We start from the raw sequence: 57,671 nt of genomic DNA, 5'->3' as shown, positions 1-57,671 counted from the left end.
TAGAAAACTTGGATGAGCTTGATGAACATCTGGTAAATGTTTTTGCATTCACACGAGAGGTTGCAAGAAGAACGGTTGGAATGAGGCATTTTGATGTCCAGCTTATAGGTGGCATAGTACTCCACAAAGGAAAGATAGCTGAAATGAAGACAGGAGAAGGTAAGACCCTTGTTGCAACCCTGCCTGTCGTTTTGAATTCGCTTATGAACAGAAACATTCATATGGTTACTGTGAACGATTACCTTGCCAAAAGGGACGCTATGTGGATGGGTCCAATATATCTGGCTCTTGGTTTAAGAGTAGGAGTCATAACTACATCTGGAAAAGCTTATGAAGTGGTCTGGAAAAATCCAGAGTTGGCTCAAAAAGGTCTTGAGGAGAATTACTGCGTCTGGCTCGAGGATTTCGATGGTGAATTTCTACCCGACGAAGCAAAAGTTAAAAAGGCAGTTGAAGCGTTTGAAGTGGATGTCGTTGAAGTGAGCAAAAAAGAAGCATACAGATGTGATGTAACGTACGGAACAAACTCAGAATTTGGATTCGACTACCTCAGGGACAACCTTGTCATCTCTTTAGAGGATAAGGTCCAAACTGGCCATTTTTATGCTATTGTTGACGAAGTTGATAGCATACTTATAGATGAAGCAAGAACACCACTGATAATAAGTGGTCCGTCGAAAAACAACGCATCGGTCTATAAACACTTTTACCAAATTGCGAAGCGCTTGGAAAGAGATAAACACTTCAAAGTAGATGAAGAGCATCGGTCGATAATTCTTACCGATGAGGGCATATCCTATCTTGAGAAACTACTAGGTGTTGACAATCTATATGACCCAGCAAATGTTAACAGTATTTACCACATAATCAACTCTCTTAAAGCAATTCACTTGTTCAAAAAGGATGTTGATTATATCGTTCACAATGGGCAAGTCTTGATTGTTGATGAGTTCACAGGTCGTGTTCTCCCAGGAAGACGTTACAGTGGTGGATTACATCAGGCAATTGAAGCAAAAGAGAGAGTTCCGATAAAAGAAGAAAGTATAACGTACGCCACTATAACTTATCAGAATTACTTCCGAATGTACGAAAAGCTCGCTGGTATGACTGGAACTGCGAAGACAGAGGAAGAAGAGTTCAAAGCAATATATGGCTTGGATGTCGTGGTTATACCTACTCACAAACCGATGATAAGAATAGATAGGGACGATTTGATATACAGAACAACCGAAGAGAAATATAGAGCAATTGTTGAAGAGATAAAGAAAAGATACGAGAAAGGTCAGCCTGTTCTTGTTGGAACAACATCGATTGAGAAAAGTGAGAAACTTAGCGAAATGCTCAAAAAAGAAAAAATTCCTCATCAAGTTTTGAACGCAAAATATCATGAAAAAGAAGCACAGATAATAGCACAAGCAGGTCAAAAGGGTATGGTTACAATTGCGACGAATATGGCAGGTAGAGGAACAGATATCAAACTTGGTCCTGGTGTTAAAGAACTCGGAGGATTGTTAGTTATAGGAACGGAAAGGCACGAAAGCCGAAGGATAGATAACCAATTACGTGGGAGGTCAGGTAGACAGGGTGACCCCGGCGAGTCGATATTCTTTCTCTCCCTTGAGGATGATTTGATGAGAATATTCGGAGGTGACAAACTACAAAAAGTTATGGACATGGTCAAAATCGAACCAGGTCAGCCTATTTATCACCCGTTACTGACTAAACTAATTGAACAGGTGCAAAAGAAAGTAGAGGGCATAAACTTTGGGGTGCGTAAGTTCTTACTTGAACTAGACAGTGTTTTAGATACGCAAAGACGAGCAGTTTATGGATACCGAGATTATATCTTGGAACACAACGTTGACAATTTTATGGAAGAAGCAATCGAAAACTTTGTCGAGTCAAGATTGGAAGAATTTTGTTCAACTCCTGAGTGGAACAAAGAAGGATTGAAAGATTCCTTTGCTATCATAAAAGACTACGTAAATGTTGAAGGACTCTTAGAAACAATTGATGACAGAGAAAAACTCAAGGAGGAATTGATAAATCAGATAAAACATGCATACGAAGAAAAGAAAAAAGAATTCGGAGAAGATTTCGAACACGTCGCAAAATTTATCGTGCTAAGGATAATAGACGAGAATTGGAGACAATACTTGGAAGAAGTTGAACACGTTAAAGAGTCTGTCAGGCTAAGAAGTTACGGTCAAAAAGACCCTGTTTTGGAATTCAAAAAAGAGACATATCAGATGTTCACAGAAATGATGATGCGCAGTTACGAACTGGCAGTTTCTTACCTGCTTAACCTCAGAAGAGTTGACAACAAAGCTGAGGAAGAGTCAAAGAAAGAGCTTGCAAAAGTCAGTACCATTCACGAGGAATTCAAACTAATTGACGAGAGCAAGGGGGAAAAGTCTGGCAACAAAAGACCAAAGTTGAAGATAAAAAGAGGTTAGGACTCTATTTGCTTTTACGAAAGACTTTTGCAATGACGGGAAGTGAAAGAGATGAGAATCGAAGGGGTAATTTTCAAAAAAGGTGAGATACCTAAAACACTTCTCAAAATAGTTTCTGGCACAGTTCGAGAAACTCGAAATAACACTTACCATGACTTAACAAAAGGTGAATATGTAGCACTTTTGGAGTATTTACTCGGGCTTCCTTTAGAAGACGACATCATAGCTTTAGAAGAAACAGAGCTCGTAGAAACTGATATAGAGAGCGATTATGAAAACATTATTCGAAATATTGTAGAGCTTAGGAAAATTATATACCAAACCTCCGTAGACTTTGAAAATTTAGTCCTTGATGATTTCAACTTTGAGACAGAGAATATAGATGAATATCTAAACCAAATTGAGTCGCTTTTAACACTATCCGGGGGAGAACTACCTGAAGACAAAGAAAAGGCAATAGAACTTATAGAGAGTTTGGAAGAGGATAAACTTTTTACAAAAGTCAATTTGGTGAAAAAATTTGTGGAACGTTTCCCAGAAGAACAAATTGGTGCGAAGTTCCTTATTGAGACAGCAGCAAAGGTTTACATCGTACTAAATGATAGATATGTTGCCAAAGCTTTGCTGAAAAAAGTTTTACTTTACTATCCGCATCTTTTAGATTACAGCTACGAAGCGGTAAAAACATTGGAAAGTATATACAAAGAAGAGGGGAACATAATATACAGACGATATGGAAAAATGGCAAAAGTTTTAGAGGTGATGTTACGTGGAAACGCTTGAATTTGAAGATGGATATACAATAATTGAAAAAGGCAAGCAGGAACCGTATGTTTACATTATAAAATCTGGAAAGGTAAAGGTCTCTTTGGGGACATACGAAACACTCCTTTCAGAGGAGCTTCCAGATGTTTTTGGTCTTGAAGCGTTAATCGATGAGCCGTATACAGAGACTTGTATTGCTGTAGGGACTGTGAAGGTGATTAGATGTGAGAAAAATGAATTCAAGGATATATACGTAAAAACTGAAGTTGGGAAGGAAGCACTCAAAAGTTTTATGAAAAGGACAGCAAAAGCCTTAGGTTGGATTTGAAGCGGCTTAAAAAAGTTTGAGAAGTTTAAAAAGAGCTGTACAATATTAGTGTGAATAATTAATTCAAATCCGATTTTCAGATTAAGTAAAGCTCTTGCGGAGGTGAGTTAAACTATGCATACGAACAGGATAGACCACATAGGAATAGCTGTAAAGGATGCAAAAGAAAGACTAAGACTTTACAAAGACTTTCTTGGGTTGGAAGTTACAGAGGTAGAAGAGTTACCCGAAAGAGGCCTAAGGGTTTACTTTATAAAAGTTGGTGACACGAGAATAGAACTATTAGAACCAATGAATGAAAATTCTGAAGTTTCAGGTTTTCTTGAAAAGAAGGGTGAAGGCATACATCACATAGCTTTCAACGTTCACGGTATTGACGAAGCAGCGGCTTTGGCAAAGGCACAAGGGCTTCAGCCACTTTCAGAGGAACCAAAACCGGGAGCAGGTGGAACGAGGGTGTTGTTCTTGCACCCAAAGACAACAGGTGGAGCCTTAATTGAACTTGTTGAAGGCGAACATTAATTTCTGTGGACAAAAGGGGTGAACTGGATGGAAATGGAAGAACTTATACAACAACTGAAATCCCTTGAAGCTGAAGTTGAATTAGGTGGAGGACAAGAGAAGATAGACAAACAACACGCTGAAGGAAAATTAACGGCTCGCGAGAGGTTACAATTATTGTTTGACGAAGGAACATTTGAAGAACTTGACAAATTCGTAAAGCATAGAAATACAATGTTTGGTCTTGATAAGATGAAATTACCCGCTGATGGTGTTGTTACTGGAATTGGAAAGGTGAATGGAAGACCAGTAGCTGCCTTCTCACAAGATTTTACGGTCATGGGTGGTTCACTCGGCGAAATGCATGCGAAAAAAATAATGAAGGTAATGGATTTGGCTCTTAAGATGGGGATTCCCCTTGTTGGAATAAACGATTCCGGTGGTGCAAGAATACAGGAAGGCGTTGACTCGCTTTACGGGTACGGTGAGATATTCTTTAGAAACACGATAGCCTCTGGAGTAATACCACAAATCACGGTTATAGCTGGTCCATGTGCTGGAGGTGCAGTTTACTCACCTGCGATAACTGACTTCGTTATTATGGTTGACCAAACAGCTCAAATGTTTATTACCGGTCCAAACGTTATTAAAGCCGTTACGGGCGAAGATATATCAAAAGAAGACCTTGGAGGCGCGTTGGTTCACAACACAAAGAGTGGAAACGCACATTTCTTAGCTTCAGATGATAGACAGGCTATAGAGACGGTAAGGAAACTACTTTCCTACATACCACAAAACAACATGGAAGAACCTCCTTTAGAAGAGCAAATAATTGAGCCAGATACATCTGATATACAAACAGTTGTTCCTGTCGACCCAAAGAAAGGTTTTGATGTACGTGATGTTATAAGAAGGGTCGTTGATGAAGGAACGTTTTTTGAAGTGCACGAACACTTTGCAAAGAGCATAGTTATTGGATTTGCAAGAATTAATGGAAAAGCGGTAGGTATAGTTGCAAATCAACCAAACTACCTTGCTGGGGTGCTTGACATAGACTCTTCCGACAAAGCGGCGAGGTTCATAAGATTCCTCGATGCATTCAACATACCGATTGTAACCTTTGTTGATACACCGGGGTATCTCCCTGGCGTAAAACAGGAGCACGGAGGAATAATTAGGCACGGTGCAAAGTTGCTGTATGCTTACAGTGAAGCAACGGTTCCAAAGATAACGATAATCCTCAGAAAAGCGTATGGTGGAGCCTACATCGCAATGGGAAGCAAGCACCTTGGTGCAGATTTTGTGGCAGCGTGGCCAACAGCAGAGATAGCTGTCATGGGTCCTGACGGCGCAGCTAACATCATATTCAAAAAGGAAATAGATGCTTCGGAGAATCCAGAGGAAACCAGAAAACAAAAGATAGAAGAATACAGACAACTCTTTGCTAATCCGTATGTTGCAGCATCAAGAGGTTATATAGATGCTGTAATTGACCCAAGAGAAACGAGAAGCTGGATTATAAAAGCGCTTGAATACAGCGCAACGAAAGTTGAATCAAGACCTAGAAAAAAACATGGAAACATACCGCTGTGATTTAAGTAATTTAAAACTTTCCGAGGTGATAAACGGATGCCTATAGAAGCAACAATAACTACGGCAGCGCAAGCAACACAAACTGTTCTTGCTACACAACTAATCAATGAAACTGCGACTACATTATCTCAAACAGCCCAACCGGTAGCTCATAGTGCTACACCTACGGCATTGCCGATAGAGGTTACGGTTACAATTGTAGGAGTAAGTACTGTTTTTCTTGTTTTCGTAATACTCTACGCAATATTCAAATTGATGGAGGTTTTTGGAAGAGGTAAGAATAAGCGAATAAAAACTCCGTCCTCAAAAATGATCGGAGAGGTTGCTAAAGAACAAAACGAAGGATTGATGCAATCGGTTGCAAAAAAACAAAGTCAAGAAGCCATGCCAGCGGGGGTAGATGAAACAGAAGAAATAGCAGCTGTTTTTGCGGCTATTTATGCCATGCTTGGAACGAATATAAAAATTAGATCCATTAACAGAGCTTCCTCGAATGTACCAAGAACCAAAGGTCAACGTGGTTGGGAAGAATGGAGAACATACGGATGGCGAGGTGGAAATAGATGGTGAGAAAGTTTGTTGTTAGGGTTAATGGAAAAGAGTACATTGTTGAGGTAGAAGAACTCGGCACACCAGCCCAGCCAATGCAACAACCACAAATTCTCGAACAACCAAAACCTGTTGTTCAACAACAGGTCCAGTCAGCAAAACCTACTCAACCTGAAAGTAAACCGGTAAAACAAGAGAGTGCTCCAGTTTCAACGACGTCAGAAATTGGTGGTGGAGCCAAAATAGTATCCCCTATGTCAGGTGTCATACTAAAAATTCTTGTTAGCGAAGGGCAAAAGGTTGAATATGGTCAAAAATTGGTGATACTTGAAGCTATGAAAATGGAAAATGATATAGTATCAGACAAGCCAGGTACTGTGAAGAAGATATACGTAAAAGAAGGGGACAACGTAGATACAGGACAAGTGCTTGTGGAATTAGAGTAAAAGTTTTAAACGCTACAACTCCAATATTTTTACCGGCAAAACACTGGTGGTTAAAGCCACCAGTGTTTTTATTATGCTTAAAATTGTAAGATTGGTGCATCTTCATTTTTTATCAAAATTTTATCATTTTTCCTTTGTTATGCACAAGAAAACCCATATAATTTGAAGTGGACTTTGAAAGTTTACAACCTATATAAGTGAGGGAGGGGTTTTTGTGAGAAAAGTGTTTGTTGTTTTGGTCACATTGATTCTTGCAAGTTTTATCTTCGCAGCAGGCAGTGTTTCCTTGAGATTCAACCCAAATGCAAGCTGGAGTCAAACGCTAACCTTTTCTGTTCGCCAGTGGATAAAAGTCACTTGGGATTACGATGAAACGCAAGCTTTTGCAATTGACGACACAAGCTATACGGCAACAGTTGGAAACATTGAATTTAAGTCCAACAAGAGCTTCAAACTTTACTATGGTATTGGTAACACACTCCCATCAGGCGTGAATGTTGTATCGGTCAAAGTAGGTTCAGTAGTTTTGTCAAACTCTTCGACAACTCCGACGGAAGTTTCTACAAAACTGTTGAGCGGAGTACTTGAGATTGGATTCAACCCTGAAGTATTAAATGTAGGAAATGACTTTTCAGTAAAATTTGACTTTACATTCCTTCCATTCTAACAATTGATTTAAGAGTAAAAAAGCAAAAAAGGGGCAAAACGCCCCTTTTTTATTTTTAGGATGAGTTGTGATATAATCTTGTGGAGGTGATGAAGAAGTTGAGGATTCTGCTAAAAATACACAATTATGTAAGTATTTTCGGATTTGGACGAATTCTGGTTTTTTTGTTCGTTTTGATTTTTAGTTCTCTTGCTTTATCTCATACAATTAACATAGAATGGTATTATGATGAAGGAACTACTTTCATTATAGATGAGATTTACCAAGGAGTAAGTATAGGAACGATATACATATACTCCAACGTAAAATTCAAATTTTATGTAATTCCAAAGGTTTTAGACGTTCAAGGTGTGACCGTAACTGGTGTTAGAATAAAAAATCAATTTATATCTATGAATCCATCGAGCCCAACAATTGTCACAAACAAATGGATTTATGGAACCATGGTAATATACTTTTCATACATCGAACCGCCTGAAGACTTCAAAGTAGAGTTCACTTTCGTATTTTTACCCCTTTAAGATTGCTTTAAAGAGCTTTGCATCTGGAACTTTTTACGCACTTATTGAACCCGGTGGAACGACATGGAGTCAAATCCTTACCTTTACAGTAAAACAAACGGTAAAGGTAGAATGGCAGTATGATGAAACGCAGCCTATAGCCGTAGATAGAGGAGATTCAGAATCGGTGGTTGGATTTATAAGAATATATTCAAACAAACAATTTAAGATTTCAGCAAACGTCTATGTTGCCGAGACTTCGATTCAACCGTTGGTTGTACCAAAGCAAGTGAAAATTGGCTCAGAAACAATAGGCGTTGGTGAAGTTCTTGTGGTAACTCCTAAAAATTTACAGGGCAACTTGTCGGTAGTTTTTGAAATAGACTGGGAGAACTTGCAAGCAGAAGAATTCCCTGTTGTGTTGGAATTCACATTTTATCCTTTCTGAATGCAGACGTTACGAAACACTTTGTTTTAGTTTACCACTTAATAGCCCCGTAAAATCCTATTCTATTGTCCTCTAAATTAACACCTACCCAGTATTCGATAAGACCTGATTTAAATCCCAGAGCAGCTTTGAAGTTAAAGATGGGTGTAATTGCTGAAGAATCTTTCGATATTCTACCACTGATTAATACTGATACTCCGGAAAGAGATAGAGAAAATTCTGAACCTATGGAAGTTGAGAATGAACCGGAATTGACATTAAACAAGATTCTAGGTGTTAAAGAGAATTGTTTGAAAATGTTGATTTCGTCATCTATTACTAAATACAGAGTGTTATCAAACAAGTTAAACAGAACACCGGCGTAGGTTTTATCCAAAATTTTTACTAAAACACCTGTGGATTGTACATTCCAGTCTGTCCATCCATTTTGCGAGTTGTTTGTTAATTTCATATAGAACCTTTTATTTTCGTTTGCTATGGTTACTTCCGTAACGGATGCGTTGATCGTAACTTCAAATGAATTTTGTAAAACGTTACTCTGAACTTTTCTAAAATCCTTATTAGAAATCATGGATATTGTATTTTCATTGATTAATAAAGAACGAGCATCGATTTTGTAAGCTTGTATGCCAACAACGAAGTTACCTGACTTTAAAAACACGACATTTTCAAAAGTTTCATTTAAGTTTTCTCCATCCGTTATTTCAGAAAGTGGTAACTCAGATTCCGTGAGGTCGTTTAAAACCTTCAAGATGGTACTCTCATTTTTTCTTAAAAGTTCAAGCTTTACCTTAATATCATGTTCGTTAAATTCGAACTTTGCTAGAATCGACTCTGGGATAGATTCATGTGATGGTTCTCTTGCCGAAAATTCTTCAAGATTAGAGTTTTGTTTTTCAGAAGAATAGTTAAACAAAACATAATGTGTATCCTGTAAAAGGCTTTTGTATTTTTCTTTGAAAAGTATTTTTCCGAAATCTTCCGCTGAAATTTCTTTCAACAAGTGGAATTCAGATAATGAAAAGTAGCTAAATTTGACCAAAAGCATGTGCGAAGAAATACTTTCAGTTACATCGAGATTGGCTAATAAATCAGCCACTTGTGATAGCTGATTTTTAGTGCTTGTGTAGTAGACCAGTTTGCCATTCAAAAGAAAACTCTCAATTCCAATCTTTTGAAGTATTACTCTTAATGTTTTAGGGTCTGTGTAACGTGGTTCGTATACTGATACATAATTTGGCATGTGAGCATAGGAAGAGAGGTCAATTATCAAATAAGTATCGTTACTGACCTTTTCATAGTCAAATCTTAGCGGTAATAAAACCATTCTCAAGGCAGTTTCGACATCTACATTTTGAAGGTCAACTGAGATTGGTACGTTTCCCAGCTTGGATGGATAAACAAAATTCAATTTTTCTTGAGATGATATGTAATTCAAAAATTCAGAAAGAGGTATATTTGAAAAATTAGCAGTTAAAGCAAGAACAGTGGCATCAAAAATTACAAAAAAGGTAAAAACAATTAAAATGGTCAATTTAATAGTCCTCATTTCGAATCACCAACCAAGTTATTTTTTCCTAAGTCTGAACCTATGGACAATAGGAAAACAATGTATCGCTTTTCAGATTCGTTATAAAACCTCTTAAAAAGCCAACCGATAATGGGTAAATCTTTTAAAAAGCTGACACCACCTTCCTTCTGAACAACTCTTTCGTAACTAAATATACCGACAACGTAAGGTTTGTTGTATTCTACGCTTAAAGTAGTTTGTAAAGAAGTCCCACGGGTTTCAGTATTCATTTCATTGACAGAGGGGAAGCCTTCTATTCTGATTGATAAATCTAGCACGCAGTTGTTGTACAAAAATCTGGGAACAATTGAAAGTTCTACGTTAGCTTGAGTCGTTACACTTGTTAATTTCCCATCTACATACCTCGTGGTTGTGAAGTTGCGTTGAGCTGATAACTTACTTTGAGCGCTGTCAAATGCTTTAATCCTTCCTTCATAGAGCACTTCTAAATCGGTAACGTCGATATTAGAATTTGATAGATTCAAAATGAAATAGAGATTTGTGCTGAGAACTGGTATTTGAAAAAAGTTTAGCATATAGCTTGTACCAGCAACGGAAGGTTGTATTCCAACGTCAATTAGATATGAATTCAGAAAGCGCTCGCTCACATCTATTATTTTTACGTACACTTCTTCACCTCTACTTGGTAAGTCTATTTGGGAGATGGAGGACGCTATTTTTGAAACTAACGGTGGAGGGGCATAGACAAGTAGGCTATTCTGGTTGACAGGGTTGAGAATATAATCTTGGAAAGCCTTAGGAAGGGATTTCATAATTGTTTCTGCGGAGTTGTATCTCAGAGGAATTTGATAGGTTCTTGCAACGTTTGTAAAACCGCTGGAGTTAGGATTTGAATTTCCTACGAAATATACACCATCCACTTTTGTCCAATAGTAGCTGTAAGGCATTAACAAAAGATCTAAAACTTTTTCGAGAGATTCTGCCTCGACTTGTATACTAATGGCACCGCTTATTGAAGGTTCATATATAATTACAGCACCTGTATCTACAGAAAGCATATTGAGTGCATCTTTAAGATTTGTATTGAAAAATGATATTTCGATTGCTAAAATCCTAGTTGCAAAAAAGATTAACAAAGAAAGCAATATAAACCCCCTGTTCATTTATGTTCCCCCAATCTGTCAAAACAAGAATTTATCAAAAGTCATCGAAGATGTATTTCTTTTGGTCTCCGTATGGAAAATATTCTATTTTCAAAAGATTTCCCCTAACAACCCTTTCGAGATCCAAATTTATCGCCTGCCCTGGAAATATTGTTATGGGTGTTTCGTTAAGCATTCGGTTATTGTAAAGAACATTGAACTGCAAAAGACAGTCTCCGGTATTCTGAACACTGAGTATGGAATTTGTTTGAGAAGAGTTAAGAGAGGCTTTTAATGATGGAGTTATGCTCTTTCCACGTAGTACCACATAACTTGGCGAGACATTTCTGATATTTCGTCCCGAGTCTATAGAGAGCTCAATCAAATATATCTTGTCACCTGTGAAGTTAAAATCTTTGAGGTTATTTTTAATGTTAACGGTGACTTCTCTATATGGGTAGACTGTAAATTTCTTTGGTAAGAATGAGATAAAATTTTCGGAAATACTAGCTTGCAACGTTTCTTTGTAGGGTGAGAGGTTTTTTAAAACCAGACTCTGTGTAACACTCTTAGTATTGTCCGAAAACAAGACTATATCTGGCGCTGTTTGGATAAGTAGGAACTGGTTCTCTGTCTTCAATTCTTTTGCCCCACTTATACTAAAATCCTGCCCGTAAGATTTTCCGGTGAGCAAAACATCAATAGTTCCTGAAGGTAGAATGTACGGTACAAATATTGAGTAAAAAGTTTTTCTTTCAGGAAAGACTACAAAGTCAAAGGAATCTAGGGGAAGTTCTGCAATAATCGCTCTAAGAGTTCTGGATGAGATTTGGATGCTCCCTTTTGGTATGAAGGCAATGTTACCTTTGTTCTCGATTTCCAACGTTATTATTGAACCGTAGTCACCGTATTTTTCATCAGGTTCAGTCAGAAGGTCTTTGACGGATATATCATTGATAACTAAGGACTGATACACAGGTATATTCGTGAACCTTACAAAGAACGGCACAATATAATTCAACCTAACCTGTATCCTTCCTCCTGAGACACTTTCTTGCGTTATCTTGAGAGCGAAAACACCTGTTGCACCGGGGAAATTTTGTGGAACGTTGAACTCAACCTTGATTGACTTTTGTTCATTGACCGCCAAGATGAAAGACTTGTCAGTAACTTGAACGTATTTTTTGAGACTGTATTTATAATCAGGGTCGTCAAATGAATAGCTTCTGCCGTCAGTTATAAAGTCTATAACTTCTATTGTTATTTGCGACTCAGCAGGAATGTCGTTTTTTATAAGGAAGTCATATGTAAATTGATATTTCGAAGTATCAATTTGATATATTAGGCTGGGGGATATTTCTAATGCGAATACAAGTTTTACTAGAAAAAACACAAAAATAAAACCACCAAACTTCTTAACCATTCCACCATCTCCTTACGCGATATTTGAATCGATTTGATTCAGAACATCTTCCTCTGAAAGAAAGACCACGTAACTTAGGTCTAATCCTAGCCTTTTAGCGAAACCAAAAACTACTTCTTCTGAGCTTTTTTTACCCCGCTCAAGTATCAAAAAAAGTTTATCGCCTAAATCAAGGACTATATCTCCTTTTCGAACCCTGATTTCTTTAACATAGCCCTTTTTTAATTCAATCGGTATAAAATACTTCTCACGGGTAGCTTTTTGATGTTCCAGCAATATCTTAGCTTTCAAAATCGATGAAACAGTCACTTTTGAATTTTCCGTTTCAGTCTTAGAACTTACCTTGAGAAGCTCCTCGTAAAGTCTTTGACACCTAACCCGGTGTTTTCTCACCCAATCATCTTCAAGACCATCAAGTAACAAACCTGTATATAATTCTGAAGCTCTTTTTGCATCAGCGTTATCGATAGCTTTCATAAACTCGCTGTAATCACTCGGAAAGTAGCTGAGGTCAATAAATACATAGCCTCTCTCGTTCCTCAAATAATTGTAAGGAATTTCTAAATCTTTTCTGATATAGTAAAGTTGGGCATTCAAATTCTTTTTAAAATAATCAGGGCCGTAACCGGGCCAGAAAGTTCTCGAAAGCTCTTCGACAGAAACCTTACTTCTATTAGAAAGCAGAATGTAAAACAAAAGCTTTAAAGCTTTTTTTGAAGTGAAATCATTAAACTCATTTCCATCTTTATAGACTTTCCAATCTCCGAAAAATTTGATATAAAGCACGTTCTCACCTCTGTTGTCTTTTTTTGATTCCTCGACACTCTTAATTGGTTATTTAACGCTGCGAACAGTAAGAAGTTCTTTTGCTGCTTCCGATTCAACTAAAAGAAGAATTTCAGTGTCACTAAGTATGGAAGCTTTCTTGCCTTTAGAGAGTATCTGATTTAGAATCTCTGGTTCTTTGACTTTTAATTTAACAACAGTCAAACCTTCCGAAAAATCGAAAACACTATCAGCTATAGAAAATTCAAATCCTTCAGATATCAACTTAAAAACAGCGGAATTCACTGCTGATAAATAAAATTCCGGTAAAATCCTTAAAAGCCTAATCTTTATTTGACCAGGAATTTCAGGGTTAAAATAAGCTTTCGAAAACACAGAGAAAACAAGAGACCTCAAAAGATTTCTGAAAGAAACTATCCATGGGTTGTCCAGAAAAGGTAAAAAATCTCCCTTGTAAAGTTCCAAGATTTGTGTAACAGCTTCTTGGAATTCTTGCTTTCTCGTATTAAGTGCTTCGATCTGTGATTGAAGGATGTTAATGTCAGCATTAATAGAGTGCTCTATGATAATCTTTGAATGTTTTAACAAATCAACCTTAAAGTAGCCGTTCAATTTTCTATCTAAGTTTTTTAATATTTTCCTAACATATGATTCATCATAAGAATCACTAGCTTCAAGAATGTTGAGGACCTCTGTTAACCACGCCTGTCTTTTTACAATAAGATAAGAAAAAACTATAAGCTCACTTTTTGAGAGCTTACAATCAGGAAGTTCGTCAATGTAAAAATCCCCCAAAAGCCGGATCAAGTGCCACCACTCCCCCAACGCCTGATGTGTAACAACTACAAACTATCACTGGATGGAATAATAATGAAATAGTACCCCTTTTCACATGAGTTACGTTTTACATGCGTCAAAATATTATACTCTTAGTATTTTAATTTACATCGTGACAATACTTAAATATTATTTACGTTAATTTTTACGGGCTATTAATAAAGTGACACTGTTGAACATTTGCGGTAGAAATATGTACATGAATTATGAGACAAGGAAAAATAGCTTAAATATCGCTTTGTATTGGCAAATTTCTAAAAAGAAAAGTAATTCTCATTTTTTCGATTTCACAGCTTTTGAAAAGGACTAGTCCTAAAGACAAACGAGTTTGAAATTATCACCGCTCATGCTAAAATAAAAAAGGACAGTTAAAAATCAAAATATTGCGGATTTCTTTTGCAGAAAGGGGAGATGGGATATGGATAAGAAAATCCGCGTCCTCATAGCCAAACCGGGTCTTGATGGTCATGACAGAGGCGCAAAAGTTGTTGCAAGAGGTTTAAGAGATGCGGGTATGGAGGTAATTTATACAGGCTTACGTCAAACACCCGAAGAAATAGTCAAAGCGGCTATTCAGGAGGATGTTGATGTAATAGGCTTGTCGATACTATCAGGTGCGCATATGAGCATATGCAGAAAGGTTTTAGAGTTGATGGAGCAGTACAACTTCCATGTACCAGTTTTCGTAGGCGGGATCATCCCTCCAGACGATGCAGAACAACTTTTAAAAATGGGAATTGCTGCCGTCTTTGGACCTGGCACCCCAATATCAGAAATTGTGAAGAAAGTTCAAGAAGTTGTTGGACAAGGAGTAGCTTGATAAATGGAGAAAAAATGGAAAGATTTTGTTAACAGCGAAATTGAAACCATCTTATCTTTGGCGGAAAGAATAAATGAAAAGAACCAGCTTGCTCTTGCAAGGGCTATCACGCTTATAGAAAACAACCCCGAGCTCATTTTTCATATTGAAGAAAAATACAAAGATACGCTGACTAAAAACAGTTCACACATAGTCGGCTTCACAGGCAGTCCAGGCGCTGGGAAAAGCACATTAACAGATGCTTATGTTGTCAAACTAAGGTCAGAAGGCAAAGAAGTTGGGATAATAGCCGTAGACCCTTCGAGCCCGTTCACAGGAGGAGCACTTCTGGGTGACCGTATAAGAATGAAGAGACATTTTACCGATGATAATGTTTTTATCAGAAGCATGGGCAGTCGAGGGAACGTTGGAGGACTAAATGATGCTGTCTTTGGAGTAATTACCCTTTACAAACTCTACGGGTTTGATTACATTATTATCGAGACCGTAGGTGCTGGCCAAAGCGAAGTTGATATAGCTTATGTTGCTGATACGGTTGTATTAGTCCTTTCCCCAGCTGCTGGTGATGAAATACAGCTTATGAAAGCTGGTATTATGGAGATAGCCGACATATTTGTCATTAACAAGTCAGACCTGGAAGGTGCGCACATACTTAAAGTAAACCTCGAGATGGTTCTCCAGTTTTCTGAGTCTTCAAAACCGATAGTACTAACGGTTGCAACTTCAGGGAAGGGAATTGAAGAACTTCACAGAGAAATCGAGAACCACAAAATTAAATTGAAAGACACAGGAGAAATAAATGAGAGGGCTAAGCGACGTATAAAGAAACATGCAGAAGTGATTATAAACAAAGGTATTGTTGAAATTCTATCGAATCAGAATTTGACAGACGCTGTACAAGTTTCAGAAGTTGTAAGGGATGTGATTGCAAAATTTTGCCAAAAGCACTCACGTGTTGGGGAGAAATCTTAAATTATGCCACTAAGCGGAAGTATTTCTGAGCTTTGCGAGATTAAGATTAACATAATAGGTGTTGGTCATGTTTCATCTTCAATAGCAAGGAACCTCTTTGGAAAGGTAAAATTTGGTTATGTTATATCACGTGACAAAGGTAAAGCGGAGAATTTAGCAAAAGAAATAGGTGCAGAAGCAAAAACATACAAGGATGACTTTCTACTTAGTGGAGCTATCTTACTTGGTGTTAGCGATTCTGCTTTGCCCGATGTTTGCAAGCTGATTGAAAAGAAAGTTGACAAAAACGTAGTGGCTATCCATTTCAGTGGATTTTTGCCTTCTGATATATTACCGGAATGCTGGTCTCCTGCTTCTATGCATCCGAACTGTGCAGTTTCGAATGAAAGGTATAACTTTAAAGACGTTGTGTTTGGTATTGAAGGAATGGAAAGAGGACTCCAAATAGCGAAATACTTAATTGAGCTTCTTGGTGGGCAGTATGTTTTAATCCCTAAGGAAAAGAAAGCTGAATATCATTTGGCAGCAGTTATCGCAAGCAACTTCCCAGTAGCTTTGGCTTATCTTTCCCAAAAGCTTTACACAGACATTGGTTTTTCAGAAGAACTCTCAAGAAAGGTTATCTCAAAACTCTTTGAGAGCGTTAGTCAAAACATAGCTTCTAAGAATTTAAAAGATGCACTCACTGGTCCTGTAAAGCGAGGAGATTGGGAAGTTGTAAAACAGGAAGGAGAAATATTCAATGAATATTTTCCAGGATTTTCCGAACTTTACGACATACTAGTAAAGGTTCTTAAACAGCTGAACGAGAAATAAAAAAAGCCACCTCGCTATTGAGGTGGCTTCTTGATTGTTAATTTTGATGGTTTTTAATCTCTTCTTGCTATCAATATCATCCTTATGAGTTGCAAAACGGCCATAAGCATAGCAGCAACATAGGTCATTGCAGCTGCAGAGAGCACAGCTTTAACACCCTTAAGTTCATCAACAGGCATCATCAAATTTTTTTCAAGAATCTGCAGTGCTCTTCTACTTGCGTTAAATTCGACAGGAAGTGTAGCTATAGTGAAGAAAACAGCTATTGAGAAAAGTATTATTCCAAACTTTGCCAGATCAAAGGCACCGGTAACAATCCCTATTATGAAAAATACCCAAGCAAGATTTGAAGAAAATTGAGCAACAGGTGCAATAGCATTTCTTATAACAAGTGGAACATATCCTTTTGCGTCTTGTATAGCGTGTCCAATTTCGTGCGCTACAACGCCAAGTGCGGCAATAGAATCACTACTATATGTTGCTTGTGAGAGCCTTACAACTTTTTCCCGCGGGTCATAGTGGTCTGTTAACGAACCCTGAATTCTCTCTATACTCACATTGTAAAGTCCAGCTGAGTCGAGGATGAACCTGGCAAGTTCGACTCCTGTCATTCCTATTCTAGATCTGACTCGAGAATATTGAGCAAACCGTGACTGAACGGTTATAGATGCCCACAAAGATAAAAGAAGAGCTGGCACTAAAATTATGAATGTTGGGTCATACCAGAACATTTTTTCACCTCCTACGTAAAAGTATGGTATAAATATTTTAGTCAAAAAATAGGCAGGGCAGGACGACTTAGTGTCCCTTGGCTTTCAAGCCATTACAGGAGTCTGTCGCCTGCCTTTAACCATGATAAGTTGGTTGGGTTTTTAACCCTCGTCACCCCGGAGGTTTGGTTCAGCAGGCCCCTGCCCTCGCCTTTTAACCTTATCAATCGAAAGGAGGTTTTAGTATGTCTCAAAACTTCTCCATCTTTGTCGGTATTGACATCTCCAAGCATAAGTTCAACGCCTGTGCTATCCAAAATCCTAATTCTATCATCTTCGAATCTGCTTTCGATATGTCCAAACAAGGGTTTTCCTCCTTTGTTCAAAAGCTCTCCGTTTTCCCTAAGTCTTCTGTCCTTATCGCTATGGAGTCTACTGGCTGTTACCATCTTAACCTTCTTTCTTTCCTCTCTCTCAATGATTTCTCTTGTGTCGTTCTTAATCCTTTGCTTGTTAACAAATCTCTTCCCGTTGGGCTTAGGAAAACTAAAACTGACAAAATCGATGCTCGCTCTATTGCTCTTACCGTCTTCTATACCCATCATCTTCTTCCTACTTCTTCTTTCCTCAACTCAGATTTTCGGGATATTGCAAGGAAAAAGGAAAGCATCACTCATCAAATCTCAAGAGTCAAAAACGACATCGAAAAGCTTCTTTCTCTCCTCTTCCCTGAACTTGAAAAAGTGACCAACATCTACAATGATGCTATCTTGGATTTGCTTTCTTCTTTCCCTTCTGCTAAAGCTATCCAAAAAGCCTCCATTGATTCTCTACGTGTTTTCTTTTCAAAAACAATCGGTAGAAAGTTAAAACTTACCCCAGAAACTCTTAAAGAGCTTGCTAACAACTCCATCGCTCAGTATTGGCCAGTGAAAGAGAAGATTCTTATTCAAACTATCAAGGAACTTCGATTTTTACAACAGCAACTTAATGAGTTTGATGAGATGCTCAAAGAATATTGCAAATGTGCTTCGCTTAATCAAGATGTTGAAATACTCACGTCAATTGACGGAATTGGTGAAAATAGCGCACTGTATTTTCTTGCCGAAGTTGGCGATATTTCAAGATTTAGCACACACAAAAAACTAATTGCCTATTGTGGGCTTGACCCAAGCGTAGATGAATCAGGCAAACACAAAGGAGAAAGCCGCATATCCAAAAGGGGCAATGCCCACCTGAGACGAATAATTTGGCTGATGAGTGTGAATGTAGTGAGACACAACGAATATTTTAAAGCATATTTTCAAAGAAAACGAGCGCAAGGGTTAGTATACAAAAAAGCGATGATGAGTGTAGCGCACAAATTGCTAAGGACGATATTTGCTATGATGAAAAAGCGCGAGAAATTCAACATCGATCATACATTTTCGTCTTCTACTCAAAATTTAATTTTACATAGTTGACTCCTATCATAAATCATTATATCACAAAACCTAAATTTTTTCCACAAAGCAGAGACTAAAGAGCCTTTCAAAATTCCGATTTCATTCTCCAGTACTCATCGGAAAGAATCCCCATGATTATTACATCTATATACTGCCCCTTCAAGTACCTAGCCTGTCTCATTCTACCTTCCTGAATAAATCCACACTTTTCATACACCCTTATAGCTCTCTGGTTATTTTCAAAAACTCGGAGCCAAACTCTGTTTAAATTCAGGTATTCAAAAGCATATCTCAACATCATGTGTGTAACTTCCGTTCCGATTCCTTTGTCCCAATAAGCAGGGTCGAAGATTGCTATTCCATACTCTGCACTTCGCGCAACCCAATCAATTGCCATCAGCCCTGTTGAGCCGACAAGATAGCCTCCCACTTCTATTGCAAAATTCACAGCGTTATGGGTAATGGCGTTCTTTTTTATCCATTCTTCCTCCATGAATTCGTTTATTGGAAAAACGCCACTGAGATAATCTTTTGTTCTTTCATCATTGATAAGTTCTACGAATTTCTTGGCATCAGTTACTTCAATGGGTCTCAGTGTTGCCAATTTACCTTCCATTCTCATCTTTTTCACCTCTGTTGAGTGGCTTCATGTTCCACATCCACATTTTCAGTTATGTTAATAATCTCTCTCAATCCCAAATTCCTTATGTGCAATACCCGAACCTTTTCTTGTGCTATTTTCAGCTCATCTATGTTCATGATACGAGTCAATTTCTTACCGGGATTCTCAGGCGGTTCGAAGGTTACCGAATAAAACTTTTCATAGGTTTTCCAAAACTCGTCAACGGTCCCGAAAAACTTGATTTTTCCGTCTTTCAAAGCGATGATTTTATCGCACACTTCTTCCAATTCATCTTCATCGTGTGTAACATAAAAGACTATGCAACTTTTTTCTTTGAATTCTTTGACCAAATCTTTCACAATCTGTTTGGTTTCGATATCGAGTCCTTCCGCCGGTTCATCCAAAAGTATGATTTTGGCATCTTTAAGCAAACTGATCGCCAATGCGAACCTCTGTTTTTGGCCTTTTGAAAGTTTGTTCGGATTTTCGTCTAATAGATTATCTATCTTCACGTGCATGGCTATATCGTGTATGCATCTTTGCGAACTAAAAACAGACTTGAAATATAATAGATTGTCCCTGAGAGTGAGCTCTGGTATAAAAGTGCTTTTTTCAGATACGTAAGAGATGAGTTCTCTAAATTTTTCAATATTTTCTTTTCTTTCAAACACATTCATATCGTTGTAGATTAACTTACCACTCGAAGGTTTTATAAACGTAGCAACAACATTAAGCAGTGTACTTTTTCCACTGCCGTTTTCACCGATGATTGCAACTACCTCTCCGTCGTCTATGATTCCATTTATGTTCTCAAGAGCCTTTTTATCTTTAAACTGGTGCGATATATTTTCAAATTTAATCATATATTCACCTTCAAATGCTTATGGTAGCGGCACGTAGAGAACAAGCTGTCCTGTAGCGTCATCGATTTCTATAGAGCTGTATACGTTCTTAACTTTGAGTGGATCAATGTCGCTCTGAGTGTACTTTATTATGTAAGCTTTTCTCTCTTCGTTGTACCGAACTTCGAATCCTAAAGGCTTTGTTGATATATATTTTTGCTCGTAAAGGTACTGCAGAATGTCTGCATCTGGATTTTTTGGAGGATTTGGTTCTAACGTTATCATTTGTACTAATGCTTGTTGGAGTGTGCGAAAATTCGCGGCAACATTTGTTGCCTTCGCTTGTGCTATAGCATTCAAACCTAAAGGTGTTGCAACTGACATCAACGCAGCGATAATCGACATAACTATGAGTAACTCAATGAGAGTAAAACCTCGCCTCAAAGTTACCTCCTTCTTTCTTTAAAAAATTATGCTCTCACAGGAAGGACTATGTACATGTATCCTTCTACATTTCTTGGGTTGATTTGAAGTGGGCTAAGGTTATCTACGAAATTGAATTCTACTTCTTTTTCATCAATGTGTTTTATTGCTTCATTTAAGAACTTCGGATTAAAGTTTACAATCAAGTCTTCTCCATCTTTTGTCACGGGAATATTTTCGACTGCTTCACCGTAATCAGGGCTCTGGCTAGACAATTCCATAACGTCATCGGAAATTTTTAATTGCACTTTTTCTGTCCCTCTTTTTGCGATGACCATAACGCGTTTCAGAGCTTCTGCAAAGTCATCAACGTTGAGTACCACCCGTGTTTTAAACGCTTTTGGAAGAACTCGTTTGTAATCTGGGAATGTTTCCTCGACGGTTCTAACTATCATCGTAACGTCACCTGCATTGAACGAGACAATTGAATGGTCGTACGTGATGTTTATCATCGGTTCTGTGGTGCTTGAGAGCAACTTTTCCAATTCTTTTACACTTTTAAGTGCAATAATGAAGTCAAATTCGTTGTCTATATCGAGCTTTTGCTCAGCCAAGGCAAGCCTGTAGCCGTCACTTGCAACAAGTCTTAAGAAACCACCGTGGACTTCCCAGTATACACCATTCAGTGCTCTCATTGCGCTTTCACTGGAAGCACAGAAACTAACCCTGTCGAGCATTTCCTCTAGTATGGAAGTATCTATGCTGAATTTTATACCACTTTCATCTGTTTCTATTATCGGAAATCTTTCGACATCTAAAACTGTTGTAAGGTTGTACCTTGACTTCCCGCTTTTTACTAAAAGCTTTCCATTAGCGTATTCGAAGATGACTTCGTCTTCTGGTAAATTCTTTACAATGTCATCAATCAAATCGGCATCAACTGCGAACGCCTCACTACCTTCGTATTCCCCCACCTTTACTGTTGATACAACCGAAGTCTGTAAATCTGTCGCATGAATATTGATATGACCGTTTACTGGTTTAAAGAGCAGGCACTGCAAAATAGGATCAACCGTTCTCGAACCGATTGAAGAAGACGCAACAGAAATCTTCTCTTGAATTTCTGCTTTACTCACAACAAACCTGAGCATCTAATTCCCCCTTTTGCTTATTTTTTCAAAGATTCACTACCCAATTCCTTGTTCTTCGATTAAACTTACGAAGATTTTTACAATCTCTGGGTCAAACTGCATACCTGCATGCTCTATTAATTCTTTTAAGGCTATTTCTTTTGGTAATCCTTTTCTATAAGGTCTGTCGCTTCTCATTGCATCCCAAGCATCTACTACTGCTATAATCCTTGATATCAAAGGTATATCCTCTCCAGAAAGTCCAGAAGGATATCCCTTCCCATCCCACCGTTCATGGTGATGATAAACATATTTAGCAAGTTCCCTCAATTCGGAAGAAGTTGAAAGAAAATCATGACCATAAACTGGGTGCTTTTTTATAACTTCAAATTCCTCAAGTGTCAATTTCCCTTCTTTGTTTAGTATCGTTGAAGGAATAACTATCTTTCCGATATCGTGTACCAAAGCTGCCCAATAAGTTTTTCTAATCATTTCATCAGGAAGTCCCATTCTTTCAGCGACAAGAGAAGCTAACGTTGCAACATTCTTTGAGTGTCCTTTTGTGTAAGGGTCATGATATTCCAGGATACGTATGATTGTGAGAATCATGTCTTTTTGGAACTTTCCTTGGTTTGACACATAGCTATGAGTGGCTATAAAAGACGTAAAGAAAGAACCTAAACTTTTAATAGTATCCATCTCTTCTTCTACAAAATTGCGTTTTCGCTCGAAAATAAGTTTGGCTTTAAGTTCTCCTCCAATAAAAATATCTGAAACTAGAACTTGTGTTTCCTCAGAACCATCTTTCGTTAAGTTCGGAAAAAGGGCTCTTAATTTTTCTTTCTCGACAGAATAAACACGTTGAGTTGCGAATGGAAGTTCAGTCTTTTTTACTCGCTTTGATATATTGTTTGAAGTATCACCGAAGACAGATACTACATTTCCATATTCGCCATCAAAAACTATCAAATAACTTTTTTCTACTTCGTCCAAAAATCCAACGGCAACGTCGTGCAAATTTTTATAAAACGTCTCTTCCCTTTGAACGACAATGTCCCTGAGTTTTGATGAAAGGTCCTTAAATTTTTGCAGCTGCGTTGAAAGATACTTGTTCAGATTCGTTCTTTTTCTCAACTTCGATATCAGAAAAACATTTGTTGCTACCGATAATCCCAAAGCTAAGGTTACAATACTTGTAATCTCCACACCGCGACCTCCCAACGGTAGACTCTACTGTGTCGAAATGGCAAAACAGTACTGAGAACTTTCTTTTTTCCTATCCGCTACTTGTAACCTTCACTATCTTTACCTCTTTGTCCTTCTTTATAACCCTATCCTCGGTGTAAAGTTCTCCATCCACTATTATCAAATGTTCCTCGGGATTTAGTCCAAGTTTCTTCAGTAAATCATAACCACGCATAGACTCATTGAATTCGTAAATTTTAAACTCGTAAAAAACCTTCACAGTTTTTCATCGCTCCTTTTTCTCTATGAAATTAAAGCTCTTCGACAATATATACTACGTCCCCAGTTTTTAGCATTGCTGCATTTGCTTCATCGGTATCAACGTGGAATTCAAGTGCGAATTTTTCACTAACTCTGATAAGTACATCATCAAAAATTAACCTTCTATCGCCTTTTTCAACAACAACTTTGACTATATCCTTGTCTTTTACCCCAAACTTTTCAGCGTCTGTTGTATGCATATGTATATGTCTTTTGGCAATTATTACACCTTTTTCCTTAATTACAGAACCTTTTGGACCAACGATGACTATACCAGGTGTTCCTTCGAGGTCTCCACTGTCCCTAACAGGAGGCATAATACCTAGTTTAAAGGCATCAGTTAGAGAAATTTCGACCTGCGTTTCTTTTCTCTCAGGTCCAAGCACTCTGACATTCTCAATAGCTCCCTTTGGACCAACTATAATAACCGTTTCCTTACATGCAAACTGACCAGGTTGACCGAGGTCCTTAATTGGAGTGAGTTGATAATCTTTTCCAAAGAGTATCTCCACATCTTCCCTTGAAAGGTGAACATGTCTGTTGCTAACACCAGCAACGATAGGTATCTCTTTCTTTTTCATATAATACTCCTCCTCTCTGAAATCTAATGATTTAATTCTCAGAATTTGGGTTAATTTTTCTTTTCGGCTTTATTAAAGCTTCTCTTACATAAATCCTCACATTTTCAGGAACCCTCACTGTGAACTCCACAGGACCTCTTTTCACATTTATCCAACAAAGACCAGAAATCGAGAGTTCCTGGTTTACATCCACAACAACTTTCTCTTCTTTAAATGCTATTTTTTCCACATCCATTTTACCACAAGGCGGGAATAATAGTTTTCCGAAGTGTTTAGGATAATTTTGCAAAAAGTTCTGATTTTTCGTCTTGTGGAACGTAACATTCTCTGGTGCAAAGATTTGGAATATAGGTCTTAGACTAACATCTTTCATTTCAGCTTTTAACTGGCATAATCCTCCAACAAATATAGTTTCTTCAGGGAATGGTTTGAATGTCTTTCTTGTAACCTCCCCCTTTGCCAATATTTTCGACTGACACTCTGGGTCAAAGAGGTCTATCATTCTATCGTTGACAACGATACCGGGCGAATCGAATAACTTAAGGCTACCCAACCTGTGTTCTATCAGTCCGATCGTTGTTCCAGGGTAGGGTGAAACTGTCGCACTTGAGTCTGTGATAGCTTTAAGTAAAGACGATTTACCAACGTTTGTAACACCCAGGACTAAAGCACTACCTTTTAGATTTTCCAACTCTTTTTTCAGCTTGCTGATTCCGAACCCATTTTTCGTACTTGTAATAAAAATCTCTGAACTCTTTGCAGGAATTCGATGTTTCAACCATTCCTTTAATTGACTTCCACTTACCGTTTTTGGTAATGTATCAAATTTATTTGCAACGTAGAACACATTGGCACCGGCTAACAATTCCACAATTTCAGACCTAAAGGTGCCCTCGAAATCGAACACATCGAAGATGTAGATAATGTGCTTGAATTTCTTAATTGCTTTCATTATAAAATCCATTATTTCCTCTTCGTCAGCTTCGCTCACAAGCATACCGTAATGTTTGAGTTTAAAACATCTTTGACAAACGATTTCTTTTCCTTCCTCTAATCGTTTGGTGTAAACTTCATAGGGTATAAATCCTGGTTTGCCGGGATGGTCGAATTGAATTTCTGCACCACAGCCGGGACACTTTGCCATTCATTTCACCGTCCTACTTTTGATGGACTAAATAACGACTTAACTTGACAATATCTTTTCCATCCTGATGAACGCAAAACGCACGTTTTTAATATTGATTCTGTTTACCCTGGTTCCTACATATCCAAGTCTTTTGTATAATTCAATAGCCTGAATATTTGTATTCTCAACATCCAAGCATATTTTTTTGAATCCTCTTTGCTTAGCAACTTCTTCAGCAAAGAGCATCAGTTTTCGTCCGTACCCCATACCTCGGTAATTCTTATCAACAGCAACATTTGAAACGTAAAATTCATTGCTTCGAATTTTATTTCGTTGCCAGACGAGTCGGAATATGGGAAGCCTTCTGAGAAGCTCAAAGCCCATCAATTGAAAAAGTGCAAATGCAGTTTTCAAAGCACGCTTCCTAATAGTTTTTCCATCGAACATAACGATTATTCCCACAACTTTTCCTTCGTCAATTTCAAGAACATAGGCGCTGTCGAAAGAAAAGACTGTCCCTGGAGTCTTCACTAATCTACCAAGTATCAGTTTCACATAAGGACCAAAGAGCAACGGTAAAAACGAACGTCCGGTTTCAAGAATTAAACTTGCAACAACATCTGCGTCGGAAATTTCTGCCTTCCTTATGATTTCCAACAAAATCACCTCGTTTATCGACTGAGAGCAAACAAAAATCGAAACTGACATAAAACCTTGTTATCAGCAAAATTATACCATACATCGTTAATTGGGTGAAGCAATGAAGAAGTTTATTATTTGTCTAACAGAATACTATGAAAGAGTGTAAAAAAATTAGATAATAAAAGGAAAAGGAAGAAATTTTTCAAAGACAAGAGTCTGTGAGTTTTTCTGAGACACATTCGAATTTTGTTTTAAAGATAAAAAATGATACATTCCTAATGTAATCGATTACTGTAATCGATTACATTAAAAACTATCGTGAAACTCTCTAAGAAGGTGAGAGAATGACTGTAAAAGAAATTGCCAATTTATGTGGTGTCTCAGTTGCAACTGTATCGAGAGTATTCAACGAACCAGAAAAGGTAAAGCCAGAAACTAGGCAGAGGGTTCTGGAAATAGCTGAAAAATACGGATACATGCCACATGCTATAGCGAAATCACTAAGAACCAAAAGGACAGGCGTTTATTCTCTCACTGTGATGAGTGGTGTTGAACGTGTTTTTGAAGATTCATATGTATCCAAGTTTTTACGAGGTGCTGTAAGATATTTTTCATCAAAGGGACTTAAGCTTATTATTGATGTATTTACCAAAGGTGATATCACAAGTTACTATAAGACCTTGGTTTCATCGAAGCTTATTGATGGATATATACTTATGGACATAAAAGATGATGATATAAGAGTGGAGTTACTCAACGAGTTGGGCGTTCCTTTCGTCTGTGTTGGGCGAAACAACAAAAATAACTTTATTTATGTCGATACAGATAACTATACAGGAGGACGTCAAGCGGGTGAGCATTTGAAAGAAATTGGGTGCACGAATGTTCTTTTCATAGGCGGCGATCCTTCGTTACCATTTGAAAAAGAACGTTTCAGAGGGTTTGTTGATGGATTGAGTGGTTTTGGTGGAAAGGTATATAAAACCTTCGCGAATTATGATGAGAAGAATGTACAAAAGATTGTTGAGAATTATTTAAATGAAGTGGATGGAATTTTTTGCACTTCCGATGTTATGGCGTACGCAGCTCTGAGGGTTTGCGAACAAAAAGGCATCGACATTCCTTTGATAGGATTTGACAACATTTTGCTCTCTGAAATTGCTAATATAACGACCGTTGACCAAAACATTCATTTGGTGGGTGAAATGGTTGCGCGCAAAGTTCATCAATTGGTCTTAGGTGAGCAAGTAGAATCAGAAGTTATTAACACGCATTTAGTCATTAGAGGAACTAAAAAGTTCCTCAACTCTTCAAAAGGAGGGCGAGTTGTATGAAAAAGCTTTTGGTAGTTTTACTGGCGGTTGTTTTGACGGTAGGACTTTTCGCGGTAACGAAGATCACTATTTCAGGTTGGCCGGGTAACCCCATCGAGGAGGGAGCCATTAAGAAAGCAGTTGACACTTTTAACAGCACGATAGGCAAGCAGAAAGGGATAGAAGTTGTCTGGGAACCTATTGCCGGAGATTACAAACAAGTTCTTATGACAAGACTGTCCGGTGGAACAGGTCCAGATATTTTCTACGTTGACGTTTATGTATTCGAGGAACTAGCCAAAGCAAACGTCCTACTTCCACTTGATACGTATGTTAAGAGAGATAACTTTGACCTCAGCGATTTTTATCAGTCGCTTATCGATGCTTTCAAGTACCAAAACAGGCTTTACGGTATAGCTAAAGACTTTTCAACACTCGCTGTCTGGTTTAACAAAGAGATATTTGATAAATACAAAGTCCCATATCTCACCAACGATGAGACATGGGACTCCTTCCTCAAAAAACTCCAACAACTTAAGGCAGCAGGCTATGAAACTCCTCTGGCGCTCGCACCAGATTTCAACAGGGTCATACCATTTATTATAAGCTTTGGCGGTAGACTTGTAAAGCCAGATCTTTCAACAGCACTTGGTGAAGCAAATTCCAAAAAAGCCATCCAATTCTACATCGATCTCGTCACAAAATACAAAGTTGCAAAAGAGCCATCAGCACTTGGTTCTGGTTGGTTGGGCGAAGCAATTGCTACTGAAAAGTGTGCAGTTGTCATGGAAGGACCGTGGACAATTGGCTTTATGAAAGGCTCGTTCCCAGATACATTCAAAAAGATGGGGATTGTTGAAATGCCAAAGGGTATAAAGAAAGCAACAATGATATACACAGTTGCTTGGTCTATCAACAGAGCAACACCAAATAAGGATGCAGCATGGGAAGTCTTGAAATTCCTTGTAACGGAAGGTCAACAAATATTTGTTGAAGGGGCAGGTGTGCTTGCTTCAAGAAAATCCATAGCAGCCAAGGATACTGACCCGGTAAAGAAAGTATTCTACAAGGGTGCAGAATATGGTGTGCCTTGGAAAGTCTCAACACCGACAGGTTTGTTTGCAACTGCTAACGACCAGATTAACTCCTTGCTGAAAGACCTGTTCTATCAGAAACTTACGGTTGATGAAGCAATAAAGATTATTGAGACAAATTACAATAAATGGATAGGAAAAGAGAAGTAATTGGTTGCACGAGCAAAAGGGAGGCGCTCGCCTCCCTTTTATTAAACAGGGGGATTGTGCTATGAAATACAAAACAAAAGAGGCAATAGTAGGTTATCTCTTTTCAACACCAATAATACTAACTGTTTTAGTTTTCACGATTTACCCTATCGTTGCTGCATTTTACTATAGCCTTACAGATTATCAACCTCTGGAAGCTCGGAAATACACCTATATATTTAATCCTTACGACGCTTTGGAAATTCATACAGGAATTTTGAGAGAAGAAGCGAGAAATTATACCATAGATGAAATGTTAGAATACTTTGATCCCGTAAGTTTTGTCGAGATTGACGTAGGCGTAAAACTTGGCGAAGAGGAGAAGAAACTTATAAAAGAATACTTTGACTCGTTAAATCTATTGAATGACTACAGAGAGGGAAATCTGCCTAACGAAATCAAAATTGCAGATTTCATGAAAAGATACATGAATAAACACGGTGACAGGTTTACAAAATATATTCCAAGATTCGTAGGATTAAAAAACTTCAAAGACATGCTCAAGGATATGTATTTTTACACATCATTCTGGAATGCCTTGCTTTACTCAATTATTGTTGTGCCTATTCAGACACTTTTGGCTATAATCTTGGCGGTAGCAGCAAATTCCAAGATAAAAGGAGTTAACTTTTTTAAATCAGTTTTTTTCTTGCCAGCGATAACTTCTTCCGCAGCACTTTCGATGATCTTTTGGCTTATTTATTCAAAACCAGGGGTTTTGAATAAGATACTTGTTGCTCTTTTTGGTAGGTTCGGATTTCAACCAGTAGATTATCTAAACGAACCAAGAATCGCACTTTTCGCAATAATGGCTATGAATATATGGTCGACAGCTGGTTATTTTATGGTCACATTCCTAGCAGGTCTTCAAGATATTCCGTCAAGTATCTATGAAGCAGCAAGAATAGACGGGGCAAACGGCTGGCAAATCTTCTGGAAGATAACTTTACCTTTGCTTAGGCCACAGATAGTTTTTGTTTCAATCATGGGAACAATAGGTTGTATGCAAGTTTTTGATCAAATTTACTTCCTTATCAGAAACCTAAGGAATATTACGATATCTTTCTACATATACAAAAACGCTTTCGAATACGGAAAAATGGGTTACGCTTCAGCTCTTGCTGTAGTTCTCTTTGGTGTAATTCTTGTGTTGTCATTGGTTCAGAGAAAGATAATAAAGGAAGAGTACTGACAATGAGGTGGTGAAAATAAATGGAAGGTTCTGTAAGAAGCGTTTCAAAAACTTCCGTGATTATATCGTACATCATCTTAATAAGCTACGCAATTGCCACGCTTTTTCCTTTTACTTGGGCGCTGTTAGTTTCCCTCACGCCTATAACCTACACGGATGCTCAGGGAGTCGAGAAAGGGATAAATATATTTGACTGGCCGCCAAGGATACGCTTATTTCCAAAACCGTCAGCGTTTGGAGCTCCTCTCACATTTCAGAATTACAAATTGATTTTTGAAGTTGTACCTCTGTATAAAAGGTGGCTTATGAATACGATTATTTACGCCGGTTTGCTGACAGTTGGAAATATTATCTTAAATTCACTGGGTGGCTACGCTTTTGCGAGACTAAACTTCCCACTGAAAAACTTTTGGTTCACAATGTTTCTGGCAACAATGATGGTACCAGGTCAAGTAACATTGATACCTCAATACAATCTTCTCGTTAAGTACGGCTTAGTTAACACATATACCGGTCTGTTTTTACCAAAACTAACAAATGTGTTTGGTTTGTTTTTGATGCGTCAGTTCTTTTTGAATTTTCCAAAGGAGCTTGAAGAGGCTGCGCGAATAGATGGTTCGGGTATATTAAGGACATACTTTAAAATAGTTCTCCCAAATGCTCTTCCAGCTCTCAGTGCACTTGCTATATACACTTTCTTAGGAGCTTGGAATGATTTTCAATGGCCATTGATAATTATGAGTAACAAGGAGATGTACACGCTAACCTTGGGACTTAACTTCTTCAAAACCTCCTACTATACTTATTGGCAGTACATGATGGCAGCATCTATCTTCATGACATTACCGATGCTTATCATATTCTTGTCTTTCCAGCGCTACTTTATCGAAACTGGAAAAGCGGTGGCAATAAAAGGTTAAAATGAATAGTTTAAAAGGGAGGATCGTTGATGAAGCCAAAAGCTTGTATCTTTGACCTTGATGGGGTTATCGTTGATACAGCAAAGTACCATTATCTTGCTTGGAAAAGATTGGCGAAAGAACTTGGCTTTGAGTTTACAGAAAAGGACAACGAGCGTTTGAAGGGTGTTAGTCGTATGGAATCTTTGGAAATTCTACTGTCGGTTGGTGGTATAAAAATCGATGATGAAAATGTAAAGTTACAGTTAGCTGAAAAGAAAAATAAATGGTATGTTGAGTATATAAACCAAATGACCAAAGATGAAATTTTGCCTGGTGTTATAGAATTCTTGGAGCTTCTTAAAAGCGCAGGGATAAAAGTAGCAATAGGTTCCGCAAGTAAAAATACAATTACTATACTCGAACGAATAGGCCTTAAAGACTTTTTTGATGTAATAATTGATGGAACAAAAATTTCAAAAGCTAAACCTGACCCTGAGGTCTTTTTGAAAGCAGCTGAAGAACTGAGTGTTAGACCCGAGGAATGCTGTGTCTTTGAGGATGCCGTTGCAGGCATTCAGGCAGCAAAATCTGCTGGTATGAAGGTTATAGGTGTGGGGGATCCAACGATTTTAAAAGATGCAGATAAAGTCATACAATCTTTTCAAGGCCAGACTTTGGGGCTTATAGAATTCTAAAAAAACTAAACTAATCTGTTGTGTGGAGGGAAAAGTCGTGTGGACCGTTGAGCGTAAAGAGTATCATCCCGTAGAAAATCTTGTGTACGAGACCATATTCACATTGGCGAACGGTTATCTAAGCTTGCGTGGACGGGAAGAATTTTCAAATCTTACAATGAAAGGCACTTACGTAGCAGGCATATTCGACAAGTATTTGGCTCAAGTCACAGAACTTGTAAATCTACCTGACCCTCTTGGATTCAAAATTTACTTAGATAACAAAGAACTTAATCTTGATTACTTGCCTCTTACCAAGTACTACCGGTATCTAGATATGAAACAAGGCATTCTTAATTCATTGTACGAGTTCAACGCTGAAGGAAAGATTATAAGGATAGAGTCTAAACGATTTGTGAGCAGACCAAACATCCATCGTTTTGGAGTACAATACACAATCACACCTGTGAATTTTTCAGGAAAGATTGTTGTTGAAAATTGCATCGATACAACAACTTACAACGGTTACCTTGATCCTTACAACAAAATACAGCACTACAGAGTTCTTAAGGTTGAAGACTTAAAACCCGGAGTCAGTGCTTCGGTAAAAACTCACGACAAAGGGCATATTATAGTCTTGGCGAATGCCATTTTAGCTAAGGACAAACATGGAGAGAATGTTCTGCGGTATCGTAAATTCAGGCAAATTGGAGATATACCGCAGGAAGGATATACAATCTTTTTAACCGAGGGGCAACAAGTTGTTATAGAGAAATACGGTGTGGTATACACATCAAGGGATTTAGAATCAGAAAAACTCAAAGCCAAGGATGTTGTTGATTTTGTTAGAGAAAAAGTAAAGAACGAACTGAACAATTTTATCAGAACTGGTTTTGAATCAGAACTTAAGGCACACACTGAGCATATGGAGTCTGTTTGGAAAAGGATGGATATACTCATTGATGGTGACGAACTTGCTCAACAAGGAATCAGGTTCAATCTTTTCCATCTTTATGCTTGTGCACCAGACGACCCACGTGTAAGCATAGGAGCAAGAGGGTTGCATGGTGAGGGATACAAGGGTCATGTATTTTGGGACACAGAGATTTTCATGTTCCCGTTCTTTTTATACACTCTTCCAGAATACGCTAAAAATCTTCTTCTTTATAGGTATAACACCCTTGATGGTGCAAGAAAGAATGCACAAATGAATGGCTACAAAGGTGCTCAGTTCCCTTGGGAGTCAGCAGATGATGGTCTGGAGGTCACTCCGAAGTGGGGCGAAGATTACCTTGGTAATCCTGTGAGAATCTGGACGGGTGATGAGGAATTCCATATTAACGCTGACATCGCAGTTGCTTTGGTTCATTATCACTCTGTCACCGGTGATGACCAATTCATGGTAGATTACGGTGTTGAAGTGCTTCTTGAAACCGGACGCTTCTGGGCATCAAGACTTGAATACAATGAAATTAAGGATAGATACGAGATACGCAGGGTAATCGGACCAGATGAATTTCACGAACACGTTGATAACAACGTCTACACAAATTACCTTGCCAAGTGGAACTTGGAGAAAGCTGTAGAATATTACGAATGGCTTTCAGAAAAAGACCCCTTAAAACTTGAGAAGTTAAAAACTATATTGGGAATTACCGAAAAAGAGGTACGTAGCTGGAAGACCTTAGCTGAAAAAGTCTACATTCCAAGAAAAGAAGGAGAGGAACTGATAGAACAATTTGAAGGTTACTTCGGTTTAAAGGAGTACGAAATCACTGAATGGGATGAAAACGGGCTTCCAAAATGGCCAAAAGGTCTAGATTTGACCAAATTGGGTGAAACAAAGCTGATAAAACAACCGGATGTTGTAATGCTGATGCTTGTTTTACCTGAGGAATTCACGGAAGAGGAAATGAAAGTAAACTATGAGTACTATGAGAAAAGAACAATGCACAAATCTTCTTTGAGCCCTTCTATGTATTCAATCATGGGATTGAAGGTAGGTGACACTCACAATGCCTACAAATACTTTATGAAAACATTGTTAGTTGATTTAGAGGACAACCAGGGTAACACAAACAATGGATTCCATGCGGCGAGTGCCGGAGGAGCATGGCAATGTGTCGTCTATGGTTTCGGTGGAATGACTCTAGAAAGCGATAAGCTATTAAACTTTTCACCATGGCTTCCAGAAAAGTGGCAAAGTGTAAACTTCAAAATTAACTATCGTGGTATACCTTTAGATGTTCTTATAAAAAAAGACAGCATACAAATTACTTCTCCGTCAGAGGTTGAGATCAAAATTAAAGGTGAAAGAAAGATTGTAAAACCTGGCGAGAACATCTTTAGATTGTGATCTACCTGAAAAACAAAGGGCTACCAAAGGTAGCCCTTTTATTTAAAGCCCAAAAAATTATCGTTTGACACCATTAATATATCTTACCTCGCCACTGCTTTTTAGAGGGATTGTTTTGTAGTTCAGATTGTGCTGTGCGATAATTCGTCTTATTGTTCTTGTTCTTGACCTCATTACTATTGACTCAGTGATTGCTGTGTTTTTGTAGAATCTCACGCCTCTAAGCATATCTCCATCTGTAACTCCGGTGGCTGCAAATATAACATTGTCTGATTTAATAAGGTCATTTGTCTTGTAAACTTTTTCCAAATCATACCCTTGTTCCACAAGCCTTGTTCTTTCTTCTTCATCGATGGGCCAAAGTTTTACTTGAATCTCCCCACCTAGAGATTTTAATGCAGCAGCAGCCAGCAAAGCTTCAGGAGAACCACCTATTCCGATGTAGATATTAACATTGCTTTCTGGAAGTGCGGTTGCGATTGCTGCTGCTATATCACCGTCACTTATCAACTTTATCCTTGCCCCGACCCTTCTTATCTCATCTATTATCTCCCTGTGCCTATCCCTATTCAGAACAACGCATGTGAGTTCTGAAATATCCATTCCCAAAATTGCCGCAGCAACTCTTAAATTTTCTCTTATAGAGGCATTAATATCCAGCTTTCCAGCAAGTTCAGGACCAACTGCGAGTTTGTATGAGTAATACGTAGGGAGATATTCAATACCTCCCCTTTCCGTCGCTGCAATAACACTTATTGCATTTGGCAACCCGAATGCAACAAGTCTCGTACCATCAACAGGGTCAACTGCTATATCGAGCTCAGGGTCATCCTCTGCCCATCTTCCAACTTGTTCGCCAATGTAAAGCATAGGTGCTTTGTCTTTCTCACCTTCACCAAGTACAACGGTTCCTTTCATCTCGATGTAGTCTAGCATACCACGCATTGCGTCAGAAGCCATCTTGTCAACCATTTCTTTATCGCCACGTCCGAGATACCTACTCGCCATCAACGCGGCAGCCTCAGTTACCCTGACAAGTTCTAATGTAATTTCTTTCTCCATACCGTCCCCCCCTCTTTTGATACTGACTATAAAATTGTAGCACCATATTAGCAAGATAAGTAATCGTTGCAATATAATGCATACAAGAACATACCAATCCTTACAAAAGCATAATGAAAAATTTTACAAAAGCTGATTAAAAAAGGCTATTTTTGGACGAAAAACGGCGGGAGAAAAAATCATTTCGCAGAAGTTGTCAATTAACTTTGAAATCCTTGAGGATTTCGATGTTTAGGTCAATTATTGTAACCTGGTTCCGGTAGGCTATCTTTGAAAAATAAAAGCCGTCGGAGTTTCTTGTGAGAGGAATAGGCGCTGTTATAACAGTTTCCTGAAACGGTTCGCCAGGTACAACGCAGTAAAATGGAAACATCTGACTAATCATCCATGCAACTTTCTTATCCAGTGTAACGATAACTTTCGTTCCGTGTTTTTCAAGTGCTCTCAATTTTTGAACATCGAAGTTAGATACAAAATTAGCAATATTGCCATGTTTAAAAATCAACACTCCGTTTTTATCAAAAAAGACAACACTTTTCTTCAAAAGCTTTTTTACCAACTTCAGTTCATCTTGCGTTATGTTTCTTGCTATGAGCACATCCGCCGTATTGACTTCCAACGAGAATTCTTTTAGAACCGACTGCAATCCTCGTCCGTCGTAGTGAATAATGGCAAGTGTAAGAATTTGACTACTTTTCTTAGCGAACCTTCTCGAGAATCTTTTTATCTTGCCAAAAGCGTTCATTACCAACTCGAAAAAGTTTGTTATTAAATGTAACAAACTATCCATCACATCTATCACCTGTGCTATCTCGGACCAAAGTTTACTTGCCTAACACTACAATTCTGCCGAGGGCGTATTTCCTGGCTTGAAGCAAAGATAATGGACGTCTATCGACTTTATTTTGGTGTATTCCATCTGATACTTCTGCAGCATCCCAGACCCATATGTTACCGTATCGGTCGAATTTTTCGAAAATAACAACGTGGTCATACACAGTATCTTCATTCATATCGAAAAAAATTAAGTCTCCCTTTTTCAAGCTCTTAAGGTCAGCAATGGGTTTGGTATTGTATTTATACAAGTTGTCTGCAGTAACGTCGAAAACAAGAGAGTTTTGATAAACAAATTGATTATGACCAAGTATTCTAAGGAGATAGATTACCAACCCGCTACAATCTAACCCGAAACTGCTTGTTCCACCCCAAACGTAGGGTAATCCTTGCAATCTTTTCAGTTCGGAAAACATCTTTTCTATCTCTGATTCAGACAACTCACGCATTTGGAAGGCAAAGTTTGTCGATAGAAACGCAAGCAAAATAAGGAGAATAAAAAGAGCTGTGAATTTTTCAAAACCCTTTATCGAGTTCATACAATTATCCTCCCAAAATAATATGAATTTTCCGTGACCATTATATCATAATACCACACACATTCCATGTTGAAAAATGTGCTTGTGTGGTATAATCTAAAGTAAGTGCAATTTTTCGAATAAAAATGCGAGAAGGAGGTTTTGATGATGGAATGGGTGTACATAAAGAACTTGAAGGATTACATCGATAAAGAAGTCGAACTGCGAGGTTGGGTTAGGAGGAAGAGATCCAGCGGGAAGATAATGTTCATAGAATTTCGCGATGGAACTGGTTTTGTCCAAGTTGTTGTAGAAAAAACTACAGTCGGGGACGAAAACTTTGAGAAAGCTGACAAACTAAGGTTAGAATCCTCGCTTATAGTTAGAGGTAAAGTGAGAAAAGATGAAAGAGCGCCAAGTGGTGTTGAAATTCTTGCCACGGAAGTCATTCCCGTTCAAATTCCTACAGAAGACTTTCCAATCCAAAAACCAGACCACAGTATCGACTATCTCATGGAGCATCGCCACCTTTGGCTTAGAGCAAAGCGGCAGTTCCACATTATGAGAATAAGGGATGCCGTAATCAAGGCAATAAGGAAGTTCTACTGGGAAAGAGACTTTATACAGATAGACACCCCTATCTTTACAGGTGCTATTGGTGAAACAGCAGGCAACCTATTTGAAGTAGATTACTTTGACTATGGAAAAGTGTACCTTACACAGACTGGTCAACTTTATCTAGAAGCTGCTTGTATGGCTTTTGGTAAAGTTTACAACCTTGGTCCAACCTTCAGAGCAGAGAAATCAAAAACAAGAAGGCATCTTATTGAGTTCTGGATGAATGAAGCAGAAGTTGCATATTACGAACATGAAGATAACGTAAGATTGCAAGAAGATTTGGTTTACTACATCGTACAATATGTTCTCAACAGTGCATACGATGACCTTGTCGCTATTGGAAGAGATGTTTCAAAACTTGAAAAAATCCAAAAACCATTCCCAAGAATGACCTACACGGAAGCTGTTAAATTCCTCCAAAAACAAGGTTTTGATATCAAGTGGGGAGACGACTTTGGTGGAGATGAAGAAACAGTTTTGGCAAAACAATTTGATAGTCCGTTGTTTGTGACCCACTATCCAAGACAGGCAAAAGCTTTCTATATGCAACCTGACCCAGAGAATCCAGAAGTTGTGCTCTGTGATGACTTGCTTGCTCCGGAAGGATACGGTGAGATAATCGGTGCGTCCCAACGTATCCACGATTATGATCTATTAGTTGAGAGACTCAAAGAAAATAACCTTCCAGTCGAAAAATACGATTGGTATCTTGATTTGAGGAAGTTCGGCTCTGTTCCACACAGTGGGTTTGGGCTAGGCGTTGAAAGAACAATAGCTTGGATTGCAGGTTTAGAACACATAAGGGAAGCTATACCATTTGCAAGAACACTTTATAGAGTGCATCCGTAATTTGATATTTTGACAAGTCTAAAAATTCCTGCTTTGTAAGAAACAAATATGGGAGGTCCCTTGCCTCCCATTTTGTAAAAAAAGGATTCAAACTGAGGTGAAGCAAAAATGATATGGTGGGTACTTGTAGTATTTTTTAGTGGCTTTTTCTTGGGAAGATTTATAAAAACTGAGTGGATAGGTAAATACAAGGTCATCCTTGTATTGACAATGTTATTGTTATTTTCACTCGGTTTAGAAATTGGAAGCAACGAAGAACTCTTCGGAAAAATCGATAAAATACTGCTCTATGGATTTCTGATAGCAATTGCTGGAAGTTTGGGAAGCTTCATCTTTGGTTTTTTCTTTGAAAAAACTTTTGGAAACAAAAAGTGATGAAAAATTTCCAAAAATAGGGGGGAAAATAAATGGCTGTATTATTTCTTATTGGTTCTGTTCTACTCGGATTACTTATTGGTAGAATAGCACATTTTCAACTTCCAGACGGGTCCGTTGAAGTGGTTTTGTATCTTCTTGTTGCACTTGTTGGTTTGGATTTGAGCAAGGAGAAGATAGAAAAAAGATTCTTTAAGGATATTGTTCTTGTAATTCTATCAACAATCTTTGGAACCCTTCTTTTTGCGTTTATACTCTCTTTTTTCATTCCTCTCAAAAAGCTCGAAACACTTCTTGCGGCATCGGGCTTTGGTTGGTATAGTCTCTCAGCGATATTAATTTCAAGTAGTTACAGTGCCTACATAGGTAGTATCTCGTTCTTTTCAAATGTTTTGAGAGAACTTATAGCTATCGTTATTTCTCCTTTTGCACTGAAGCGCTCTCGCTATGGAACAATATCAGTTGCTGGTGCAACGTCCATGGACACCCTCCTTGGGATTATTGCACTGTATAGCGATAGAGAAACAGCTTTAGTCTCATTCGGACATGGTTTCATCGTTTCTTTACTGGTCCCAGTTTTTGTCAATTTCTTTTTGAAGTTGTTAAGTTAATCATTTTTGATGCTTTCAACATACTGTATATACTTTTCAATGTTGAACTTCCTTTTGCAACCTTCATAGCTCATATACCTAACCATCCCAAAAATAGGTCTTTCTTTCCAAGGCCTATCGTGAACACCGCCGATTGCCCAGGCGATTCCTGTGTATCCGTTAGGGTCCCTACCGTCAAGTTCATACTTATCGTTGAGATATATTGCAAAATTCAACGCATCTTCTGGCGAACGTGTCCATTCAAGTATCTTCTTCGCCCAATACATTCTCAAAAATCCGTGCATCTTCCCTTTCTTCACCATTTCCAACTGCGCTGCATTCCATAAATTATCGTGTGTTTTTGCATATTCAAGTTCTTCAAGCGAATATACATACTCTCGTTTATCATTCTTGTGAACGTTCAGAGATTTCTTCGCCCATTCAGGAAAACCGTTGAACGAATCGTAATTTGCGTTATACAAGCAAAAATTATCGGCTAGTTCTCTGCGAACAATAAGCTCTTCTAAAAAATCTGCAACACTTTCTGGATAGTCAGACTCGTATTTTATCACCTCCAAGGCTACACGTTGTGGAGCAATTTGCCCAAAGTGTAGATAAGCGGAAAGATTCGATGTTGCATCCTCTGTAGGGTCGTTTCGAAGCTCACTGTAGAACTTCAGTTTCTTTCTTGAAAACTCCGCAAGCAGTTTCATACCTTCGATAAACCCTGGTTTTAACCAATTTACAGGTGCAACAGACCTATCTACATCCAACTTTTTCAAAATCTCCTCAAATTTATTGAGATTAGATAACTTCCCAAACTCCAAATTGGCTGCAGGCATCTTCTTAGCAGTTGGGAAGGATGTTAGAAACTCTTGCAGATACCTTTTTATCTTAGGTCTTAACGTGTAAGCTCCGTACTCTTGTTTTTGAGAAACGAAGAAAGCAGGAACAACATTGTGTGCATCCACTTCGTACACAGGAATATTCAAAACTCGAATTAGGTTTTCTTTCCAATTTTTTACTATCCTCAGTGGGTTAAAATCGGTTACTAAAGCGCAGGCGTTGACCTCATTTATCAATTTGTAAATCTCCCTAGCCGGTTCTCCAAAGGTAAAAACCAAAGGAACATTTGACTCTTCTAAAAAAGCCCTTGTCTGAAAAAGACCTTGGAGCATGAAGTCGTAGTGCCTAAGAGGAGCATTAAGGAAAGATGGCACGATGTTGAAAACCACTATCAACCCAACGTTGTTTTTTAAAGCCAACAACTGAGCGTATAACAAAGCCCAATTATCAAAAGCTCTTTGGTCACGTTGCATCCAATAGACAACAGGACCTTTAATTGAAAAATGCCTTTCTACTATTTTTAAAACCCGAATTCGTCGAGAATCACAAAAGATTTCGGTGTTCAAGGCTTTTCACCTTCTTGAGCAAGAAAATAAATTACAACCTCCGAAAATTTCTGAAAGTCGTCGATGATATAAAGGTTAGACATTACCTTCAAATCCGAAGCACCGAATCCTTCAACACAGCTGAAATGTGATTGGAATGTTAAAGAAATCTTTTCTTCTATCCTTTCTTTGGAAGGAATCAATATTGCAAAAAGTGGTTTCCCATAGCAAGTTAAATAGTCTATATGCCATCGCAGACGCTTATCTGACGAAAAATGCCTTTCTACTCTCTTCTCAAGATTTCCCATACCTGAGCCGATGTAAGCATATGTGCCAGGATTTAACTCCCAACGAGTTCTACTCAACTGTAATTCGACAAAGCTATCGAGTGTTAGAACAAAAATGTAGGCTCCCTTCATAAGTTGTCTACTCCTATAAGCCCTTGAACAAATTTCGGAAAAGGTACGAGTAACATACCATTGCAAGAATCTCCGAATATTAAAGAATTTTCAATTGTTGGAAGGTAAACGGTTAAAGCGCATATTAAAGCATCATCAATATCTTCTCTTTCTTTGAGTGACCCAAAAGAAACATTCGGCAAATCGATATATTGAGAGATTTTTTGCTCTATGACTTTCAATTTTGCCAGCCTTTCTTCTTTTTTGCCCCTTTTGTAGCTAAATAATTTTCCGAAAAATATAGCTGTTAAAGTAGCGTGTGGATAAACTCGAAAATATTTTTGTTTTCAAAACGAAAACCGATTTTGTTTAACTCCATGTATAACATTGTAGGGAAAAATGATTTGTACAAACTACTATTTACAGGATAAAGCGGGATTTTTATAGGATAATATCTAATAAACTCAAGCTCATTTTCCCTGTGACCATAAACGTTCGTTATAACCAATGGCGCATCGACACCTATCACAGATGGCTTTCCCAAAGATGAGATAGCGACAACTATTTCTTTTACATCTTTTGTATAGATATATCTTTCTAATTCGAGTTTCTTTGATAGTTCGTTTAACTTTACTACAACAACTGCGGTAGGCTTTTGCCCTGTCCAAGAAGGGTCTATACCTACAAAATAGTGGAATTCCTTTTCATACTTAAACACAACCATAACAACCACCCTCACTGTAACATCCAACACTTATATCATAGCATAAATTATAGCATTCTACTCTATTTCAAAACGCCTGAGAGATAGGAGAGTGTTTGTATTGTGTAACATAGATTAGAGCAAATCCGTTACTGGAATAGACTTTACAGTTAACACAAGGCATAGTAAAATGGCAATCGCCGTCCGCAAGAAGGACGAAAAGGACGAAGCAGATAAGACAAAAAGGCCAGTTGACAATTCAAAGCAAGTATGGTAAATTAAAAAACGCTTAAGGACGCTTAAGAAAAATTAAGCGAAAGAATTTCGGGTCTTGACAAAAGTGAAAGTGTGTGATAAATTAACAAAGCGCGACGGAAAGTTGACGCGATGAAGGTAAGAAGGTAAGAATGAGTCCGGTCATTGAAATACGAATAGCAGCCACCGAAAAAATAAGAGCAGGGTTAAACCTGAAGAGATTAGCTTGGAGGGTTTGATCCTGGCTCAGGGTGAACGCTGGCGGCGTGCCTAACACATGCAAGTCGAGCGGTGCAGCTGGAGGCTTCGGCCGAAGGCTGCATAGCGGCGGACGGGTGCGTAACGCGTAGGAACGTGCCCCCTGGAGGCGGATAGCCGCGGGAAACTGCGGGTAAACCGCCATAGACTCGGGAGAGTAAAGGCCGGAAGGCGCCAGGGGAGCGGCCTGCGTCCCATCAGGTAGTTGGTAGGGTAACGGCCTACCAAGCCTACGACGGGTAGCCGGTCTGAGAGGATGGCCGGCCACAAGGGCACTGAGACACGGGCCCTACTCCTACGGGAGGCAGCAGTGGGGGATATTGGACAATGGGCGAAAGCCTGATCCAGCGACGCCGCGTGGAGGACGAAGCCCTTCGGGGTGTAAACTCCTTTTGTCGGGGAAAAAGGGCTGATGGTACCCGACGAATAAGCCCCGGCTAACTACGTGCCAGCAGCCGCGGTAATACGTAGGGGGCGAGCGTTACCCGGAATCACTGGGCGTAAAGGGTGCGTAGGCGGCCGCGTGTGTCTGGCGTAAAATTCCACGGCTCAACCGTGGGTATGCGCTGGAAACTACGTGGCTTGGGTGCGGCAGAGGCAGACGGAACTGCTGGTGTAGGGGTGAAATCCGTAGATATCAGCAGGAACGCCGGTGGAGAAGTCGGTCTGCTGGGCCGTAACCGACGCTGAGGCACGAAAGCTAGGGGAGCGAACCGGATTAGATACCCGGGTAGTCCTAGCCGTAAACGATGCTCACTAGGTGTGGGGGCGGAAGCCTCCGTGCTGAAGCAAACGCGATAAGTGAGCCGCCTGGGGAGTACGCCCGCAAGGGTGAAACTCAAAGGAATTGACGGGGGCCCGCACAAGCGGTGGAGCGTGTGGTTTAATTGGAAGCTAAGCCAAGAACCTTACCAGGGCTTGACATGCTGGTGGTACCGAGCCGAAAGGTGAGGGACCCTGCCGAAAGGTAGGGAGCCAGCACAGGTGGTGCACGGTCGTCGTCAGCTCGTGCCGTGAGGTGTTGGGTTAAGTCCCGCAACGAGCGCAACCCCTGCCCTTAGTTGCCAGCGGTTCGGCCGGGCACTCTAAGGGGACTGCCGGCGACGAGCCGGAGGAAGGAGGGGATGACGTCAGATACTCGTGCCCCTTATGTCCTGGGCGACACACGCGCTACAATGGGGTGGACAGCGGGAAGCGAGGCAGCGATGCTGAGCAAAACCCTGAAACCACCCCCCAGTTCAGATTGTGGGCTGAAACCCGCCCACATGAAGCCGGAATCGCTAGTAATCGCGGATCAGCCACGCCGCGGTGAATACGTTCCCGGGCCTTGTACACACCGCCCGTCAAGCCACCCGAGTCGCGGGCACCCGAAGACGGTGACTCTTAGGGGCGCCGTTGAGGGTGAACGTGGTGAGGGGGGCTAAGTCGTAACAAGGTAGGTGTACCGGAAGGTGCGCCTGGATCACCTCCTTTCTAAGGAGAGGGTGGTGGCTGCTATTCGGATTTGAGTGACTGGGCTCGTAGCTCAGATGGTCAGAGCGCACGCCTGATAAGCGTGAGGTCGGAGGTTCGATTCCTCCCGAGCCCACCATGGGTGGGGACATAGCTCAGCTGGGAGAGCACCTGCTTTGCAAGCAGGGGGTCAGGGGTTCGAATCCCCTTGTCTCCACCAATGGGGAAGGGTCATTGAAAAGTGCATAGGGTAAGGTGAAGGTAGTAAGGGCACGCAGTGGATGCCTAGGCGGCAGGAGGCGAAGAAGGGCGTGGCAAGCTGCGAAAAGCCTGGGGGAGCCGCAAGCGGGCGTTGATCCCAGGATTCCCGAATGGGGCAACCTGCACGGGGGAAACCCCGTGCGCCCGAGAGGGCGCGAGACCCGGGGAAGTGAAACATCTCAGTACCCGGAGGAAAAGAAATCAAACGAGATTCCCTGAGTAGAGGCGATCGAAAGGGGAGGAGCCTAAACCAGCCGTGAGGCTGGGGTCGTGGGACACAGCTAGGCTGAGCCCGCTCTGAGGCGTTGTGTAGCCGAACAGTCTGGGAAGGCTGGCCGGAGAGGGTGAGAGCCCCGTAGGCGAAACGCAACGCGTAGGAGTGGCTGTGATCCCGAGTAGCGCGGGACTCGAGGAATCCCGCGTGAATCAGGGGGGACCACCCTCCAAGGCTAAATACTACCTGCCGACCGATAGCGCAACCAGTACCGTGAGGGAAAGGTGAAAAGCACCCCGGAAGGGGAGTGAAAGAGACCTGAAACTGCGTGCCTACAAGAAGTCGGAGCCCGAGAGGGTGACGATGTGCCTTTTGATTAATGAGCCTGGGAGTTACCGTACCTGGCGAGGTTAAGCCGGTAGAGGCGGAGCCGAAGCGAAAGCGAGTCCGAATAGGGCGTGAGTCAGGTGCGGTAGACCCGAAGCCGGGTGAGCTACCCATGGGCAGGATGAAGGTGGGGTAAAACCCACTGGAGGTCCGAACCGGTGGATCGTGAAAAATCCTCGGATGACCTGTGGGTAGGAGTGAAAAGCTAACCGAACCCGGTGATAGCTGGTTCTCCCCGAAATGCATTGAGGTGCAGCCTCGGCAGTTCTGTGGTGGAGGTAGAGCACTGATAGGGCTAGTGGGGTTACCTGCGAACCCTGTCAAACTGCGAATGCCACCACACTAATGCCGGGAGTGAGCCCGTGGGGGATAAGCTCCACGGACGAGAGGGGAACAACCCAGACCGTCGGCTAAGGGCCCGGAGAGGTGGCTAAGTGTGAAGAGGAAGGAAGTGGTGCGTCCTAGACAACCGGGATGTTGGCTTAGAAGCAGCCATCATTTAAAGAGTGCGTAACAGCTCACCGGTCGAGACGCACTGCGCCGAAAATGTGCGGGGCTGAAGCCACCCCCCGAAGCCACGGAACCAGCGGAAGCTGGTTGGTAGGGGAGCGTTCCGCGGTAGGGAGAAGGTAGACCCGAGAGGGCTACTGGACGAGGCGGAAGTGAGAATCCAGGCATGAGTATACGAGAGGATGGTGAGAATCCATCCCCCCGAAAGCCTAAGGGTACCTGGGGAAGGGTCGTCCGCCCAGGGTGAGTCGGGACCTAAGGGAAACCCGAAAGGGGTACCCGATGGGAAACCGGTTAATATTCCGGTACCACCTGCGTATCGATACTGTAGGCGGGGACGCAGGAGGCTAAGCTCCGGGGATAAGTGGCAAATCCCTCCAAGCGGTTAGGCGAAGAGGGCTGTAGGTAAGTCCGCAGCCTGAGCTGAGCCGTGAAGGGGAGAGCCCGAGAGGGCTCAACGGAGCTGACGCCACACTGCCGAGAAAAGCCGCGTGCAGTGATACGTGGGTGCCCGTTCCGCAAACCGACACAGGTAGGCGGGCTGAGAAAGCTAAGGGGAGCGGGATAACCCTTGCCAAGGAACTCGGCAAATTGGCCCCGTAACTTCGGGAGAAGGGGTGCTACGGTAGGTTGAACCCAGGGGAAGCCGAGAGGCGGAAACTGGGGGAGGCCGAGGTAGCCGCAGTGACAAGGCCCTGGCGACTGTTTACCAAAAACACAGGTCTCTGCGAACTCGATGAGAGGAAGTATAGGGACTGACGCCTGCCCGGTGCCGGAAGGTTAAGGGGAGGGGTGCAAGCTCCGAACCGAAGCCCCGGTAAACGGCGGCCGTAACTATAACGGTCCTAAGGTAGCGAAATTCCTTGTCGGGTAAGTTCCGACCTGCATGAATGGCGTAACGACTGGGGCACTGTCTCGGCAGGGGACCCGGTGAAATTTCAGTCTGGGTGAAGATGCCCAGTACCCGCAGCTAGACGGAAAGACCCCGTGGAGCTTTACTGTAGCCTGGTATTGTGCTCTGTTGCGGCGTGTACAGGATAGGTGGGAGGCTGAGAACCGGGCTCGCCAGGGTCCGGGGAGCCGACGGTGGGATACCACCCTCGTCGCAGCGGAGTTCTAACCTACGCGTGTGGAGAGCACGCGAGGGACAGTGCCAGGTGGGCAGTTTGACTGGGGCGGTCGCCTCCTAAAGGGTAACGGAGGCGCGCGAAGCTCGGCTCAGGTGGGTTGGAAATCCACCGTGAGAGTGCAAGGGCAAAAGCCGGGCTGACTGCGAGACCGACGGGTCGAGCAGAGGGGAAACCCGGTCCTAGTGACCCGGCGACTCCGAGTGGAAGGGTCGTCGATCAACGGACAAAAGTTACCCCGGGGATAACAGGCTAGTCTAGCCCGAGAGTTCACATCGACGGCTAGGCTCGGCACCTCGATGTCGGCTCATCCCATCCTGGGGCTGAAGCAGGTCCCAAGGGTTAGGCTGTTCGCCTATTAAAGGGGTACGTGAGCTGGGTTCAGACCGTCGTGAGACAGGTCGGTCCCTATCTGCTGCGGGCGTAGGAGGCTTGAGGAGGGTCGCCCTTTGTACGAGAGGACCAGGGTGAGGGAGCCTCTGGTGTACCAGCTGTCCTGCCAAGGGCATACGCTGGGTAGCCACGCTCCTGAGCGATAACCGCTGAAAGCATCTAAGCGGGAAGCGCGCTCCAAGATGAGGCCTCCAAGGCCGGTCCGAGAAGAGGACCTAGATAGGCCGGTGGTGGGAGCACCGAGAGGTGTGGAGCCAACCGGTACTAATAGGCCGAATCCTTCACCTTAACCCTATGCACTTTTGAATGGCCCTGGGTGCCGATACTGCGGTGGGAAACACCCAGCTCCATTCCGAACCTGGCCGTTAAGCCACCGCGGGCCGATGGTAGTAAGGGGGCGACCCCTTGCGAGAGTAGGTAGTGCCCAGGATTCCTAATACCCTTCAAAAAGCCTCTGCAAAAAGCAGAGGCTTTTTTGTTTTTGATTGTTATGGTAAAATTACACAAGCATGTTGAAAAATTTTTGAAAATAGAAGAATTGGAAAATTGAGGTGGTTAACGTGAACAGACAGATTGCTGTGAACGAAGTCCATGTCGTAGGGGCGGGTTTGGCAGGTAGTGAAGTGGCTTGGCAATTGGTGAAAAGAGGGCATAAGGTAATTATTCACGAGATGAAGAAAATAAAGAAATCACCAGTGCACAAAAGTGATTACTTTGCAGAGCTGGTATGCAGCAATTCTTTGAAGTCGGTGGATTTGAAGAACGCAGAGGGACTTTTAAAAGAGGAAATGAAGTTGTTTGGTAGTATTATCTTAGATTGCGCCATGGAGAATAAAGTACCTGCCGGAAAAGCGTTGGCTGTGGATAGAGAGAAATTTTCAAGGTGTGTAACAGAGAGATTGTTAGCATCAGGGCTGGTGGAAGTGATAGATGAAGAAGTGACAAAACCAGGTGAAAATGGCATTTGGGTCATCGCTACGGGACCTACAACAGATGGAGTACTTGCAGAATGGGTCAAAGAAGTAAGCGGGGGGTTATTTAATTTTTTCGATGCTGTCGCTCCGATAATAAGTGCGGATAGCATAAATATGGATATTTGCTATGTAGCAGATAGATACGGTATAGGTTCCGGGGATTATATAAATTGCCCAATGAATAAGGAACAATACGAGGCTTTTTGGGAAGCTTTAGTTAACGCGGAAGTTGTTGAGATGAAGGATTTTGATAGGAAGTTACTTTTTGAAAGATGTCAGCCAATAGAAGAAATAGCACGCAGTGGAAAGGATGCTATGAGATACGGTCCACTGAGACCTGTTGGACTTCCTGACCCAAAGACGGGAAAAGAACCTTACGCTGTTGTGCAATTGAGAAAAGAAAATGTTGAAGGTACTATGTACAACCTTGTCGGATTTCAAACGCGATTGAAATGGGGAGAACAACTGAGAGTTATAAGAATGATTCCGGGATTGGAAAATGCGGAAATTTTGAGGTATGGTGTGATGCATAGAAATAGTTACATAGACTCTCCAAGGGTTTTGGACAGATTCTTGAGATTGAAAAGACAGCCAAATATATTCTTTGCTGGGCAGATAACAGGTGTTGAGGGATACGTAGAATCTGCAATGACAGGTCTTTACGTGGGACTTAATGTAGCAAGACTACTGGAAGGAAAAGAGATGGTTGAATTTCCGAAGAAAACCATGTGTGGCGCACTTATAGATTATATAACGACTGCTGAAGAGCTGAAACCTATGTACGCTAACTTTGGCTTGCTTGGTGCTGGTAAAAACCGTGAAAAAGCAGCTGAGCGTGCGCTGAGTGAGATGAAATCGTTTGTAGAAAGGTTAGAATATAACAAATGAAAGGAGGAAAATTATAGTGGAAAATATTCCAAAAAGCTCAAACACGAAGTTGAACAAAAATATTGAACTACTCTTAGGAGATTACAAAAAAGCTGTTATAAAGCTTTCTATACCAAACATGATAGCTATGCTCATTCAAACGCTTTACAATCTCGTGGACGCTGTATGGGTTGCTGGCCTTGGTCCTTCCTCGTTGGCTGCAATGGGTTTATTTTTCCCAATATACATGATAGTCATATCGATTGCTACTGGAATTGCGGTAGGGACTAGTTCTGCAATTGCCAGAAGAATAGGTGCGAAGGATTTCGAAGGCGCAAATTCTGTGGCAGAACATTCTATAATCCTTGCCATCATTGTAGGCTTTTTGACTACTGTTGTTGGCATTTTATCACTTGGTTTTGTTTTGAAATTCACGGGTGCTTCAGGGCTTGCAATGCAAAAAGCGCAAGATTACGGTTTCATAATTTTTCTATCATCAATATTTATGATGTTCAACAACTCCGCTATAGGCATTCTTCGTGGAGAAGGCGATTCAAAGCGACCAATGTATATAGTTCTTTTTAGCTCTGTATTGAACATGGTTCTTGACCCTATCTTTATATACACTTTCAAATTCGGCATCGAAGGAGCAGCATGGGCAACTAATATCTCCATTTTTGTAGCAAGTGCTATGCTTTTGTACCTTCTGATTTTTTCTAAAAAGACGTTTCTAAACGTAACTTTTAAGGGCTTTTCTTTAGATAGAGAAATCCTCTATGACATCTCCATAGTTGGTTTTCCAACAGCACTTGCTCAAATTACGATGTCTGTGGCAATATATTTTCTTAATTTCTTTGCAGCGAAAGCAGCCGGAGATTTGGGAGTAGCAACATTCACTGGCGCTTGGCGAATAATAAACTTGGGAACGTTGACAATTATAGGAGTTTCTTCGGCAGTAACAACGGTGACCGGAGCAGCTTACGGGGCGAAGGATATCAAGAAACTTGAAGGTGCTCTGAATTATGCTATAAAATTCGCTGAGTATTTTGCGATAGGAACGATGTTGGTAATTTTCTTTTTCTCAAAACCGCTTGCACTTATGTTTTCGTATTCAAAATCCTCTTCACTACTTTTAGAAAATGTTTCACAAGCGCTCAAGATATTGTGTATGTTTCTTCCAGGGACACCTTTTGGAATGTTAACATCAGGTATGTTCCAGGGGATTGGGCATGGATACAAAAGTTTAGTAACAACGATATTGAGAACTATCATATTTCAAGTTTTCTGGACGTGGATTTTTGTTGATGGTTTTAGGATGGGCTTAACCGGTGTGTGGTTGGGGATAGTTATTGGGAATACCACGGCTTCTATAATCACATACACGTGGGGCAGACTCACAATAAAAAAACTATACCTTGCGTATGCTCAGCATACTCACGCTGTCAGTGAAGATTGAAGCTTACACCATCGGTACAAACCTAACATGTCCTAATGATTCTTCGGTAATTTTTTGACCGTATTTTTTTATTCTCTTCAGAACCTGGATATATTCGTTCCCGACAGGAATTAATAAAATCCCACCTTCGCGAAGTTGTTCAATCAGTGCGGGTGGGATTTCTTTTGCGTAACACGTGGCAACGATTTTGTCATAAGGAGCAAACTGTGGTAATCCAAGCTTCCCATCACTGAGAAACATTTTGATGTTTTCTATTCCTAATTGTTCAATAACTTTCTTCGCTCTTTCGTACAAAGGTTCGACGACTTCAACAGTGTAAATTTCCCCCGAAGGTCCAACGAGTTGTGACATTACAGCAGCGTTGTACCCACTTCCAGTTCCAATTTCGAGTACTTTGTCTCCTTCTTGTAAATCCAAATATTCGCACATTAATCCAACCATATGTGGTGCTGATATCGTTTGACCGTAACCTATTGGAAGAGGTGTGTCAATGTATGCACTATCTTGATACTCTGCAGGAACAAAGAGTTTTCTGTCTACTTTATTCATAGCATCTATAACTCTCTTTGATACTCCGTAATACTCAAGATGCTCGTACAAGTACGCCACCTTCTTGGGAATATATCGAAAATCTTATCCTCTGATTATCAAGTAAGCGGTGTATCCTACATATGTTGCGACCATGAGAGCTCCTTCGATTTTGTTTATTTTCAAATCCCTTGAGAAGAGTATTAAGAAAACGGTTATAATAAGAAGTAATGCTATGTCTACGTTCAACGCCGTTTGATAATACAAAGGATTAAGAACGGCAGAAATGCCCAGTATGAAGAAGATGTTGAATATATTCGAACCAATAACATTTCCCAGTGCTATTTCGCTATTACCCTTTGCGGCAGCAACCAAAGACGTAGCAAGCTCGGGTATTGATGTCCCAGCAGCAACGATTGTTAAACCTATCATTTTGTCTGAAACTCCAAGTGCCCTTGCTATCTGAGATGCACTGTTCACTATCCAACGGCCACCAATTACAAGTCCCACTAAACCACCAATTACGTAAATTACAGCAAGCCAAGTGCTAATATTTTTTAGTCTTTCCATTTCCATCTCTTCAAACATTTCCCTATCTTTTTTCGCCATTTCGAATATGTATGCCACAAATATTGTAAAGAAAGATAAAAGCACAATGCCATCACCGCGCGTTATTATCGAAGGAAGGTTATTTCCCTTGTTTCCAAGGGCAAGAACCGACAAGGCAGCTAAGAAACTTAGCGGAATCTCTTTCTTGAGCGTCGAGTGTTTAACACTTATTGGTCTTAACATAGCGGAGAGCCCTGCAACTACGAGTATATTGAATATGTTGCTACCGATTATATTACCAAGAGCAATGTCTGAATTTTTCTTGATTGAAGATACGATGTTTACGACTAATTCCGGAGCCGATGTACCAAAGGCCACTATTGTGAGACCGATGACAAGGTCTGAAACCCTAAGCTTTTTTGCAATAGCGGAAGCGCCCTCAACAACTTTATCAGCACCTATGCTTACAAAGACAAGTCCTAAGATAAGCAACGAAAAGTTTAAAAACACAAATGCCACCTCCATCATATCAAATAATAAATCGCGGATATCATCAGCGACGGTTCAATAGTTTTTCGATGTTCATTAAGAAATTATACCAATTATTTTTCGTTAGGCAATACCAGTTCTCGGGTGCTTTAGAAGAGTACTGTTGTTCTGTTTTTACCATTGGATTTTGAGATATAGAGTGCTTCATCTGCTCTTTTCAAAAAACTTTCAATTGTATCGTTCCCTTTCAATTGAGTAACGCCCAGACTTATCGTAACTTTGTATGGGGTTTCTTTAAACTTTTCTTCAACCTTTGTACGAATTCTTTCTGCTATTAAATGTGCTGCATCAATATCTGCCTCAGGAAGTAGTATCAGAATCTCCTCGCCCCCCATCCTTATTGGGAAATCACTTGCTCGAACGTTTTTCAATATTACTTCAGCTATTCCTTTCAAAACCTCGTCCCCTACATTATGCCCGAACGTATCGTTAATTTTCTTGAAATTGTCTGCATCAATAGAAATGGCAGATAATGGTATTCTGTCCGCTTTGCTCGAAACATATAAGCGTTCGATTTGACTGTTGAAAACGTATCTTGTAAGCAGTCCAGTGAGAACATCTTTTTCCAGCAGTTGGCGAATCTGCTCATTTAATGACCTTAGGCTCTGATTTTTCGTCTCCAGTTCCTTTAGGTAAAGATTTATTTGCTCACGTTGGTGCAAGTAATTCTTAATTGCGTTGGCAAGGCTACCAATTTCATCGTCTCGGTATATGTACTTTTCAACTGTATCGGGTGTATGGTTATCGATAGCGTAGATTATGTCGCTGAAAGGTGCCAGCGCTAACTTTTTGAGCTGTAGGTAGAATATGGAGAGTATAGAGATAAGAAGGATAATAGACAAAATTACCAAAATTACAACGTAGATAAGGTACTTAGTGAGTAGTGTGAAATTTTTTGAAAAGACCAAATACCCAGAGTTTTTATTACTTTGGTCCGTAAGCGGGTATGAGTAGACCAACTTGGTCAATGAGGAATTACCAGGATTAGTAGAATAAGAGACTGATGCCCCGGTTAATTCTTCTAATTTGACGAAATCTGTAACTGTCCAATATTTCCCTACTAAGATGATACTGGGTGTTTCAACTTCCCAAAGCTTCAAGATTTTTGGAGATGGGTAAAGAACAAAAAGCTCTATCGGAAAGGACGAATTCGGGATATCCAAGAAGAAATGAGACTTTCCCGTAAGTTGTTTAAGGGAGAGCCGATTTAAAAGATTCTCAGCTCTTGTTGAATGTTGTTCACCCAGGTAATGAATTTGCACAAGACCACTGTTTTCATAAATTGCGAGAAAGTCTATATTAAGCGTCTTTAGGTTTGATATCAGGCTTTCTTTGAAAAAAACGTACTCCTCTTCAGATAATGGAAGTCTATCAAATAGACTTTTCAAATTATCAAATGTCCGTTGGAGCTCTTTTGTCTTTTGGGAAAACTGGAATTCTAAAGCTTTCGAAACGTTTAGAGAGAACTCTTTGAACTGAACATCAAAGGCGCTTTTTAGGTTTTTTAATAGCAGAATACCTAGGACAAATGTGAAGATGACGAATATGATAGATGATAGAATGACGAGTTTCCTAAGTTTTTGTGCTATCATATAGCTTTAAAATCCCCCTTGAGATACACACTCTTAAGAAAATCATGTCTGTTCACATCTTTGCAAATGTATTATACCATAAGCTTTATGAAAGTTTACAGCAATTTTGTAAAACTACCAGAAACGATAAGGGTAAATTCCTAGATAAAGCTAAAAAGTAACTAATCTCTTTCAAATTCTTTCAAATTTTAGCTTAGTTGCTTAAAACGAACATTCATGGTATAATAATTTTGAAAACGCCCATTTTTGGTTATAACCATCGATATTTCACGTTGACTTTTTGAATGATTACCTGAATTTTCAAAAATATTCAAAAAATTTAACTTCCGCAAGCTTGTAAATGTAATATTTATATTGTACAATTTTTCACGAGCAAGAGAAATTCACACCAACATTGTGAAGGAGGGAGAAAGATGAAGATAGCTATCAACGGTTTTGGAAGGATTGGAAGACTTGTCCTTAGAGAGCTCATTCGCCGCAACAGTTCAGTAGAGGTAGTTGCCATTAACGATTTGGACAGCCCAGAAACATTGGCTCACCTTTTCAAATATGACTCCGTGCACAGAGAATTTCCAGGGGAAGTTAAGGTAGAAGGTGACACGATGTATGTTAACGGAAAAGCCATAAAGGTATTTGCAGAAAAAGACCCAGCAAACCTTCCATGGAAAGACCTCGGCGTTGACGTGGTTGTTGAATCAACAGGTAAATTTACAGAAAGAGATGGGGCAATGAAACACATCCAAGCTGGTGCAAAGAAAGTAATTATCACAGCTCCAGCAAAGGGAGAAGACATTACAGTAGTTTTCGGTTGTAACGAAGAACAACTCAAACCAGAACACCAGATTATATCCTGTGCATCCTGTACAACAAACTCTATTGCTTCAATTGTTAAGGTAATTAATGATGCATTCGGAATAGTTACAGGTTACCTCGTAACAGTCCACAGCTACACAAACGACCAGAGAGTTCTCGACCTTCCACACAAAGACCTTAGAAGAGCAAGAGCAGCAGCCTTGAACATAATCCCAACAACAACGGGAGCAGCAAAAGCAGTTGCACTTGTAGTTCCAGAAGTAAAGGGTAAACTCGATGGTATGGCATTGAGGGTCCCAACTCCGGATGGTTCAATCTCTGTTCTCAGTGTCCAAGTTGAAAAACCGACAACAGCAGAAGAAGTCAACGCAAAAGTTAAGGAAGCAACTGAAGGCAGACTCAAAGGCATTATCAAATACAACGAAGATCCTATTGTAAGTTCAGATATTGTTGGTTCAACATATGCAGGTATTTACGATGCAACACTTACAAAAGTCATGAACGGAAACTTCGTAACAGTCTACAGCTGGTACGACAACGAATACGGCTACACCTGCAGAGTTGTCGACACAATTGAAAAAGTAGCAACATTACTCTAATTCGAAAATCAATAACGGGGGCGCGTCCCCCTTTTTTGTACGCTCATAATTATGCATTTCAAGACTATGACACGGGAGGTGTCAGAAGATGGAAAAACTCACAATTAGAGATGTTGACCTCAAAGGTAAAAGGGTAATAATGAGGGTTGACTTTAACGTTCCTTTGAAAGATGGAAAAGTCGCAGACGATACAAGAATTGTTGAGGCACTTCCGACAATTAAGTATGCCCTCGATAACGGTGCAAAAGTAATCCTTCTTTCCCACCTTGGCAGACCAAAGGGTGGACCGGATCCAAAATACTCATTGAAACCCGTTGCAGAAAGATTATCGGAACTTCTTGGAAAAGAAGTTAAATTCGTGCCCGCACTTTACGGGGAAGAGGTTGAAAAAGCAGTTGCTGAATTAAAAGAGGGCGAGGTGTTAATGCTCGAGAATACAAGGTTCGACCCAGGAGAAGAAAAGAACGACCTCGAACTCGCAAGAAAATGGGCAAGCCTTGCTGATATACACGTCAACGATGCATTTGGAACAGCCCACAGGGCACACTCAAGTAACGTTGGAATTGCACAATTTATACCATCTGTTGCAGGTTTCTTAATGGAAAAAGAGATTAAGTTCCTGTCAAAGGCAACACTCAATCCAGATAAACCGTACGTCGTCGTTCTTGGTGGAGCAAAGGTTTCAGATAAAATAGGGGTTATAACCAACCTCCTCAACAAAGCTGATAGAATAATCATTGGTGGCGCCATGATGTTCACATTCTGGGGAGCACTTGGCAAACAAACAGGTAATTCACTTGTGGAAGAAGACAAAATAGAACTTGCAAAACAACTTCTTGAACAAGCAAAGGAAAAAGGTGTTGAGCTTGTTATACCAACAGACGCGGTTTGCGCACAAAAAATGGAAGCAGGGGTTGAGAAGAAAGTCTTCACATGCGAAGAAGGCATTCCAGAAGGTTGGGCTGGTTACGATATCGGTCCGGCAAGCGTAGAACTCATCAAATCGAAACTTGCAGATGCAAAGACAGTTGTTTGGAATGGACCTCTCGGTGTGTTTGAAATAGAAGACTTTGCAGTTGGTACAAAGGCAGTTGCAGAATTTATTGCATCACTCACAGAAAAAGGTGTAACAACTGTCGTTGGCGGTGGAGACAGCGCAGCAGCAGTTGCACAGTTCGGACTTGAAAAGAAGTTTAGCCACGTCTCAACTGGTGGTGGAGCATCACTTGAATTTCTCGAAGGAAAAGAATTACCAGGTATCGTTTCCATTGCGAATAAAAAAAAATAACCAATAGAAAATTCATACTTGCTGGAAACTGGAAAATGAATAAAACACCCAGCGAAGCGCAACTTTTTGCCAACACTTTGGTTAATGCGCTCGCTGGGTTTAATTCTTTTGATATATACATCGCTCCTGTTTTTGTCGCACTTGATAGGGTTAGAGAAGTTGTTAGTTCGAACAATATAAAACTCGCAGCACAGAATATGTACTACGAAGACAGTGGTGCATTCACAGGGGAAGTATCACCAAAAATGCTGAAAGAACTTGGCGTTCAAGCCGTTATAATTGGACACAGTGAAAGGAGAAGAATATTCGGAGAAACGGATGAACTTATCAACAAAAAAATCAAAAAAGCTCTTGCAGAAGGTTTAACTCCGATATTTTGTATAGGTGAGACTCTCGAAGAAAGGCAAAAGGGATTAACCTTTTGCGTGCTTGAAAAACAAGTTAGAGAAGGCTTGTACGGAATAAATGCGGAAGAAGTTAAGAGGGTAGTTATCGCATATGAGCCTGTATGGGCAATAGGAACAGGTGTTGTGGCAACGCCAGAACAAGCTCAAGAAGCTCATGAATTTGTAAGGTCACTCCTTGCAAAGATATACAGTGACGAAGTTGCACAGTCAGTAACCATCCTTTACGGTGGTAGTGTCACTCCAGAGAACTTCTTTGGACTATTCGTCAAACCAGACATCGATGGTGCACTTGTTGGAGGTGCAAGTCTCAAAGAAAGTTTTGTAGAACTGGCAAAAATAATGGCAAACGTGTTGGGATAATCAGGAAATTCTAAAAACCAACAACAAAGCCCCCTTCTCGGGGGCTTTGTCATTTTATCGTATTTATATTTTCCAAATCTCGTGGTATTCATGTGGTGTTTCACAGTATTCACACACGAATTTTCCGTCGATTTGGACAAACGAGGCGGTTACATTTTCACCGTGTGTTGGATTCGTTATGCAGTTCTCATTTTTGCATCTGATTTCCTCAAATCCATAAATACGAGGTGGCATTTTGATTCGATATTTTTCGACAACTCTAGAGTTTTTGATGATATTTACGGTTGTATTTGGCGAAATTGCTGAAAGTTTCTTAATTTCTTTGAAAGACAAATACTTATCTGGCAAGCTTATGTAACCTTTGTAACTACCATCTGCTGATTTGAATATTCCGTCTGCACTGTCCACATCGTAGAGTTTAAGTATCTTCCTTATTTTTACAATAGTATTGTAAATCTCTTCTTGTGATTTTCCTTTTGCAATGTGGTCTATTACTGTTCCATTCTCTATCGGTTTAATGCCTCTTTTTCCTTCTTTCAGAACACCTTTTGTCCCATCCGTGATTGGTGCTGGGATGATGAAATCTTCATCTTCTTGTTGCTGAGGTCTTGATGTATCGAACGGAGCCTCAAGTGCACCGCCAAGCATTGATAAAAGCACGATTCTTACGTAATATCCGTTTATCGCTTGTTCTTCCCATCCGTTGAGTGGCAATGTGTCGAGGAATGTGGGGATTTCTGGATTGAACTTTGGCCTTGGAAGTGGATGATAGAACTTTGTTCCTTCAGAAATCTTATCGAGCATATCCTCTCTGAACGTTACGGCTTTTCTCAGTATTTTTTCCTTTTCTAAGATATCCTCGCCCATTCTTTCAAGTTGTAAGCGAGTGAAATACCATATATTTGCTGACTTTCCATGGCTTAAATACTCATCTATTGAGTAGAACTGCCTTACTTCAAATCCATTTCTCTTCATTTTTTGAATGTATCCTTCAGGCATTTGCAATTCGGGTGGGGCAATCAAATCAACTTCTACGTTTTTAAAGACCTTTAGACCATCGGCTTTAGAATGGACCGTTCTACCGTGGAGCAAATCACCAACTAGAGCTATTCTGATGTGCGAATTGTCGAAATTGTTATGTTCAAGGAAAGTGTATTCGTCAAGGAGTTCTTGAGTTGGATGTTCGTGCTTTCCGTCACCACCGTTGATGAATGCAGGTCTCATGATGCCATGCCTTTCTGCAAACTCTCCAACTTTTCTTTCGAGCAATCTCACGACACCCTCGAGTCTGGTTCTCAAAACAAAGATAGAGTATTCACTGTAACCTGTTAACATATTAAATGTGTCCACGTAGCTTTCTTGCTTGTTAAACGAGGAGTGTTCGGAATCGAAGATGTTTACCTTTGCATTTTTGTGGAATTTTGCGGCGTTAATGAAGGATTCTTTGGTTCGGGTGGAAGGTTCCACGAAGACGATGTAAATTCCCGTGTTTCGCTTGATTTGAAATTCTGAAACATCATCTCTGTTCTTAAGCTTATCCTTCAATCGCTTGGTTGATTGATACAAGAAGAGCTGTTCTTCAACTGAAAAATCGTTTATAACCGCCAAGGTTCGGCTTAAAAAGTTGCCCATAAACTTATCGCCCCCCACGTTTCATGTTTTTTCGCCGGTCTTGCCCGACTCTTATTTCTATCCTCGATATTATACTATTACGCCATATTTTCTGCAAGCTAAAATAAAAGAGTAAACGAAAAGCCTACCAAGATAGACTAAATCGTGCTATAAATCGTGTAATTAGTTATGTTCGAATATAATTTCTTTATCTGGATAGAATTTTTTCAAAGTAGTCTCAACAGTTTTCTCTGCCATCGTAATTTCATTGTTATAATTTTCCGCTCTGAGTTGCTCAAGGATTTCATTTGCTTTACTTCTTATTTTCTCTCTTGACATATTATCCATTTCTTCATCGTTAAAAGTGAACCATCCATAGTTTACATCTAAGACTTGTATGTTTTTTTCATCAATAATTGGTTCATCGACTTGCAACGGAGGTAATTTCACGTAAATCGTCTTTTTATCTTTTTCTTCAATTACAATCTCATTGGTGTTAAGATGGACATAACTTTCGGCAACAACACGGTAGAGAGACTTTGAATTAGTAAGTATA

At 40.2% G+C, this 57,671-nt stretch carries 54 protein-coding genes, 2 tRNA genes and 3 rRNA genes (2 of these 59 running past the window's edge); 33 read left to right on the top strand and 26 right to left on the bottom strand.

The window, feature by feature from the left end:
• The 10 genes from secA to JM64_RS05445 all read left to right on the top strand — a co-directional run.
• Window positions 1–2,456: the 3' portion of a preprotein translocase subunit SecA gene (gene secA, locus JM64_RS05490; RefSeq protein ID WP_082868318.1), read on the top strand. Its footprint begins 154 nt before the window's first position; the window shows 2,456 of its 2,610 coding nt (coding positions 155–2,610); the start codon falls outside the window, past its left edge; its stop codon occupies window positions 2,454–2,456.
• 51 nt (window positions 2,457–2,507) lie between these two features.
• A complete protein-coding gene (locus JM64_RS05485; RefSeq protein WP_064011810.1) occupies window positions 2,508–3,239 on the top strand; it encodes a hypothetical protein in 732 nt (243 codons plus the stop codon).
• Window positions 3,226–3,549 carry a cyclic nucleotide-binding domain-containing protein gene (locus JM64_RS05480; RefSeq protein WP_064011809.1) on the top strand — a complete coding sequence of 108 codons (324 nt, stop codon included), beginning with the start codon at window positions 3,226–3,228 and terminating at the stop codon, window positions 3,547–3,549. Before JM64_RS05485 ends, JM64_RS05480 begins: the two co-directional genes overlap by 14 nt.
• A gap of 114 nt (window positions 3,550–3,663) precedes the next feature.
• Window positions 3,664–4,071, top strand: a complete 408-nt coding sequence (mce, locus tag JM64_RS05475; protein ID WP_064011808.1) for a methylmalonyl-CoA epimerase — start codon at window positions 3,664–3,666, stop codon at window positions 4,069–4,071.
• A 33-nt stretch (window positions 4,072–4,104) separates the two neighbouring features.
• Window positions 4,105–5,643 carry an acyl-CoA carboxylase subunit beta gene (locus tag JM64_RS05470; RefSeq protein WP_064012537.1) on the top strand — a complete coding sequence of 513 codons (1,539 nt, stop codon included), beginning with the start codon at window positions 4,105–4,107 and terminating at the stop codon, window positions 5,641–5,643.
• Window positions 5,644–5,679: 36 nt separating this feature from the next.
• Window positions 5,680–6,213: an OadG family protein gene (locus tag JM64_RS05465; protein ID WP_064011807.1), complete on the top strand. Its 534-nt coding sequence runs from the start codon at window positions 5,680–5,682 to the stop codon at window positions 6,211–6,213.
• Complete coding sequence (locus JM64_RS05460) at window positions 6,207–6,638, top strand: biotin/lipoyl-containing protein (protein WP_064011806.1); 432 nt, start codon at window positions 6,207–6,209, stop codon at window positions 6,636–6,638. Before JM64_RS05465 ends, JM64_RS05460 begins: the two co-directional genes overlap by 7 nt.
• A 214-nt stretch (window positions 6,639–6,852) precedes the next feature.
• Window positions 6,853–7,305 (top strand): hypothetical protein, encoded by a 453-nt coding sequence (locus JM64_RS05455; protein WP_064011805.1) that lies wholly within the window; start codon window positions 6,853–6,855, stop codon window positions 7,303–7,305.
• 89 nt (window positions 7,306–7,394) lie between these two features.
• Entirely contained in the window at window positions 7,395–7,826 is a 432-nt protein-coding gene (locus JM64_RS05450) for a hypothetical protein (RefSeq protein ID WP_064011804.1), read from the top strand.
• Between the two features lie 166 nt (window positions 7,827–7,992).
• Window positions 7,993–8,253 (top strand): hypothetical protein, encoded by a 261-nt coding sequence (locus JM64_RS05445; RefSeq protein ID WP_064011803.1) that lies wholly within the window; start codon window positions 7,993–7,995, stop codon window positions 8,251–8,253.
• A gap of 31 nt (window positions 8,254–8,284) precedes the next feature.
• Here JM64_RS05445 and JM64_RS05440 read toward each other — a convergent pair whose 3' ends face one another.
• The 5 genes from JM64_RS05440 to JM64_RS05420 are packed head-to-tail and all read right to left on the bottom strand — an operon-like array spanning window position 8,285 to window position 13,942.
• Window positions 8,285–9,802: an STN domain-containing protein gene (locus JM64_RS05440; RefSeq protein WP_156487905.1), complete on the bottom strand. Its 1,518-nt coding sequence runs from the start codon at window positions 9,800–9,802 to the stop codon at window positions 8,285–8,287.
• Window positions 9,799–10,947, bottom strand: a complete 1,149-nt coding sequence (locus JM64_RS05435; RefSeq protein ID WP_064011801.1) for a type II secretion system protein GspD — start codon at window positions 10,945–10,947, stop codon at window positions 9,799–9,801. Before JM64_RS05435 ends, JM64_RS05440 begins: the two co-directional genes overlap by 4 nt.
• 34 nt (window positions 10,948–10,981) lie before the next feature.
• The gene (locus JM64_RS05430; RefSeq protein ID WP_064011800.1) at window positions 10,982–12,349 is read right to left on the bottom strand and encodes a hypothetical protein; all 1,368 of its coding nucleotides are present in this window, start codon (window positions 12,347–12,349) and stop codon (window positions 10,982–10,984) included.
• Window positions 12,350–12,361: 12 nt separating this feature from the next.
• A complete protein-coding gene (locus JM64_RS05425) occupies window positions 12,362–13,135 on the bottom strand; it encodes an AfsR/SARP family transcriptional regulator (protein ID WP_064011799.1) in 774 nt (257 codons plus the stop codon).
• Window positions 13,136–13,183: 48 nt separating this feature from the next.
• Window positions 13,184–13,942 carry a hypothetical protein gene (locus tag JM64_RS05420; protein ID WP_064011798.1) on the bottom strand — a complete coding sequence of 253 codons (759 nt, stop codon included), beginning with the start codon at window positions 13,940–13,942 and terminating at the stop codon, window positions 13,184–13,186.
• 448 nt (window positions 13,943–14,390) lie between these two features.
• Between JM64_RS05420 and JM64_RS05415 the strand changes: the two genes are divergently transcribed.
• From JM64_RS05415 to JM64_RS05405, 3 genes are read left to right on the top strand one after another with little or no spacing between them, the layout of a single operon-like run.
• Window positions 14,391–14,792, top strand: coding sequence for a cobalamin B12-binding domain-containing protein (locus JM64_RS05415; RefSeq protein ID WP_064011797.1), 402 nt, complete (start codon window positions 14,391–14,393; stop codon window positions 14,790–14,792).
• A gap of 3 nt (window positions 14,793–14,795) precedes the next feature.
• Complete coding sequence (gene meaB, locus JM64_RS05410; protein ID WP_064011796.1) at window positions 14,796–15,764, top strand: methylmalonyl Co-A mutase-associated GTPase MeaB; 969 nt, start codon at window positions 14,796–14,798, stop codon at window positions 15,762–15,764.
• A 3-nt stretch (window positions 15,765–15,767) separates the two neighbouring features.
• Complete coding sequence (locus JM64_RS05405; protein WP_082868316.1) at window positions 15,768–16,580, top strand: Rossmann-like and DUF2520 domain-containing protein; 813 nt, start codon at window positions 15,768–15,770, stop codon at window positions 16,578–16,580.
• Between the two features lie 53 nt (window positions 16,581–16,633).
• Here JM64_RS05405 and JM64_RS05400 read toward each other — a convergent pair whose 3' ends face one another.
• Window positions 16,634–17,311, bottom strand: coding sequence for a zinc metallopeptidase (locus JM64_RS05400; protein ID WP_064011795.1), 678 nt, complete (start codon window positions 17,309–17,311; stop codon window positions 16,634–16,636).
• A gap of 224 nt (window positions 17,312–17,535) precedes the next feature.
• On the opposite strand from JM64_RS05400, the gene JM64_RS05395 reads away from it, so the two are divergent.
• Window positions 17,536–18,753: an IS110 family RNA-guided transposase gene (locus JM64_RS05395; RefSeq protein WP_064011794.1), complete on the top strand. Its 1,218-nt coding sequence runs from the start codon at window positions 17,536–17,538 to the stop codon at window positions 18,751–18,753.
• A 67-nt stretch (window positions 18,754–18,820) separates the two neighbouring features.
• On the opposite strand, the gene JM64_RS05390 is transcribed toward JM64_RS05395, so the two are convergent.
• From JM64_RS05390 to JM64_RS05350, 9 genes are all read right to left on the bottom strand, one after another.
• A complete protein-coding gene (locus JM64_RS05390) occupies window positions 18,821–19,357 on the bottom strand; it encodes a GNAT family N-acetyltransferase (RefSeq protein ID WP_064011793.1) in 537 nt (178 codons plus the stop codon).
• A gap of 5 nt (window positions 19,358–19,362) precedes the next feature.
• Window positions 19,363–20,220 carry an ABC transporter ATP-binding protein gene (locus tag JM64_RS05385; protein WP_064011792.1) on the bottom strand — a complete coding sequence of 286 codons (858 nt, stop codon included), beginning with the start codon at window positions 20,218–20,220 and terminating at the stop codon, window positions 19,363–19,365.
• An 18-nt stretch (window positions 20,221–20,238) separates the two neighbouring features.
• Window positions 20,239–20,643, bottom strand: a complete 405-nt coding sequence (locus tag JM64_RS05380) for a type II secretion system protein (protein WP_064011791.1) — start codon at window positions 20,641–20,643, stop codon at window positions 20,239–20,241.
• Window positions 20,644–20,669: 26 nt separating this feature from the next.
• The gene (dnaN, locus tag JM64_RS05375) at window positions 20,670–21,773 is read right to left on the bottom strand and encodes a DNA polymerase III subunit beta (protein ID WP_064011790.1); all 1,104 of its coding nucleotides are present in this window, start codon (window positions 21,771–21,773) and stop codon (window positions 20,670–20,672) included.
• Between the two features lie 36 nt (window positions 21,774–21,809).
• Window positions 21,810–22,958, bottom strand: a complete 1,149-nt coding sequence (locus tag JM64_RS10155) for an HD-GYP domain-containing protein (RefSeq protein WP_231882293.1) — start codon at window positions 22,956–22,958, stop codon at window positions 21,810–21,812.
• Between the two features lie 70 nt (window positions 22,959–23,028).
• The gene (locus JM64_RS05365) at window positions 23,029–23,217 is read right to left on the bottom strand and encodes a ubiquitin family protein (RefSeq protein WP_082868315.1); all 189 of its coding nucleotides are present in this window, start codon (window positions 23,215–23,217) and stop codon (window positions 23,029–23,031) included.
• 31 nt (window positions 23,218–23,248) lie between these two features.
• Complete coding sequence (locus JM64_RS05360) at window positions 23,249–23,839, bottom strand: phosphate propanoyltransferase (protein ID WP_064011789.1); 591 nt, start codon at window positions 23,837–23,839, stop codon at window positions 23,249–23,251.
• Between the two features lie 31 nt (window positions 23,840–23,870).
• Window positions 23,871–24,983 (bottom strand): ribosome biogenesis GTPase YqeH, encoded by a 1,113-nt coding sequence (gene yqeH, locus JM64_RS05355; RefSeq protein WP_064011788.1) that lies wholly within the window; start codon window positions 24,981–24,983, stop codon window positions 23,871–23,873.
• A gap of 39 nt (window positions 24,984–25,022) precedes the next feature.
• Complete coding sequence (locus tag JM64_RS05350; protein ID WP_231882493.1) at window positions 25,023–25,631, bottom strand: GNAT family N-acetyltransferase; 609 nt, start codon at window positions 25,629–25,631, stop codon at window positions 25,023–25,025.
• Between the two features lie 320 nt (window positions 25,632–25,951).
• Between JM64_RS05350 and JM64_RS05345 the strand changes: the two genes are divergently transcribed.
• From JM64_RS05345 to JM64_RS05320, 6 genes are all read left to right on the top strand, one after another.
• Window positions 25,952–26,941: a LacI family DNA-binding transcriptional regulator gene (locus JM64_RS05345; RefSeq protein ID WP_064011786.1), complete on the top strand. Its 990-nt coding sequence runs from the start codon at window positions 25,952–25,954 to the stop codon at window positions 26,939–26,941.
• Complete coding sequence (locus tag JM64_RS05340) at window positions 26,938–28,164, top strand: extracellular solute-binding protein (RefSeq protein ID WP_064011785.1); 1,227 nt, start codon at window positions 26,938–26,940, stop codon at window positions 28,162–28,164. Before JM64_RS05345 ends, JM64_RS05340 begins: the two co-directional genes overlap by 4 nt.
• Before the next feature lie 61 nt (window positions 28,165–28,225).
• Window positions 28,226–29,395, top strand: a complete 1,170-nt coding sequence (locus tag JM64_RS05335) for a carbohydrate ABC transporter permease (RefSeq protein WP_064011784.1) — start codon at window positions 28,226–28,228, stop codon at window positions 29,393–29,395.
• 20 nt (window positions 29,396–29,415) lie between these two features.
• Window positions 29,416–30,315 carry a carbohydrate ABC transporter permease gene (locus JM64_RS05330; protein ID WP_064011783.1) on the top strand — a complete coding sequence of 300 codons (900 nt, stop codon included), beginning with the start codon at window positions 29,416–29,418 and terminating at the stop codon, window positions 30,313–30,315.
• A 29-nt stretch (window positions 30,316–30,344) separates the two neighbouring features.
• Window positions 30,345–30,992 (top strand): beta-phosphoglucomutase, encoded by a 648-nt coding sequence (gene pgmB, locus JM64_RS05325; RefSeq protein WP_064011782.1) that lies wholly within the window; start codon window positions 30,345–30,347, stop codon window positions 30,990–30,992.
• Window positions 30,993–31,029: 37 nt separating this feature from the next.
• Window positions 31,030–33,327 carry a glycoside hydrolase family 65 protein gene (locus JM64_RS05320; RefSeq protein ID WP_231882292.1) on the top strand — a complete coding sequence of 766 codons (2,298 nt, stop codon included), beginning with the start codon at window positions 31,030–31,032 and terminating at the stop codon, window positions 33,325–33,327.
• Between the two features lie 57 nt (window positions 33,328–33,384).
• Here the strand turns inward: JM64_RS05320 and glpX are convergent, their stop codons facing one another.
• The 3 genes from glpX to JM64_RS05305 all read right to left on the bottom strand — a co-directional run bounded on the left by glpX (window position 33,385) and on the right by JM64_RS05305 (window position 35,762).
• A complete protein-coding gene (glpX, locus tag JM64_RS05315; RefSeq protein ID WP_064011780.1) occupies window positions 33,385–34,389 on the bottom strand; it encodes a class II fructose-bisphosphatase in 1,005 nt (334 codons plus the stop codon).
• 196 nt (window positions 34,390–34,585) lie between these two features.
• Window positions 34,586–35,179, bottom strand: a complete 594-nt coding sequence (locus tag JM64_RS05310; protein ID WP_064012534.1) for a hypothetical protein — start codon at window positions 35,177–35,179, stop codon at window positions 34,586–34,588.
• Window positions 35,180–35,213: 34 nt separating this feature from the next.
• Window positions 35,214–35,762 (bottom strand): C40 family peptidase, encoded by a 549-nt coding sequence (locus tag JM64_RS05305; RefSeq protein ID WP_064011779.1) that lies wholly within the window; start codon window positions 35,760–35,762, stop codon window positions 35,214–35,216.
• 147 nt (window positions 35,763–35,909) lie between these two features.
• Between JM64_RS05305 and asnS the strand changes: the two genes are divergently transcribed.
• From asnS to JM64_RS05290, 3 genes are all read left to right on the top strand, one after another.
• Window positions 35,910–37,208, top strand: coding sequence for an asparagine--tRNA ligase (gene asnS / locus JM64_RS05300; protein WP_064011778.1), 1,299 nt, complete (start codon window positions 35,910–35,912; stop codon window positions 37,206–37,208).
• A gap of 108 nt (window positions 37,209–37,316) precedes the next feature.
• Window positions 37,317–37,583 (top strand): LysO family transporter, encoded by a 267-nt coding sequence (locus tag JM64_RS05295; RefSeq protein ID WP_064011777.1) that lies wholly within the window; start codon window positions 37,317–37,319, stop codon window positions 37,581–37,583.
• Between the two features lie 32 nt (window positions 37,584–37,615).
• On the top strand, window positions 37,616–38,194 hold the full coding sequence (locus JM64_RS05290; protein WP_064011776.1) for a LysO family transporter: 579 nt from the start codon (window positions 37,616–37,618) through the stop codon (window positions 38,192–38,194).
• Here the strand turns inward: JM64_RS05290 and JM64_RS05285 are convergent.
• The 3 genes from JM64_RS05285 to JM64_RS05270 all read right to left on the bottom strand — a co-directional run bounded on the left by JM64_RS05285 (window position 38,191) and on the right by JM64_RS05270 (window position 40,686).
• A complete protein-coding gene (locus JM64_RS05285; RefSeq protein WP_082868314.1) occupies window positions 38,191–39,585 on the bottom strand; it encodes a deoxyribodipyrimidine photo-lyase in 1,395 nt (464 codons plus the stop codon). The genes JM64_RS05290 and JM64_RS05285 overlap by 4 nt on opposite strands.
• On the bottom strand, window positions 39,582–39,983 hold the full coding sequence (locus JM64_RS05280; RefSeq protein ID WP_064011775.1) for a GIY-YIG nuclease family protein: 402 nt from the start codon (window positions 39,981–39,983) through the stop codon (window positions 39,582–39,584). Before JM64_RS05280 ends, JM64_RS05285 begins: the two co-directional genes overlap by 4 nt.
• A gap of 286 nt (window positions 39,984–40,269) precedes the next feature.
• Entirely contained in the window at window positions 40,270–40,686 is a 417-nt protein-coding gene (locus tag JM64_RS05270) for a DUF429 domain-containing protein (RefSeq protein ID WP_064011773.1), read from the bottom strand.
• A 457-nt stretch (window positions 40,687–41,143) separates the two neighbouring features.
• Here JM64_RS05270 and JM64_RS05265 point away from each other — a divergent pair.
• The 7 genes from JM64_RS05265 to JM64_RS05235 all read left to right on the top strand — a co-directional run bounded on the left by JM64_RS05265 (window position 41,144) and on the right by JM64_RS05235 (window position 48,819).
• A 16S ribosomal RNA gene (locus JM64_RS05265) occupies window positions 41,144–42,651 on the top strand.
• A 41-nt stretch (window positions 42,652–42,692) separates the two neighbouring features.
• Window positions 42,693–42,769, top strand: a tRNA-Ile gene (locus JM64_RS05260).
• Between the two features lie 5 nt (window positions 42,770–42,774).
• A tRNA-Ala gene (locus JM64_RS05255) sits at window positions 42,775–42,850 on the top strand.
• Between the two features lie 34 nt (window positions 42,851–42,884).
• Window positions 42,885–45,810 (top strand): 23S ribosomal RNA (locus JM64_RS05250).
• A gap of 24 nt (window positions 45,811–45,834) precedes the next feature.
• Window positions 45,835–45,951, top strand: a 5S ribosomal RNA gene (gene rrf, locus JM64_RS05245).
• Together the 16S, 23S and 5S rRNA genes with 2 tRNA genes alongside form the textbook arrangement of a ribosomal RNA operon.
• A 149-nt stretch (window positions 45,952–46,100) precedes the next feature.
• Window positions 46,101–47,384, top strand: a complete 1,284-nt coding sequence (trmFO, locus tag JM64_RS05240; RefSeq protein ID WP_064012532.1) for a methylenetetrahydrofolate--tRNA-(uracil(54)-C(5))-methyltransferase (FADH(2)-oxidizing) TrmFO — start codon at window positions 46,101–46,103, stop codon at window positions 47,382–47,384.
• A 16-nt stretch (window positions 47,385–47,400) separates the two neighbouring features.
• Window positions 47,401–48,819 carry an MATE family efflux transporter gene (locus tag JM64_RS05235; RefSeq protein WP_082868313.1) on the top strand — a complete coding sequence of 473 codons (1,419 nt, stop codon included), beginning with the start codon at window positions 47,401–47,403 and terminating at the stop codon, window positions 48,817–48,819.
• Between the two features lie 3 nt (window positions 48,820–48,822).
• Here the strand turns inward: JM64_RS05235 and pcm are convergent, their stop codons facing one another.
• From pcm to JM64_RS09765, 3 genes are all read right to left on the bottom strand, one after another.
• Window positions 48,823–49,428 carry a protein-L-isoaspartate O-methyltransferase gene (pcm, locus tag JM64_RS05230; protein ID WP_231882291.1) on the bottom strand — a complete coding sequence of 202 codons (606 nt, stop codon included), beginning with the start codon at window positions 49,426–49,428 and terminating at the stop codon, window positions 48,823–48,825.
• Between the two features lie 24 nt (window positions 49,429–49,452).
• Window positions 49,453–50,406, bottom strand: a complete 954-nt coding sequence (locus JM64_RS05225) for a calcium/sodium antiporter (protein WP_082868312.1) — start codon at window positions 50,404–50,406, stop codon at window positions 49,453–49,455.
• Window positions 50,407–50,534: 128 nt separating this feature from the next.
• On the bottom strand, window positions 50,535–52,037 hold the full coding sequence (locus JM64_RS09765) for a GGDEF domain-containing protein (protein WP_082868311.1): 1,503 nt from the start codon (window positions 52,035–52,037) through the stop codon (window positions 50,535–50,537).
• A 413-nt stretch (window positions 52,038–52,450) separates the two neighbouring features.
• On the opposite strand from JM64_RS09765, the gene gap reads away from it, so the two are divergent.
• The 3 genes from gap to tpiA all read left to right on the top strand — a co-directional run bounded on the left by gap (window position 52,451) and on the right by tpiA (window position 55,504).
• Entirely contained in the window at window positions 52,451–53,449 is a 999-nt protein-coding gene (gap, locus tag JM64_RS05215) for a type I glyceraldehyde-3-phosphate dehydrogenase (protein WP_014450883.1), read from the top strand.
• Between the two features lie 88 nt (window positions 53,450–53,537).
• Window positions 53,538–54,737, top strand: a complete 1,200-nt coding sequence (locus tag JM64_RS05210; protein WP_064011772.1) for a phosphoglycerate kinase — start codon at window positions 53,538–53,540, stop codon at window positions 54,735–54,737.
• Between the two features lie 14 nt (window positions 54,738–54,751).
• Window positions 54,752–55,504: a triose-phosphate isomerase gene (tpiA, locus tag JM64_RS05205; protein ID WP_269446865.1), complete on the top strand. Its 753-nt coding sequence runs from the start codon at window positions 54,752–54,754 to the stop codon at window positions 55,502–55,504.
• 63 nt (window positions 55,505–55,567) lie between these two features.
• On the opposite strand, the gene JM64_RS05200 is transcribed toward tpiA, so the two are convergent.
• Window positions 55,568–57,136 carry a bifunctional aspartate carbamoyltransferase catalytic subunit/aspartate carbamoyltransferase regulatory subunit gene (locus JM64_RS05200; protein WP_064011771.1) on the bottom strand — a complete coding sequence of 523 codons (1,569 nt, stop codon included), beginning with the start codon at window positions 57,134–57,136 and terminating at the stop codon, window positions 55,568–55,570.
• 162 nt (window positions 57,137–57,298) lie between these two features.
• Window positions 57,299–57,671, bottom strand: partial view of a DUF4230 domain-containing protein gene (locus JM64_RS05195; RefSeq protein WP_064011770.1) — the 3' portion only. It continues 173 nt past the right edge of the window; the window shows 373 of its 546 coding nt (coding positions 174–546); the start codon falls outside the window, past its right edge; it ends in the stop codon at window positions 57,299–57,301.

The organism is Fervidobacterium pennivorans (genome assembly GCF_001644665.1).
Classification (GTDB): domain Bacteria; phylum Thermotogota; class Thermotogae; order Thermotogales; family Fervidobacteriaceae; genus Fervidobacterium; species Fervidobacterium ngatamarikiense.
The sequence above is the reverse complement of the archived record's forward strand: the minus strand, read 5'-3'. Positions and strand labels throughout refer to the sequence as shown.

What these genes read in the sequence shown, in the direction of transcription:
- JM64_RS05330 (WP_064011783.1), top strand. Translation starts at nt 29,416, where the DNA reads ATGGAAGGTTCTGTAAGAAGCGTTTCAAAAACTTCCGTGATTATATCG.
- JM64_RS05290 (WP_064011776.1), top strand. Translation starts at nt 37,616, where the DNA reads ATGGCTGTATTATTTCTTATTGGTTCTGTTCTACTCGGATTACTTATT.
- JM64_RS05450 (WP_064011804.1), top strand. Translation starts at nt 7,395, where the DNA reads ATGAAGAAGTTGAGGATTCTGCTAAAAATACACAATTATGTAAGTATT.
- JM64_RS05210 (WP_064011772.1), top strand. Translation starts at nt 53,538, where the DNA reads ATGGAAAAACTCACAATTAGAGATGTTGACCTCAAAGGTAAAAGGGTA.
- JM64_RS05435 (WP_064011801.1), bottom strand. Translation starts at nt 10,947, where the DNA reads ATGAACAGGGGGTTTATATTGCTTTCTTTGTTAATCTTTTTTGCAACT.
- JM64_RS05270 (WP_064011773.1), bottom strand. Translation starts at nt 40,686, where the DNA reads ATGGTTGTGTTTAAGTATGAAAAGGAATTCCACTATTTTGTAGGTATA.
- JM64_RS05385 (WP_064011792.1), bottom strand. Translation starts at nt 20,220, where the DNA reads ATGATTAAATTTGAAAATATATCGCACCAGTTTAAAGATAAAAAGGCT.
- JM64_RS05305 (WP_064011779.1), bottom strand. Translation starts at nt 35,762, where the DNA reads ATGAACTCGATAAAGGGTTTTGAAAAATTCACAGCTCTTTTTATTCTC.
- JM64_RS05465 (WP_064011807.1), top strand. Translation starts at nt 5,680, where the DNA reads ATGCCTATAGAAGCAACAATAACTACGGCAGCGCAAGCAACACAAACT.
- JM64_RS05295 (WP_064011777.1), top strand. Translation starts at nt 37,317, where the DNA reads ATGATATGGTGGGTACTTGTAGTATTTTTTAGTGGCTTTTTCTTGGGA.
- JM64_RS05460 (WP_064011806.1), top strand. Translation starts at nt 6,207, where the DNA reads ATGGTGAGAAAGTTTGTTGTTAGGGTTAATGGAAAAGAGTACATTGTT.
- JM64_RS05310 (WP_064012534.1), bottom strand. Translation starts at nt 35,179, where the DNA reads ATGGATAGTTTGTTACATTTAATAACAAACTTTTTCGAGTTGGTAATG.
- glpX (WP_064011780.1), bottom strand. Translation starts at nt 34,389, where the DNA reads ATGGAGAAAGAAATTACATTAGAACTTGTCAGGGTAACTGAGGCTGCC.
- mce (WP_064011808.1), top strand. Translation starts at nt 3,664, where the DNA reads ATGCATACGAACAGGATAGACCACATAGGAATAGCTGTAAAGGATGCA.
- JM64_RS05400 (WP_064011795.1), bottom strand. Translation starts at nt 17,311, where the DNA reads ATGTTCTGGTATGACCCAACATTCATAATTTTAGTGCCAGCTCTTCTT.
- asnS (WP_064011778.1), top strand. Translation starts at nt 35,910, where the DNA reads ATGGAATGGGTGTACATAAAGAACTTGAAGGATTACATCGATAAAGAA.
- JM64_RS05485 (WP_064011810.1), top strand. Translation starts at nt 2,508, where the DNA reads ATGAGAATCGAAGGGGTAATTTTCAAAAAAGGTGAGATACCTAAAACA.
- JM64_RS05390 (WP_064011793.1), bottom strand. Translation starts at nt 19,357, where the DNA reads ATGAGAATGGAAGGTAAATTGGCAACACTGAGACCCATTGAAGTAACT.
- JM64_RS05430 (WP_064011800.1), bottom strand. Translation starts at nt 12,349, where the DNA reads ATGGTTAAGAAGTTTGGTGGTTTTATTTTTGTGTTTTTTCTAGTAAAA.
- JM64_RS05415 (WP_064011797.1), top strand. Translation starts at nt 14,391, where the DNA reads ATGGATAAGAAAATCCGCGTCCTCATAGCCAAACCGGGTCTTGATGGT.
- meaB (WP_064011796.1), top strand. Translation starts at nt 14,796, where the DNA reads ATGGAGAAAAAATGGAAAGATTTTGTTAACAGCGAAATTGAAACCATC.
- JM64_RS05200 (WP_064011771.1), bottom strand. Translation starts at nt 57,136, where the DNA reads ATGGGCAACTTTTTAAGCCGAACCTTGGCGGTTATAAACGATTTTTCA.
- JM64_RS09765 (WP_082868311.1), bottom strand. Translation starts at nt 52,037, where the DNA reads ATGATAGCACAAAAACTTAGGAAACTCGTCATTCTATCATCTATCATA.
- gap (WP_014450883.1), top strand. Translation starts at nt 52,451, where the DNA reads ATGAAGATAGCTATCAACGGTTTTGGAAGGATTGGAAGACTTGTCCTT.
- JM64_RS05360 (WP_064011789.1), bottom strand. Translation starts at nt 23,839, where the DNA reads ATGAAAAAGAAAGAGATACCTATCGTTGCTGGTGTTAGCAACAGACAT.
- yqeH (WP_064011788.1), bottom strand. Translation starts at nt 24,983, where the DNA reads ATGGCAAAGTGTCCCGGCTGTGGTGCAGAAATTCAATTCGACCATCCC.
- JM64_RS05345 (WP_064011786.1), top strand. Translation starts at nt 25,952, where the DNA reads ATGACTGTAAAAGAAATTGCCAATTTATGTGGTGTCTCAGTTGCAACT.
- JM64_RS05340 (WP_064011785.1), top strand. Translation starts at nt 26,938, where the DNA reads ATGAAAAAGCTTTTGGTAGTTTTACTGGCGGTTGTTTTGACGGTAGGA.
- JM64_RS05440 (WP_156487905.1), bottom strand. Translation starts at nt 9,802, where the DNA reads ATGAGGACTATTAAATTGACCATTTTAATTGTTTTTACCTTTTTTGTA.
- pgmB (WP_064011782.1), top strand. Translation starts at nt 30,345, where the DNA reads ATGAAGCCAAAAGCTTGTATCTTTGACCTTGATGGGGTTATCGTTGAT.
- JM64_RS05470 (WP_064012537.1), top strand. Translation starts at nt 4,105, where the DNA reads ATGGAAGAACTTATACAACAACTGAAATCCCTTGAAGCTGAAGTTGAA.
- JM64_RS05280 (WP_064011775.1), bottom strand. Translation starts at nt 39,983, where the DNA reads ATGAAGGGAGCCTACATTTTTGTTCTAACACTCGATAGCTTTGTCGAA.
- JM64_RS05405 (WP_082868316.1), top strand. Translation starts at nt 15,768, where the DNA reads ATGCCACTAAGCGGAAGTATTTCTGAGCTTTGCGAGATTAAGATTAAC.
- JM64_RS05335 (WP_064011784.1), top strand. Translation starts at nt 28,226, where the DNA reads ATGAAATACAAAACAAAAGAGGCAATAGTAGGTTATCTCTTTTCAACA.
- dnaN (WP_064011790.1), bottom strand. Translation starts at nt 21,773, where the DNA reads ATGCTCAGGTTTGTTGTGAGTAAAGCAGAAATTCAAGAGAAGATTTCT.
- JM64_RS05395 (WP_064011794.1), top strand. Translation starts at nt 17,536, where the DNA reads ATGTCTCAAAACTTCTCCATCTTTGTCGGTATTGACATCTCCAAGCAT.